56 protein-coding genes and 1 pseudogene (2 of these 57 cut by a window edge) are annotated in these 55010 nt (G+C 69.6%); 29 read left to right on the top strand and 28 right to left on the bottom strand.

The window, feature by feature from the left end:
• Positions 1-1253: the 5' portion of a ribonuclease J gene (locus EI73_RS10125; RefSeq protein ID WP_034386424.1), read on the bottom strand. Its footprint begins 442 nt before the window's first position; 1253 of the gene's 1695 nt are visible here — the first part of the coding sequence; the start codon lies at positions 1251-1253; its stop codon lies off the left edge, out of view.
• Positions 1254-1543: 290 nt separating this feature from the next.
• On the opposite strand from EI73_RS10125, the gene EI73_RS10120 reads away from it, so the two are divergent.
• The 3 genes from EI73_RS10120 to EI73_RS10110 are packed head-to-tail and all read left to right on the top strand — an operon-like array spanning position 1544 to position 4995.
• Entirely contained in the window at positions 1544-2209 is a 666-nt protein-coding gene (locus tag EI73_RS10120; RefSeq protein WP_034386421.1) for a response regulator transcription factor, read from the top strand.
• Between the two features lie 6 nt (positions 2210-2215).
• Positions 2216-4528 (top strand): PAS domain S-box protein, encoded by a 2313-nt coding sequence (locus EI73_RS10115; protein WP_034386419.1) that lies wholly within the window; start codon positions 2216-2218, stop codon positions 4526-4528.
• A gap of 5 nt (positions 4529-4533) precedes the next feature.
• Positions 4534-4995, top strand: coding sequence for a response regulator (locus EI73_RS10110; protein WP_034386416.1), 462 nt, complete (start codon positions 4534-4536; stop codon positions 4993-4995).
• Between the two features lie 84 nt (positions 4996-5079).
• On the opposite strand, the gene EI73_RS10105 is transcribed toward EI73_RS10110, so the two are convergent.
• From EI73_RS10105 to EI73_RS10085, 5 genes are all read right to left on the bottom strand, one after another.
• Positions 5080-5655: a hypothetical protein gene (locus EI73_RS10105; RefSeq protein WP_034386414.1), complete on the bottom strand. Its 576-nt coding sequence runs from the start codon at positions 5653-5655 to the stop codon at positions 5080-5082.
• Positions 5656-5775: 120 nt separating this feature from the next.
• Entirely contained in the window at positions 5776-6321 is a 546-nt protein-coding gene (locus tag EI73_RS10100; protein ID WP_034386412.1) for an HD domain-containing protein, read from the bottom strand.
• A 39-nt stretch (positions 6322-6360) separates the two neighbouring features.
• Positions 6361-6921 (bottom strand): HNH endonuclease, encoded by a 561-nt coding sequence (locus tag EI73_RS10095; RefSeq protein WP_051935480.1) that lies wholly within the window; start codon positions 6919-6921, stop codon positions 6361-6363.
• Between the two features lie 75 nt (positions 6922-6996).
• Complete coding sequence (locus EI73_RS10090; protein WP_255344505.1) at positions 6997-7671, bottom strand: MarC family protein; 675 nt, start codon at positions 7669-7671, stop codon at positions 6997-6999.
• A 35-nt stretch (positions 7672-7706) separates the two neighbouring features.
• Complete coding sequence (locus tag EI73_RS10085) at positions 7707-8321, bottom strand: molybdenum cofactor guanylyltransferase (RefSeq protein ID WP_034388065.1); 615 nt, start codon at positions 8319-8321, stop codon at positions 7707-7709.
• A 129-nt stretch (positions 8322-8450) separates the two neighbouring features.
• Between EI73_RS10085 and EI73_RS10080 the strand changes: the two genes are divergently transcribed.
• The 3 genes from EI73_RS10080 to coaD are packed head-to-tail and all read left to right on the top strand — an operon-like array spanning position 8451 to position 9999.
• Positions 8451-8888, top strand: a complete 438-nt coding sequence (locus tag EI73_RS10080; RefSeq protein ID WP_034386409.1) for a hypothetical protein — start codon at positions 8451-8453, stop codon at positions 8886-8888.
• A 41-nt stretch (positions 8889-8929) separates the two neighbouring features.
• Positions 8930-9466 carry an RsmD family RNA methyltransferase gene (locus EI73_RS10075; protein WP_034386408.1) on the top strand — a complete coding sequence of 179 codons (537 nt, stop codon included), beginning with the start codon at positions 8930-8932 and terminating at the stop codon, positions 9464-9466.
• Positions 9463-9999 (top strand): pantetheine-phosphate adenylyltransferase, encoded by a 537-nt coding sequence (gene coaD, locus EI73_RS10070; RefSeq protein WP_034386407.1) that lies wholly within the window; start codon positions 9463-9465, stop codon positions 9997-9999. Before EI73_RS10075 ends, coaD begins: the two co-directional genes overlap by 4 nt.
• Positions 10000-10022: 23 nt before the next feature.
• Here the strand turns inward: coaD and EI73_RS10065 are convergent, their stop codons facing one another.
• From EI73_RS10065 to EI73_RS10050, 4 genes are all read right to left on the bottom strand, one after another.
• A complete protein-coding gene (locus tag EI73_RS10065) occupies positions 10023-10505 on the bottom strand; it encodes a WGxxGxxG-CTERM domain-containing protein (RefSeq protein WP_034386405.1) in 483 nt (160 codons plus the stop codon).
• Between the two features lie 126 nt (positions 10506-10631).
• Positions 10632-11921: a methionine adenosyltransferase gene (gene metK / locus EI73_RS10060; RefSeq protein ID WP_034386403.1), complete on the bottom strand. Its 1290-nt coding sequence runs from the start codon at positions 11919-11921 to the stop codon at positions 10632-10634.
• Between the two features lie 205 nt (positions 11922-12126).
• Complete coding sequence (locus EI73_RS10055) at positions 12127-12606, bottom strand: DUF3809 domain-containing protein (protein WP_034386400.1); 480 nt, start codon at positions 12604-12606, stop codon at positions 12127-12129.
• A 7-nt stretch (positions 12607-12613) separates the two neighbouring features.
• Positions 12614-12868 (bottom strand): DUF3248 domain-containing protein, encoded by a 255-nt coding sequence (locus EI73_RS10050; protein WP_034388062.1) that lies wholly within the window; start codon positions 12866-12868, stop codon positions 12614-12616.
• Positions 12869-12915: 47 nt separating this feature from the next.
• On the opposite strand from EI73_RS10050, the gene EI73_RS10045 reads away from it, so the two are divergent.
• A complete protein-coding gene (locus EI73_RS10045) occupies positions 12916-13179 on the top strand; it encodes a hypothetical protein (protein ID WP_034386398.1) in 264 nt (87 codons plus the stop codon).
• Positions 13180-13224: 45 nt separating this feature from the next.
• On the opposite strand, the gene EI73_RS10040 is transcribed toward EI73_RS10045, so the two are convergent.
• Positions 13225-13692 (bottom strand): PaaI family thioesterase, encoded by a 468-nt coding sequence (locus tag EI73_RS10040; RefSeq protein ID WP_034386395.1) that lies wholly within the window; start codon positions 13690-13692, stop codon positions 13225-13227.
• Positions 13676-14800: a GTP-binding protein gene (locus EI73_RS10035; RefSeq protein WP_051935479.1), complete on the bottom strand. Its 1125-nt coding sequence runs from the start codon at positions 14798-14800 to the stop codon at positions 13676-13678. The genes EI73_RS10040 and EI73_RS10035 overlap by 17 nt, the downstream gene beginning before the upstream one ends.
• A gap of 53 nt (positions 14801-14853) precedes the next feature.
• Here EI73_RS10035 and EI73_RS10030 point away from each other — a divergent pair, with 53 nt between their 5' ends.
• Positions 14854-16638: an ABC transporter ATP-binding protein gene (locus tag EI73_RS10030; RefSeq protein ID WP_034386393.1), complete on the top strand. Its 1785-nt coding sequence runs from the start codon at positions 14854-14856 to the stop codon at positions 16636-16638.
• Here EI73_RS10030 and EI73_RS10025 read toward each other — a convergent pair.
• The 4 genes from EI73_RS10025 to dnaX all read right to left on the bottom strand — a co-directional run bounded on the left by EI73_RS10025 (position 16625) and on the right by dnaX (position 21215).
• On the bottom strand, positions 16625-16894 hold the full coding sequence (locus EI73_RS10025) for a hypothetical protein (RefSeq protein WP_034386390.1): 270 nt from the start codon (positions 16892-16894) through the stop codon (positions 16625-16627). The two genes, EI73_RS10030 and EI73_RS10025, sit on opposite strands and share 14 nt — an antisense overlap.
• Before the next feature lie 12 nt (positions 16895-16906).
• A complete protein-coding gene (locus EI73_RS10020) occupies positions 16907-17398 on the bottom strand; it encodes a flavin reductase family protein (protein WP_034386387.1) in 492 nt (163 codons plus the stop codon).
• 53 nt (positions 17399-17451) lie between these two features.
• Positions 17452-19002 (bottom strand): family 10 glycosylhydrolase, encoded by a 1551-nt coding sequence (locus tag EI73_RS10015; RefSeq protein ID WP_034386385.1) that lies wholly within the window; start codon positions 19000-19002, stop codon positions 17452-17454.
• A gap of 71 nt (positions 19003-19073) precedes the next feature.
• Positions 19074-21215 carry a DNA polymerase III subunit gamma/tau gene (gene dnaX, locus EI73_RS10010; protein ID WP_034386382.1) on the bottom strand — a complete coding sequence of 714 codons (2142 nt, stop codon included), beginning with the start codon at positions 21213-21215 and terminating at the stop codon, positions 19074-19076.
• Positions 21216-21473: 258 nt separating this feature from the next.
• Between dnaX and EI73_RS10005 the strand changes: the two genes are divergently transcribed.
• The 5 genes from EI73_RS10005 to EI73_RS09985 all read left to right on the top strand — a co-directional run bounded on the left by EI73_RS10005 (position 21474) and on the right by EI73_RS09985 (position 25225).
• Positions 21474-22694 (top strand): CinA family nicotinamide mononucleotide deamidase-related protein, encoded by a 1221-nt coding sequence (locus EI73_RS10005; protein ID WP_034386380.1) that lies wholly within the window; start codon positions 21474-21476, stop codon positions 22692-22694.
• Entirely contained in the window at positions 22691-23335 is a 645-nt protein-coding gene (gene thpR / locus EI73_RS10000) for an RNA 2',3'-cyclic phosphodiesterase (protein WP_081909000.1), read from the top strand. The genes EI73_RS10005 and thpR overlap by 4 nt, the downstream gene beginning before the upstream one ends.
• The gene (gene recA / locus EI73_RS09995; RefSeq protein WP_034386378.1) at positions 23332-24405 is read left to right on the top strand and encodes a recombinase RecA; all 1074 of its coding nucleotides are present in this window, start codon (positions 23332-23334) and stop codon (positions 24403-24405) included. Before thpR ends, recA begins: the two co-directional genes overlap by 4 nt.
• Before the next feature lie 164 nt (positions 24406-24569).
• Positions 24570-24821, top strand: coding sequence for a type II toxin-antitoxin system Phd/YefM family antitoxin (locus EI73_RS09990; RefSeq protein ID WP_034386376.1), 252 nt, complete (start codon positions 24570-24572; stop codon positions 24819-24821).
• Positions 24821-25225, top strand: a complete 405-nt coding sequence (locus EI73_RS09985; protein WP_034386374.1) for a PIN domain-containing protein — start codon at positions 24821-24823, stop codon at positions 25223-25225. The genes EI73_RS09990 and EI73_RS09985 overlap by 1 nt, the downstream gene beginning before the upstream one ends.
• Positions 25226-25408: 183 nt before the next feature.
• On the opposite strand, the gene EI73_RS09980 is transcribed toward EI73_RS09985, so the two are convergent.
• Positions 25409-25987 carry a biotin transporter BioY gene (locus EI73_RS09980; protein WP_034386372.1) on the bottom strand — a complete coding sequence of 193 codons (579 nt, stop codon included), beginning with the start codon at positions 25985-25987 and terminating at the stop codon, positions 25409-25411.
• Positions 25984-26922 carry a biotin--[acetyl-CoA-carboxylase] ligase gene (locus EI73_RS09975; RefSeq protein ID WP_034386369.1) on the bottom strand — a complete coding sequence of 313 codons (939 nt, stop codon included), beginning with the start codon at positions 26920-26922 and terminating at the stop codon, positions 25984-25986. Before EI73_RS09975 ends, EI73_RS09980 begins: the two co-directional genes overlap by 4 nt.
• A 138-nt stretch (positions 26923-27060) precedes the next feature.
• Between EI73_RS09975 and EI73_RS09970 the strand changes: the two genes are divergently transcribed.
• Positions 27061-27465, top strand: a complete 405-nt coding sequence (locus EI73_RS09970) for a Fur family transcriptional regulator (RefSeq protein ID WP_034386367.1) — start codon at positions 27061-27063, stop codon at positions 27463-27465.
• Positions 27466-27508: 43 nt separating this feature from the next.
• Positions 27509-28162 carry a hypothetical protein gene (locus tag EI73_RS09965; RefSeq protein WP_034386365.1) on the top strand — a complete coding sequence of 218 codons (654 nt, stop codon included), beginning with the start codon at positions 27509-27511 and terminating at the stop codon, positions 28160-28162.
• An 11-nt stretch (positions 28163-28173) separates the two neighbouring features.
• Here the strand turns inward: EI73_RS09965 and EI73_RS09960 are convergent, their stop codons facing one another.
• Positions 28174-28362, bottom strand: a complete 189-nt coding sequence (locus tag EI73_RS09960) for a hypothetical protein (protein WP_034386363.1) — start codon at positions 28360-28362, stop codon at positions 28174-28176.
• Positions 28363-28438: 76 nt separating this feature from the next.
• Between EI73_RS09960 and EI73_RS09955 the strand changes: the two genes are divergently transcribed.
• From EI73_RS09955 to EI73_RS09940, 4 genes and pseudogenes are all read left to right on the top strand, one after another.
• Positions 28439-29974 carry an NAD(P)/FAD-dependent oxidoreductase gene (locus EI73_RS09955; RefSeq protein ID WP_034386362.1) on the top strand — a complete coding sequence of 512 codons (1536 nt, stop codon included), beginning with the start codon at positions 28439-28441 and terminating at the stop codon, positions 29972-29974.
• A gap of 242 nt (positions 29975-30216) precedes the next feature.
• Positions 30217-30971: pseudogene (locus EI73_RS09950) on the top strand (carotenoid biosynthesis protein).
• Positions 30968-31630, top strand: a complete 663-nt coding sequence (locus EI73_RS09945; protein ID WP_156103509.1) for a 1-acyl-sn-glycerol-3-phosphate acyltransferase — start codon at positions 30968-30970, stop codon at positions 31628-31630. Before EI73_RS09950 ends, EI73_RS09945 begins: the two are co-directional and overlap by 4 nt.
• A complete protein-coding gene (locus tag EI73_RS09940) occupies positions 31627-32721 on the top strand; it encodes a glycosyltransferase family 2 protein (protein WP_034386360.1) in 1095 nt (364 codons plus the stop codon). Before EI73_RS09945 ends, EI73_RS09940 begins: the two co-directional genes overlap by 4 nt.
• Here EI73_RS09940 and EI73_RS09935 read toward each other — a convergent pair.
• Entirely contained in the window at positions 32718-34022 is a 1305-nt protein-coding gene (locus EI73_RS09935; RefSeq protein WP_034386359.1) for an MFS transporter, read from the bottom strand. The two genes, EI73_RS09940 and EI73_RS09935, sit on opposite strands and share 4 nt — an antisense overlap.
• Between EI73_RS09935 and EI73_RS09930 the strand changes: the two genes are divergently transcribed.
• The 4 genes from EI73_RS09930 to EI73_RS09915 are packed head-to-tail and all read left to right on the top strand — an operon-like array spanning position 34023 to position 38482.
• A complete protein-coding gene (locus EI73_RS09930) occupies positions 34023-35546 on the top strand; it encodes an NAD(P)/FAD-dependent oxidoreductase (protein WP_255344504.1) in 1524 nt (507 codons plus the stop codon).
• A gap of 24 nt (positions 35547-35570) precedes the next feature.
• A complete protein-coding gene (gene ddrC, locus EI73_RS09925) occupies positions 35571-36263 on the top strand; it encodes a DNA damage response protein DdrC (protein WP_034386357.1) in 693 nt (230 codons plus the stop codon).
• Positions 36264-36315: 52 nt separating this feature from the next.
• Positions 36316-37371: an LptF/LptG family permease gene (locus EI73_RS09920; protein WP_034386355.1), complete on the top strand. Its 1056-nt coding sequence runs from the start codon at positions 36316-36318 to the stop codon at positions 37369-37371.
• 10 nt (positions 37372-37381) lie between these two features.
• Positions 37382-38482, top strand: coding sequence for an LptF/LptG family permease (locus EI73_RS09915; protein WP_034386354.1), 1101 nt, complete (start codon positions 37382-37384; stop codon positions 38480-38482).
• Positions 38483-38505: 23 nt separating this feature from the next.
• Here the strand turns inward: EI73_RS09915 and pta are convergent, their stop codons facing one another.
• The 6 genes from pta to EI73_RS09885 all read right to left on the bottom strand — a co-directional run bounded on the left by pta (position 38506) and on the right by EI73_RS09885 (position 46433).
• Positions 38506-40605 (bottom strand): phosphate acetyltransferase, encoded by a 2100-nt coding sequence (gene pta, locus EI73_RS09910; protein ID WP_034386352.1) that lies wholly within the window; start codon positions 40603-40605, stop codon positions 38506-38508.
• A 66-nt stretch (positions 40606-40671) separates the two neighbouring features.
• On the bottom strand, positions 40672-41859 hold the full coding sequence (locus EI73_RS09905) for an acetate kinase (protein ID WP_034388050.1): 1188 nt from the start codon (positions 41857-41859) through the stop codon (positions 40672-40674).
• A gap of 54 nt (positions 41860-41913) precedes the next feature.
• On the bottom strand, positions 41914-42363 hold the full coding sequence (tsaE, locus tag EI73_RS09900) for a tRNA (adenosine(37)-N6)-threonylcarbamoyltransferase complex ATPase subunit type 1 TsaE (RefSeq protein WP_051935478.1): 450 nt from the start codon (positions 42361-42363) through the stop codon (positions 41914-41916).
• 22 nt (positions 42364-42385) lie between these two features.
• Positions 42386-44272 carry a hypothetical protein gene (locus tag EI73_RS09895; protein ID WP_051935477.1) on the bottom strand — a complete coding sequence of 629 codons (1887 nt, stop codon included), beginning with the start codon at positions 44270-44272 and terminating at the stop codon, positions 42386-42388.
• Positions 44269-45777: a hypothetical protein gene (locus tag EI73_RS09890; protein WP_034386350.1), complete on the bottom strand. Its 1509-nt coding sequence runs from the start codon at positions 45775-45777 to the stop codon at positions 44269-44271. The genes EI73_RS09895 and EI73_RS09890 overlap by 4 nt, the downstream gene beginning before the upstream one ends.
• Entirely contained in the window at positions 45774-46433 is a 660-nt protein-coding gene (locus EI73_RS09885) for a roadblock/LC7 domain-containing protein (protein WP_034386349.1), read from the bottom strand. Before EI73_RS09885 ends, EI73_RS09890 begins: the two co-directional genes overlap by 4 nt.
• Positions 46434-46534: 101 nt before the next feature.
• Between EI73_RS09885 and EI73_RS09880 the strand changes: the two genes are divergently transcribed.
• Positions 46535-47722 (top strand): glycine C-acetyltransferase, encoded by a 1188-nt coding sequence (locus tag EI73_RS09880; protein WP_034386348.1) that lies wholly within the window; start codon positions 46535-46537, stop codon positions 47720-47722.
• A 23-nt stretch (positions 47723-47745) separates the two neighbouring features.
• The gene (gene ubiE / locus EI73_RS09875; RefSeq protein ID WP_051935476.1) at positions 47746-48495 is read left to right on the top strand and encodes a bifunctional demethylmenaquinone methyltransferase/2-methoxy-6-polyprenyl-1,4-benzoquinol methylase UbiE; all 750 of its coding nucleotides are present in this window, start codon (positions 47746-47748) and stop codon (positions 48493-48495) included.
• On the opposite strand, the gene EI73_RS09870 is transcribed toward ubiE, so the two are convergent.
• On the bottom strand, positions 48479-50995 hold the full coding sequence (locus tag EI73_RS09870; RefSeq protein WP_034386346.1) for a YhgE/Pip domain-containing protein: 2517 nt from the start codon (positions 50993-50995) through the stop codon (positions 48479-48481). The two genes, ubiE and EI73_RS09870, sit on opposite strands and share 17 nt — an antisense overlap.
• A gap of 121 nt (positions 50996-51116) precedes the next feature.
• Between EI73_RS09870 and EI73_RS09865 the strand changes: the two genes are divergently transcribed.
• Positions 51117-51737 carry a TetR/AcrR family transcriptional regulator gene (locus tag EI73_RS09865; protein ID WP_051935475.1) on the top strand — a complete coding sequence of 207 codons (621 nt, stop codon included), beginning with the start codon at positions 51117-51119 and terminating at the stop codon, positions 51735-51737.
• Positions 51738-51781: 44 nt separating this feature from the next.
• Here EI73_RS09865 and rpmF read toward each other — a convergent pair whose 3' ends face one another.
• Positions 51782-51964 (bottom strand): 50S ribosomal protein L32, encoded by a 183-nt coding sequence (gene rpmF, locus EI73_RS09860; RefSeq protein ID WP_034386345.1) that lies wholly within the window; start codon positions 51962-51964, stop codon positions 51782-51784.
• A 135-nt stretch (positions 51965-52099) separates the two neighbouring features.
• Between rpmF and EI73_RS09855 the strand changes: the two genes are divergently transcribed.
• The 3 genes from EI73_RS09855 to glmS all read left to right on the top strand — a co-directional run.
• Positions 52100-52765: a trimeric intracellular cation channel family protein gene (locus EI73_RS09855; RefSeq protein ID WP_051935474.1), complete on the top strand. Its 666-nt coding sequence runs from the start codon at positions 52100-52102 to the stop codon at positions 52763-52765.
• A 9-nt stretch (positions 52766-52774) separates the two neighbouring features.
• Complete coding sequence (locus tag EI73_RS09850) at positions 52775-53974, top strand: PLP-dependent aspartate aminotransferase family protein (protein WP_034386344.1); 1200 nt, start codon at positions 52775-52777, stop codon at positions 53972-53974.
• A 432-nt stretch (positions 53975-54406) separates the two neighbouring features.
• Positions 54407-55010, top strand: partial view of a glutamine--fructose-6-phosphate transaminase (isomerizing) gene (gene glmS, locus EI73_RS09845; RefSeq protein WP_034386343.1) — the 5' portion only. 1217 nt of this gene lie beyond the right edge of the window; 604 of the gene's 1821 nt are visible here — the first part of the coding sequence; the start codon lies at positions 54407-54409; its stop codon lies off the right edge, out of view.

Below are 55010 nucleotides of genomic sequence, written 5' to 3'. Positions count from 1 at the left end.
GCGTGATTGATCTGGTGACGGGGTTCACCGTGCCAGGGCAGGAAGAACTTGGGCCGCGCGAGGTTGAGCACGGTGGCGAGTTCCTCCTGCGAGCCGTGTCCGGAGGCGTGCACTCGGTAGGTCGGCGGGTAGTACACGTCTACGCCGATCTCGTAGAGGCGGTTGATCACAAGGTTCACCGCCTCCTCGTTGCCGGGAATCGGGTTGCTGGAGAGAATCACCGAGTCGCCGCGTTTCAGGGCCAGCTTGGCGTGGCTTCCAAAGGCGAGGCGCGACAGAACGCTCATGGGCTGTCCCTGCGAGCCGGTGCACACGTACAGCACCTGCGAGTCTTGCAGGCTCCCGACCTCCTCGCTGGTCAGCAGGGGTTCAGGAAACTCCATGTAGCCGAGGTTTTGCGCAACCTGCGCGTACTTCAGCATGGAGCGGCCTTCCATCACCACCCGGCGGCCCTGGCGGTGCGCAATCTGAATGACGTTGCCGATGCGGTGCACGTTCGAGGCGAAGGTGGTCAGAAAGACGCGCCCGCGGCACCCCGCAATCACGTCCTCCAGGTTGCGCGTCACCTCCGCCTCGCTGAGGGTGCGCCCGGGCCGCTCGGCGTTGGTGGAGTCGCTGATCAGGAGGAGCACGCCGTCCTTGCCGGCCTGCTCGATGCGGGCGAGGTCCGAGAGCTGCCCGTCACTGGGATGCTCGTCCAGCTTGAAGTCCCCGGTGTGCAGCACCACGCCGGCGGGGGTGGTGAGGATGTACCCGGCGTTGTCGGGAATGGAGTGGGTCATGCGGAAAAACTCCACGTGGAAGTTCTTGCCGATCCGCACCTTGGCGTTCAGGTCCGCCTCGCGCAGGTCCACGTCGCCGGGTCTGATCCCGAACTCCGCCAGCTTCTCGCGCACCAGGCCCAGGGTGAGGGGCGCGCCGTACACCGGCACACGCGGCAGCCGCGGCAGAATGTAGGGAAGCCCACCGATATGGTCCTCGTGGCCGTGGGTCAGAATCCAACCCCTAATCAGCCCGGCATTCTGCTGAAGGTAGTCGATGCGCGGGATAATCAGGTCCACGCCCATCTGGTGGGCGTCGGGAAAGGCGAGCCCGCCATCGACGACCAGAATCTCGTCTTGAAAGCGGTAGGCGGTGATGTTCTTGCCGATCTCGCCCATGCCGCCGAGCGGAATCACGTCGAGGTACGGCGTAGGGCGCGCGTCCGGGGCGCTGTCTTGCCGATGGGGCGCGTTCTTGCCTGCTTGGGTCATCTTCTGTCTCCGGTCGCACAGCGCTTTTCCTGGCCGGAAGGGCATGGGGAGGTCATGGCGGTGCGGTTTGAATGGTGCAGCCACGCCGGGAAGCGCGGCCCGGGAAAAACGGTTTGTGTCACCCGCAGCCGGTTGCGGCGCAGGGCGTAGTCCCCTCAAGGTAGCACAGAGCCTCCGGCGTTCAACGTCACGGGCGCGCAGCTCACCCTGTTGTCCGCGTGATACGCCGGAAAAGCGGGGGCAGGGCCGCTGTGGCGTGAAGTGCATGTGAAGCCCGCTATCATGAAGGTGTGAGTGCGCAACGGATTCTCGTGATCGAGGATGACCTCGACATTGCCAACGTGCTGAGACTGGACCTGACGGATGCTGGGTACGCGGTCGAGCATGCCGACTCCGCCATGAACGGTCTGATCCGGGCGCGTGAAGACCACCCCGACCTCATCCTGCTCGACCTGGGCCTGCCTGACTTTGACGGCGGTGACGTGGTGCAGCGGCTGCGCAAAAACAGCGCCGTGCCCATCATCGTGCTGACCGCGCGCGACACGGTGGACGAGAAGGTGCGGCTCCTTGGTCTGGGCGCCGACGACTACGTCATCAAGCCCTTTCACCCCGACGAGCTGCTGGCCCGCATCAAGGTGCAGCTTCGGCAGCGCGTCAGCGAAAGCCTCAGCATGGGTGACCTGACGCTTGATCCCCAAAAGCGCCTGGCCACCTACAAGGGCGAGGAACTGCGGCTTTCGCCCAAGGAATTTGACATTCTGGCCCTCCTTATTCGTCAGCCGGGCCGGGTGTACTCTCGCCAGGAGATCGGGCAGGAAATTTGGCAGGGCCGCCTCCCGGAGGGCAGCAATGTGGTGGACGTGCACATGGCGAACCTGCGTGCCAAGCTGCGTGACCTCGACGGCTACGGCCTGCTGCGGACCGTGCGGGGCGTCGGGTATGCCCTCCGCGGCTGAGGGTGGATGAAGCCTGTGGCCTCTTCCCCACCGCCCGCAGGCTTCACGGATGTGGATGCCGCGCCGCTGCTGGCGGCCCTGCCCGACCCCGTGCTGCTGCTGAGCGGCGAGGCTGCCCTGCTGAATGCCGCTGCCCGGGAGCGGCTGGGTGACCTGCCCGCCTCCGGGGACTGGCGGGAACTCTTCTCGGCCGAGACGGCCCGCCTGCTGACCGGCGCCGCCGCTCGAGCAGCCGCAGGAGAGACGGTGCGCGAAAGCGTGCTGCTGCTCGGCAACGAGGCGCCCGTCCTGGCCACCCTCACGCCTGCTGGGCCAGGCCAGGTGCTGGTGCACCTGCGTGACTCGCGCCATCCCCTCGATGTGGCGCTGGAACTGATGGAAGCCCTGGGCCTGGGCATGCTGGTGCAAGCCGCAGATGGCCGCGTGCTCTCGGCCAACCCGGCCGCACAGGGGCTCGTGGGGCTCAACCTGGCGCAGATGACCGGTCAGGTTCCCACGGACACACGCTGGCGCACCATTCAGCCCGATGGGCAACCCTTCGCTGCAGAAACGCTCCCTATGTTCCGCGCCCTCCAGACCGGGGAGGTGCAGCGAGACGTGCTGGTGGGTGTGGTGATCCCGAGGGCGGACGGTGCGGAGGAGACGCGCTGGATGAACGTCACGGCTCTACCCCGCCACGCGCCCGGAACCCGGCAGCCCAAGCAGGTCACAACGGTGTTTGCCGACGTGACCGAGGAGCGCCGCCTCCGTCAGCAGATCGTGCACAGTGAGGAACGCTACCGCTCGCTGGTGGAGGCCACGTCCCAGATCGTGTGGGTGACCCGGCCCGACGGGGCGCTGCTGGGGCCACAGCCCACCTGGTCCGCCTTTACCGGGCAGACAGAAGACGAGTACGGGGGAACTGGCTGGCTGAGCGCCGTGCACCCCGACGACCGCGCCGCCACACTCTCGGCCTGGCAGCGGGCCGTCGAGACGCGCACGCCCTACCAGACCGAGTATCGGCTGCGCCGAGCCGACGGCTGCTACGTCCCCATGCAGGCCCGCGGAGTCGCGGTCACCAACCCGGACGGCAGCGTCCGCGAGTGGGTGGGCGTCAATCAGGATCTCAGCGCCCTCAAGGCCGCCGAAGACCATCTGCGTGCGCTGAATGCCAGCCTGGAAGAACGCGTCGCGGAGCGCACCCGCGAGCTCTCTGACCTCACCCGCTTCTCCACGCTGCTCCTCACCGCCGCTGGAGAGGGCATCTTCGGACTGGACACCGCGGGCCGCACCACCTTTGCCAACCCCGCTGCCGCACGCATCCTGGGCTACAGCATCGAACGGATGATTGGTACCCAGCAGCACGCCCTGATTCATCACCACCACGCCGATGGCCGGGTGTATCCCGTGGAGGCGTGCCCGATTCACCAGACCCTGCGGGATGGTCAGCCGCGCCGCCGGGAGGGCGAGGTGTTCTGGCACGCGCAGGGGCACCCCATTCCCGTCGCCTACGTCGTCTCCCCCACCCACGATCCTGCCGGGCAGGTCACCGGGGCCGTGGTGATGTTTCAGGACGTGACCGAACGGCTGCGCGCCCAGGCAGCCCTAGAAGACGCCATCGCCAACCTGGAACGCAGCAACCAGGAACTCGAGCAGTTCGCCTACGTCGCCAGTCACGACCTGCAAGAGCCGCTGCGAACGGTGGGCAGCTACGCCGACCTGCTGGCCAGGCGCTACCGCGGCCGGCTCGACCCACGGGCCGACCAGTACCTCGACTTTATGCAGGACGCGGTCGGGCGCATGCGCAGCCTGATTCAGGATCTGCTGGGCTTTGCACGAGTGGGCCGCGCCGGCACCGAGCCGCAACCCGTCGCGCTTGAGGAGGTGCTGGCCCAGGCCGCGCAGAACGTACAGGGGACGCTCGAGGAGACGGGAGGAAGGCTGACTTGGAACGTGCCCTACACGGTCTGGGGTCATGCGGGGCTGCTGGTGCAGCTCTTTACCAACCTGATCGGCAACGGCTTGAAATTCCACCGCGAGGCTGTTCCCCCAGAGGTCTCCGTGACCGCCGAGCTCGAGGGGACGCGGGTCAAGATCGAGGTGCGGGACAATGGCATCGGCATCGCGCCCGAGTACCATGAACGGGTGTTTGCGATCTTCCAGCGCCTCAACCGCCGTGAGGCTTATCCCGGGAACGGCATCGGGCTGGCGATTTGCCGCAAGATCGTCGAGGGGCACGGCGGCTCCCTCTCCCTGACCTCCACGCCGGGTCAGGGCACCACCTTTCACCTCACTCTTCCCCTTCCGCCCGCGCCAGCTGCCGGGCAGCCTCACCCCTGAGACCCATGCACGCATCCGACCCCTCCCTGACCGCCCGGCCCCCGATCGAGATCCTGCTCGTCGAGGACAGCGAACCCGACGTGCTGCTGACCCAAGAAGCGTTCGCCGATGCCCGCGTTCCCAACCGGCTGCACGTGGTTCGTGACGGCGTCGAGGCGCTGCGCTTCCTGCACCGCGAGGGCGAGTACGCCCAGGCCCCGCGGCCAGACGTTATCCTCCTCGACATCAACATGCCCCGCAAAAACGGTCTGGAGGTGTTGGCTGAGATCAAGGGCAACCCCGCCCTCGCCACCATTCCCGTCGTGATGCTCACCACCAGCCAATCAGAAGACGACGTACGGGGCTCCTACACCCGCCACGCCAATGGGTACGTGGTTAAGCCTGTTGGTTTCGAGAACTTCCTCTCGGCCATCCGCGCCTTTGAGGACTTCTGGATGACTTTTGTGCGCTTTCCTCCCCGCGCCTAGCCCACCAGAGCACAAGAGTACACACAGCCAGTGTCCCCGGTCTGAGGTTCCGGGGACACTGTAGGTGAGGCTGGTCAAGCGGCTTTAGCGGCGGTCGTTGGGATTGGTGTACGTCGTGCCGGGCGTGGTGGTCGTCTGTACGACGGTGGCCGAGCGGTTCCGGCCCATTAGGCCCGCCAGACCCAGCAGCCCGAGGAGCCCCCACGGGAAACCATCGTTGCGGTTGGGCTCGTTGCCGGGAATTCCGTCGTTCTCCGTGGGCGTCGTCACCGCGTCATTCTCGACATCCGTGGTGGTTGTATCGGTTGCCGTGTCGGTGGTATCCGTCGTCGTGGTATCGGTCGTGGTGTCCGTACCGGTCGTGTCCGTCGTGGTGGTGTCGGTGGTTTCAGCGGGGGTGGTCACCGCGTCGTCCACGGCCTCACCCGCGGTATCTACGGCATTGTCGATCGCCTCACCGGTCTCCTGGGCCGCCTGATCGACATTCTCACCGACCTCCTCGGCCACCCCCTCGGTGCCTTCACCAGGCGTACCACCAAAATCATCCTGTTGCCCGTTGTTGTTGGTGTCCTGCACCTGGAGGTAGCCGGCGCTCGGCGCAGTCGCAAGGGCAGCGGGAGCAGCGAAGATCAGGGCAAGTGTCAGCAGCGTCTTGTTCATAGGAACTCCTTGAGATCGCCCGAGAGTGGCGGATGAAGTGCCTTCAGTGTGAGCGGCGCACATGGCACCACGCTGAGCGTCATCCCCATGAGTCCTTCATGTGCCGCAGCCGAGCTTCCCTCACCGTTGCAGCGTGGAAGCCTGCTGCAGGGCAGCCAGCACATTGCTCAGGTGGGTCTCGAAGTCTACCCCCAGCTCCTGCGCGCCCCGCATGACCTCTTCACGGTTCACGCCCGCAGCGAAAGCGCGATTCTTGAAACGTTTTTTCAGGCTGCTCAGCTCCAGCTGCCGCACGTCCCGATCAGGCCGAATCAGTGCAGCCGCCTGCACCAGCCCGGTGAGCTCATCCACGGCAAACAGTGTCTTGGCCAGGCGTGTGACGCGCGGGACGCCGGTGGACGGAGCGTGTCCCAAGATCGCGTCCAGGACCTCTGGCGGCGTATCGGTGTGCTCACGCAGGTAGGCCACGCCCCAGGTGGGATGCTCCTGCGGATGCCCCTCGTAGTCAAAGTCATGCAGCAGGCCGGTCACCGCGTACAGCTCCTCGTCCTCGCCAAACCGGCGGGCGTACCAGCGCATGGCGGCCTCCACATTCAGCATATGCCGCCGCAGCGACTCCGAGCGCGTATGTTCGGTCATCAAAGCATAGGCCTGAGCGCGGTCCATACCGTAGTTTGGCAGGGGGAGGCACTGGTCCTCTGGGCGTCAACCCCCGATGTACCTGGCCCACTCCGGCTGCCAGTGGGCGAACTGGCCGTGCGCGTACACACCGAACGTAGGGGCGCGAGGCCGGGAGCGCAGCGGCATCCCGGCCTCGTCGGGGGTACGGTTCCCCTTGCGCTGGTTGCACGCCCGGCAGGCGGTCACCACGTTTTCCCAGGTATGGCGTCCTCCCCGCGACCGCGGCACCACGTGATCGAGCGTCAGATCAGCTTCCGCACCGCAGTACTGGCAGGCGAAAGTGTCGCGCCTCAAGACGTTGCGGCGGTTAAAGGGCACCGGGTGAACGCGTGGGCGGCGCACGTACCGCTTCAGGCGGATCACGCTGGGTACCCTCAGGATGGTGCTGGGCGACCGAATCACGTCGCCACTGACCTCCAGCACCTCGGCCACACCGTACTGGAGGAGCGTGATCGCGCGCTTGGCACTGGTCACCTGCAACGGTTCATACGACGCGTTCAGGACCAGGACGCGCGGCGCGTTCAGATCCGGCACCACGCGTAGGCTGCGCGCTTCCTCTCTCGTCACGCTCGCTAAGGGGTTCACAAGGGGAAGTCTAAAGCCTGACTGTATGGACAATGTTGCGCCAAATCGCTGAGTGACACCTTCCGGCTTCGGCCGTCAGGTGGGCACCGTCCATCCGAGGGACTGCCAGGCCCCAGCGTCACCCCGCAGGAACTCCAGGACGCCATCGGCCACGTACTGCACCGCCAGCGCACCCAACAGCACCCCCAGGACGCGGGTGACCACATGTACGCCGGTTACGCCGATCACGCGGGCAATCTGACCGCTAAGGCGCAGGGCGAGGTAACACAGCAGCAGCACGCCAAAGGTCACCAGGAAAACCACGGCCAGCAAAGACGGACGGCCATGCGCGTCGCCCGCCAGGATCATGATGCTCGCCAGGGTGCCGGGGCCGGCGATCAGCGGAATCGCCAGCGGAAAGACGCTGATGTCCTGCCGCTCGTGCGCCTCCTGTTCCTCCTCAGGGGTTTCCTTGCTGCCGCTTGGACGCGCAAAGACCATATCCAGGGCGATCAGGAACAGCAGGACGCCGCCAGCCACCCGAAAGGCGCTCAGGCTAATCCCCAGGTGCTCCAGCAGCGACCGTCCAAAAAGACCAAACAGCAGGATGATGACGCCCGCGACCAGGGTCGCCCGAACCGCTACCCGCCGCCGCTCGAAACTGGGCCGGTTCCCGGCCAGACCAATAAAAATGGGCGCAAGGCCAATCGGATCCATCACCACCAGCATGGTCAAAAAGGTCTGCAACGCGAGGCTCGTCAGCTCTTCCACTGTTGGGAGTGTACCTGAGGGGGGGGAAAGCCGCCTCACCGCTCAGAAGAGCGTTGTCGTGACGCCTGCTCGGTGAGGGCAGCCAGATCTGCCGGTGTGTTGACGTTCTGGAGGGCCTTGGGGCTGACTTCCTCCAGGAGGTGGGCGGGAACGGTCACCGTCCGGCCCAGCGGGGCAGCGGCCCGCAACCGGCGTTCCCCAGCGTCCAGCAGGGCCGTCACCTCCTTCAGGAGCGCGGTGTGATACAGCGCGGCGAGGGGGTGCGGACGGCCTGCGGCGTCCAGGGCCAGCACCGCCTGCGCGTCGGGTGTGCGCGCTCTTGCCAGGGTGACCCAGTAGGCGGGGCTCAGGCGGGGCATATCGACCCCGGCAAAAGCCACCCAGCACGCGCCCCGCCTCCACTGGGCCGCCGCGAGTGCGGCTTCCAGCGCTCCCAGCGGTCCCTCCCCCGGGCGGGTATCGGGGACGTTCACCCAGCCGGACAACACGTATCGTCCGGGGGGAGCGATGAGGAGGCGCAGGGAACAGGGCTTCAGGCTGGCCGCAACATGCTCTAGCAGCGTCCGCCCCTCCAGCCGGGCGGCAGCCTTATCGCTTCCAAAGCGGCGGGAGTGCCCACCCGCCGTAATGGCCGCCACCACCTCCTGCATGTCCTTGAGCGCTCCAGAGGTCGCGAGCCTGGCCTTCACCGTTCCTCCATATTGCACCCTTTCCGACACTCCGCCTACCCCGGCTGCGCTCACACTGCGAGCAACTCAAGCTCAGCCCTGGAGGTTCCCATGAAGAAGGTCATCACGCTGGTTTTACCCCTTGCTCTGGCCTCCTGCACCATGACGCTGCCCGGCAGCCCCTACACCCTGGGCAAGCAACCCGCGGCCGGCGACCTCAATCCTGCCGGCACGGTCACCGGGCGAGTCTCCGGCAACACCGTGATGACCGAGGCGCGGGTGATGGGGCTTAAACCCAATCAGTACTACGTCGCGCACTATCACCTCCAGGGCTCGGCCAGCTCTGACCCCTGCCAAAGCGGCGGGCCGCCGATCATGAGCAGCAAGATCGTGGGCCAGACCGACGCCAGCGGCATGCTGGTGCTCAGCGGCATGGCCCCCCACGCCGACGTGATGAACGCCACCTACTTCAATATCCACACGGCCAGCGACGCCCAGGGTACGCCCGCCGACGCCGGGGTCGCCTGTACGCCGGTCAGGGTGATGTAGCGCCTCTGCGGTGACGGTCGGGGTACGTTACGCTGCCCCCCGTGAGTGTGCGAATCCTGGGCGGCAGCGCAAAAGGCCGCGTCCTTAAAGTTCCTGGCAGCGCTCGGCCCAGCGGCGCGCGCGTGCGCAAAAGCCTCTTTGACCTGCTGGCTACCCGCGCGCCTTCGGGCACCTTCCTCGACCTGCACGGGGGCAGCGGTGCGGTGGGTCTAGAGGCTGCCAGCCGCGGCTATGACGTGACCCTGGTGGAAAAAGATCCTCAGGCCGTGCGGGCGCTGGAGGAAAATGCCCGTACGCTGGGGCTCTCCGTGCGCATCGTGCGCGGGGATGCCCTGACCCTGCTCCCCCGCTTGGGCGCCTTCGATGTGGTCTTTAGCGATCCACCCTACGCCCAGGATATCCCCAGCCTGACGGAAAAGCTTCTGTTCGCGGGCGTGGTGGTTCCTGGGGGCGTGCTTGTCTGCCAACATCCCGGCCGTACGCTCCTTCACGACGCGCCCGGCTGGACCCGTGAGACGCGGGCGTACGGGAGTAATGCCCTCACGCTGTACGCAAGGGATAAGATCGGGGACGCATGAACGCCGTCTTTCCCGGCTCCTTCGACCCTGTGACCAGCGGGCATATGGACGTTTTGACGCGCGCCGCGCGCATCTTCGACCACGTCACCGTGACCGTGATGCACAACGCCCGCAAGCAGGGCCGTCACCTCTTTACCCTAGAAGAACGCCTCGCCATTCTGCATGAGGCGACGGCCCACCTGCCCAATGTCAGCGTCGACAGTTTCAGCGGCCTGCTGGTGGACTACATGCGGCAACAGGGAAAGGGAATCATCGTGCGGGGACTGCGGGCCGTCTCCGACTACGAGTACGAACTGCAGATCGCGCACCTCAACCGGCAGATCGGTGAGGTGGAGACCGTCTTTATCATGGCTGCGACGCGCTGGAGCTTCGTCAGCTCCACCATGGTCAAGGAGATCGCGAGCTATGGGGGCAACATCTCGGAGATGGTCCCCCGAGCCAGCGCCGCGGCCCTGCGGCGCAAATTCGCAGAGATGTACGCGCAGAGAGGCGCGCCGGAGAGCCAAGAAACAGGGCCGTCAGAACAGCGCTGACGGCCCCAACGGCGAACGTCCCTTCAGCGCCGGGCCGCGGTGTTCGTGGTGGTGTGCACCACGGTGCTGCGGCGGTTGCGCCCGGCCAGCCCGAAGAGCCCCAGCAGGCCCAGCAGGCCCCAGGGGAACTGCCGGGTATCGGCGGTGCCGTCGTTGTTGGTATCCACCGCCGCATTGGGGTCCACGGCGTCGCTCACAGCCTCGCTGGCCGTGTCGGTGGCGTTGTCTACCGCGTTGCCTGCCGCGTCCACTGCGTCTTGGGTAGCGTCGCCCACAGTCTCTGCCGTGTTCTCGACGGCGTTGCCGACGTCCTGCGCGGCTTGGTCGACATTCTCACCGACCTCCTCGGCCACGCCCTCCTGTCCCTCACCGGGGGTACCGCCGTAGTCGTCCTGCTGGCCGTTGTTGTTGCTGTCCTGTACCTGAACGTAACCGGCGACTGGAGCCGTAGCCAAGGCAGCGGGGGCAGCCAACACCAGCGCAAGCGTAAGCAGTGTCTTGTTCATAAGGTCTCCTGGTGCCGCCCCAGAGGCGGCAAGCCGGGCTTCATTGTGAAGAGAAGCGCCGCGCGCTCGCTGAGCGTTTTCCGCACAACTCTTCATGTCCGGCAAGGGACCCACAACGGTCCCAACTCAGGCTTCTTGATTCACGCCCAGGGCGGCCAGGCGCAGCGCCCCTGCTCGGTCCGTCTGTTCCCACGGAAACTCGGGGCGGCCAAAGTGCCCGTACGCGGCGGTCTGGGCGTAGATGGGCCGCAGGAGGTCGAGTTGCGCGATGATCGCCTGGGGCCGGGCGTCGAAGTGCTCGCGCACCAGCGCGGCAAGGCGCTCGTCACTCAAGGTGCCCGTCCCGTAGGTATCCACCCGCAGGCTCACGGGGTGGGCCCGCCCGATGGCATAGGCAACCTCCACAAGGGCCCGCCGTGCCAGACCCGCCGCCACGATGTTTTTGGCGATGTAGCGGGCGTAGTAGGCTGCCGAGCGGTCCACCTTGGTGGGGTCCTTGCCCGAAAAGGCTCCGCCCCCGTGCGGAACCGCGCCGCCATAGGTATCCACGATGATCTTGCGCCCGGTGAGGCCAGTATCGCCGTGCGGACCGCCGATCACAAAGCGGCCGCTGGGGTTGATGAAGTACTTCGTGTCGGGAGTCAGCAGCTCCGCCGGGATCACCGCCCGGACCACATGCTCGATCATGTCCGTCCGAATCCGCTCCTGGCTCACGTCATCACTGTGCTGGGTGCTGATCACCACCGTATCCACAAAGGTCTCGCGGGCCTCGTGCGGCTCACCGTCGCGCACCACCGTCACCTGGGCCTTGGCGTCGGGACGCAGGTAGGCAAAGGCGAGGGCCTGCTCCTGCTCGGGCGTCAGCGTTTCACCGCGCGCGCGGGCCTCTTTGGCCTCGCTGCCGGCCTTGCGCAGTTCGGCCAGCCGCCGCGTCAGCCTGTGCGCGAGGCTGATGGGAAGCGGCATCAGCTCAGGCGTCTCGTCGGTGGCATAGCCGAACATCAGGCCCTGGTCACCCGCGCCGACCCGGCTGTAGGCGTTTTCCGGGCGAGCACGTTCCTCTGCGGTCATCGCCCGCCACTCCTCGGAGAAGTTCACGCCCCCGGCGATCTCGGGGGACTGCTCGTGAATGGACACGAGCACCGCGCTGTACTCGGCGTCAAAGCCGTAGTTGGCACGGGTGTAGCCCACCTTCATCACGGCGTCGCGCACCGTCTTCTGTACGTCCACCCGCGCGTTGTGAGCCGTCACCTCGCCCGCGACGACCGCCATACCGGTGGTCAGCAGCGTTTCGATCGCCACCCGCGCCGTCGGTTCCTGCCGCAGGAACTCGTCGAGCAGGGAATCCGAGATGAAATCCGCCAGCTTGTCCGGGTGGCCTTCCGATACCGACTCCGACGTGTAAAACTTCCGCATGTTCGCTCCTTCGCGCGCGGGGGGGCGTCTCACAGAACCACCTGGAGAGGGATGTCGCTCTGGGCCCCGCACGGTCCGCCTCTCGCGTCGAGGGCGGTACCCGGGCAGCGTAACGCACCGGGATGACCAGGCGAAAGGACGAACGGCAGGAACGCGGCCCCGGCGACCTTTGGCCGGAGCGAACACGCCGTCACGCTGCCCGACCTCACGGCCCTGCGGCGCCCATGGCCGCCCCGATGCCCGCCGGCAACTCTGCCGCTAGGCGCGCCAGGGTCCGTTCGGCAGCGGCACGCACCATCTTCTCAAAGGCCGCCCCGCCCCAGCCCTCGGCCTGCGGCAGGGTCAGGTGAGCGCGAAAGTGGAAGGCAAAGGTCACCTCTCCCGCCTCGTCCACCTTGGCCTGTCCGGCGACCTCGACCCAGGCGCGTTCCTCCTCGATGGGCTGCGGCGTGAGGGCCGCCCCGTTGGGCGTGACGCTGAGGCGGCTCCGAAAGGGCAGGTCCACCTCCCCCAGCAGCGGGACGGAGACGACCAGCTCGCCGGACACGCCCCGGGTATTCCCCCGGAGACGGCGCAAGAAACGCACCTGGGAAAGCGCCCGGCCCGCATCCCGAACAAAGGCCAGCGCCGCGTCCTGTCCGCCGGGATGCGGCAGGACAAAAGACTGCTGCGCCTCGATCAGCACGGGCCCATCAGTCCACCCACTCGATCACCAAACGGTGTTCGGCCAGGGCCGCCTGCAACTCGGCGTCGGCCACGCTGCGCAGCCGGGGGAGGTGCGCGAAACGGGGCGTCGCGGAGGCGTACCCCAGCCGCACCACCACGTCATCATTCAGTTCATCCTTGCCCACACGCCACACCAGTTGTCCACCCAACGCCTCCAGTTGCCGGGCGAGTTCCGGGGGCAGGTCCGGGGCAGCGCCATTGGAGAAGGGGGCGTCCGTCATGGGGGCCATTGTACGTGGGCCTGCGGGGAGGATAGAACGGGGGACAAATGACCACTCCTCCCGTGTCCTGGCGTGCCCTAGAAACCCGTGTGGGTCTGGACGCTCTTCCTGGCTTTCACCGCGCCTTTCTCGCCTGGCGGGGCGTGGAGGGGGCGGCCGAGATGCCCCTGCGCCGTGTGGGCCAGCGGGTGGAGGCCGAACTGAACCGCCTGGTGCAGGCTGGGCAGGCCCAGAAGCGTGCCGATGACTGGTGGCTTGCCCCCGGAGCACTGCACGGCTTCGCGGCAGCGGAACCGTTTCTCGAGCGCTGAGGGCCAAGGAGTCCCGGAATTGCTCCGGCTGCGCCCAGCGGCGCCTTAGCCCGCCGCGTGCGTGACCACGTTGCAGGTGCAGCGTGCCAGCGTCGTCGTGCGGCCCCGCTCGTCACGCACCTCCACCGTCCAGACGAGCACCGTGCGGCCCCGGTAGACCAGCTGCGCCTCGGCCGTGACAAAGCCGTCGGTCACGCCACGAACATGGGTGCCGTTCACGTCCACCCCAACCGCCACCTGCTGCCGCACGTCCAGATTCAGCCAACTGCCGATGCTGGCGAGCTCCTCCGCCAGGGCCAGGCTCGCGCCGCCGTGCAGGCGTCCGGCGGGCTGGCGGTTGCCCGCTACCGGCATGCGGGCGGTCACGCGCTCCCGCGAGGCGCTCAGAAGCTCGATCCCCAGCCGCTCACCGAGCGTTCCCGAAAGCCCGTTGAGGCGCCCGGCCAGCTCCTCGGGGGTCAGGGCTTCTCGTTCGTCCGGCGTGGGCAGCTGCAGGTCAGGGTGCAGGGTCATAGCGGGAGGATACCTGCGTCTCCTTCTCCTCGAGGCCAGTTGGACCCGCCGCCACGCACTCCGCCCACGCCGCCTCATACTCGGCCCGCTCCAGCCCCCGCCCGATGAAAACGAGTTCGGTTCGGCCATCTGCCTCGTCCCAGGCGTCGGCGGTCAAGAGGTCGCGCACGGCCTGAAACAGCACTCGGTGGGGGTAGCCCGCGAGCGAGAGCGTCCCCTTGACCCGCAGCACCTCGGCGGGGCGCGAGAGGATGAAGTCGGTCAGAAAGCGTCCCCAGCGGAAGGGGTCGAGCGGCGTCTCCGCGCGCAGGGTGAAGGAGGCCAGGCCCGGCGTGTGCGAGACGGGCGCGGCTCCCTCCAGGGCGCGGGGATCAAAGTCGTCGCGGGCCAGCAGGGCCTGGGCGTCTACCTGAGCGCGCTCCACCCGGACGATGCGCGCGAGGGGGTTGACCCCGCGCAGCACATCTGCGGCGTGGTCGAGGCGCTCGGGGTCGGCGAGGTCGGTCTTGTTCAGTACGATGACGTTGGCGTAGGCGAGTTGCCGGGCGGCCTCCGGGTGGTCGCGCAGGGTCTGGAGGACATGCCGGGCGTCGGCCACGGCCACCAGGGTGGTGACCCGGAACGCCGCCCGCACCGAGCGTTCCAGCAGGGTGCTCAGGACCGGGGTGGGGTCCGCCACGCCGCTGAGCTCGACAAGCACGGCGTCGGGCTTCTGTTCGCGCAGCGAGATGGTCACGAGCGCCCGCAGCAGGTCGTCTCTGCCCGTGCAACACAGGCAACCCGCCGTGAGCTCGGTCACGTCGTCCTGAAGCCGCTCCACCAGGCTGCCATCCACCCCCGTTTGCCCGAACTCGTTGACGATGACACCGAGGCGCAGCGAGCGAATGGGGGCAGGCGGCTGCGATTCCAAAACAGGCGGACACGACACGGCCTGTTCTTCCATCTTCGCCGCCCGCTCCTCGTTGCTGCTCGCTCCGCTCGGGTTTGGCTTCGCCTCACCGCACGTTCTGATCAGGTGGTTGACCAGGGTGGTTTTGCCCGCGCCCAAAAAGCCGCCGATCACGAGGACGGGAATGCGGTCGTCGGAACGGGACACGGGGAGGGTCATGGAAACAGCATAGGACAGCCCCGCCGTGCGCTTGCCGCGCTACGCTGCCTTCCGTGACCCCCGACCCCACCGCAGGCCCCGGCGTCACTCGCCGCCTCTACGGGCTGCTCACGCCCTACCGCCGCACCGTGGCGCTGGGCCTCGCGCTCCTGTTGGGCAGCGTGGCCGCCGAACTCTACCCGCCGCTCGTGTGGATTCGGGTGGTGGACCAGGGGATTGTGGCGCGGGACTGGGCCTTGATCGGTGGGCAGCTCGCCCTGCTCGTCGGCGTGTTCGGGCTGCAACAGCTTCTCTCGGCGTGGCGCGGGCTGCTGCTGGAGCGGGCCGGGCAGCAGCTCACGCTGGACCTGCGCCTGAGGCTGTACCGCAAGCTCCAGGGCCAGTCCGCGAGCTACTTCGAGGCCCAGCGCACCGGCGACCTCCTCGCCCGCGTGACCGGGGACGTGGACGCCCTTCAGGACGTGCTCGTGCGCGGGACGGACGCGGTGCTGGCGAACGCCCTGCGGCTCGTGGGCGTGGTCGCCATCTTCATCGCGCTGCAACCCCTCCTCGGGGTGCTCGTCACGCTGCCCATGCTCGCCGTCGCGCTGATGCTGCGGCGCTACGCCCGCACGGTGCGGCCCGCCTACCGCGCGGCGCGGACCCGGCTGGGCGACCTCACGGCGCTCATCACCGACCGATTGGCGGGGGTGCGGGTCGTGCAGGGCTTCGCGCGGGAGCGGGCCGAGGAGGAGCGGGTCGCCGCGCTCGCGGGCGAGCTGTACGCGGAGCAGGTGAGGGCGGTCGCCCTGCGCAACCGCGCCTTTCCGCTGGCCCGCTTCGTGGCGAACTTCGGCAATGTCCTGATGCTGGGGGGCGGCGCGTGGCTGATTTTGGCGGGGCAGTTCACCCTGGGGGGACTGCTGGCCTACCGGGGCTACGGCCGCTACTTCTACGGCCCGATCGACGACCTCGTGAATATCGGGGACCTGCTGCAACGCGCCGAGGCGAGCGGGCGGCGGGTCTTCGAGGTGCTGGACGCGCCCGTAGCGGTCACCGAGCGTGCCGGAGCGCGGCCCCTCCCCGAACCCGTGCGGGGCGAAGTGCGCTTCGAGGGCGTCACCTTCGGCTATGACCCCGCCCGCCCGGTGCTGCGGGACGTGACCCTCACCGTCCCGGCGGGGCAGCGGGTCGCGGTGCTGGGGGCGTCGGGGGCGGGCAAAAGCACGCTGCTCTCGCTCGTTTGGCGGGGGCATGACCCCCAGGCGGGCCGGGTGCGGCTCGACGGCGTGGACGTGCGTGACCTCACGTTGGCGAGCCTGCGCTCGCACGCCGCCGCCATGCCGCAAGACACCTTTCTCTTTCACGACACGGTGCTGGAGAACGTGCGCTACGCCCGGCCTGACGCGACGGCGGCCGAGGTCGAAGCCGCGCTGGAAGCCGCCTCCGCGCTCGACTTCGTGCGCGCCCTCCCGCAGGGCCTGGAAACGGTGGTGGGCGAGCGGGGGGTGCGTCTCAGCGGCGGCCAGCGCCAGCGCCTCGCCATCGCCCGGACGCTCCTCGCCCGCCCCAGCGTGCTGCTGCTCGACGAACCGACCAGCGCGGTGGATGCCGAGAGCGAGGCGGTCGTGGTGGCCGCCCTGGGGAGACTCATGCGCGGGCGCACCGCCCTGATCGTGACCCACCGCCTGAGTCTGGCGCGGACCTCTGACCGGGTGATCGTGCTGGAGGGGGGGCGCATCGTGGAGGACGGCGCACCCGACGTGCTGCGGGCGCGAAACGGGGCCTACGCCGCGCTGGAACGGGCGGCGCAGGCGCTCGACGGCACGCTGCCGGAGGTCCCCCTCAGCGTGGAGTAAGCGCCCCGATCATCCCCGTGGCGATGAGTGCGGCCGCGCCCAGCCCCAACAGGACGAACCACGCCGGTGCCCGGCCGCCGTTTGCCGCATTCGCCGCCGTCCACGCGAGCCGCAGATTAACCAGCGCGAACACCAGCAAAAAGGCGTCCAGCGCGTCCACATGGCGCCCACCGCCGATGGCCCAGGGGTAGGACACAAGCCAGGTCAGCCCGGCCAGCGCGAGGGCGATGCCGAGTTGCAGGGCATAGGGCGGCACGGTCTTCCCTCCTCAGCCCAGCTCGTGGTACTGGCCCCGGAAGTACAGCAGGGGGTCGTCATCGGTGTAGCGGGCATACTCGACCAGGCCGAGGTAGAGGGTGTGGTCCCCGGCGGGAATAGCCTGCTGCTTGCGGCACACGAGCTGCGCCACGCTGCCGCCGATCAGGGGGAGGCCCTCGTGGGTCAACCAGGGCACCTCTTCTTCGGGGCCGAGCCGCCCGGCGAAATGGTCACTGAGATGCCGCTGGCTGCTGCTGAGGATGCTGACACCAAACTGCGTGACCGTCTCTGCGGAGAGCAGCGCATGCATATGGGCACGGTGATCCACGCTCACCAGGATGAGGGGCGGGGTGAGGCTCACAGAGACAAACGCACTCGCCGTCATGCCCCGGCGCTGCTCGCCGTCGGTCGCCGTGATGACCGTGACGCCACTGGCAAAACGTCCCAGCGTCTGCCGGAACTCATGGGGGGGAATGCCTTCACGGGCGGCGGGGGAAGTCATGGGGGGAGTGTAGCGATTGAGGGGGGCGCTCGGGTGTTCGCCCACGCTTTCCCCTACGGCTTCGCGCTGGCCGCCGGAACAAGCGGCACGTCACGGATCAGCAGATTGGGGGGACGCACCACCCCGGTCTCGGGAATCGTCTCGGTCCAGCGCTGGCCGCTGACCCGCACCTCAACGGGGCCAGGCGGCAGGTTCAGGAAGCCGTAGTGTCCACCGCCGTCCGTGGTGGTGCGGGCGATTACCCGGCCATCCCGCAGGGCTTCGACCAGGTGACCCCCGGGGGTGGCGCTGCCCACCACGCGCCCGAGCAGGCCGCGCACCGTGGGAGGCTGGGTGTTCCAGGGAACCGGCGTGGCGAGGACGCTGCCAGGAGCGGTGAGCGCGGCGCGAACGGCGCTGAGGCCCTGCGCGCTGGTCTGGCGGGTGCTGTACACGTCCAGGGTGGGTGTTCGGTACGAGTAGCCCACCCAGCCCAGGCCCGCTTCCACCGTTCGGCTAGCCTGCGCGGCGGTGACCGCGGGCGGATTGAGGTAGAGGGCGGTGCCGCCCGCGACCTCGGCGCTGCCCCGTACGCTGGCGGCAAAAGCGTTCCAGCCGTCTAGCCACTCCCCCTGCTCCCCCACCGCGTCGCGCTTGTAGTTCATCAGCACGTTCAGGTCGAGGAGGCCCTCGCGCATCCAGGTGGGCCAGTCCTGAAGCACGTCTTGGTAGGTCCGCGTCCTGCGGAAGGCCGCCAGATCGCCGGGCGCGGGCGGCGGCCCGTAGGTGATGGTGGCTGCGGTGACCCAGGCGCTGGGGCGCACGGCCTTGACCTCGAGGCTGATGCGGCGCACGAGCGCGGTGACCTGCTCGCGCTTCCAGGCCTGCCAGCGGGCATCGGTGGGGACCGGTGTGCCTTTGGTGCCGGTCTCGGCGCGGTAACGCGAGAGCGTCTTGGGATCGTAGCCCCAAGCCCCCCCGTCGGGGTAGCGGATACGGTCGAGCTGCACGCCGTCAACCGGATAATTCTTCACCAGGCTGACCACCGCCGCCACCATGTGCTCGGCGGCGGCGGGGATCGCCGGGTCAAGCCAGCCGTCTGCCCCCTCCAACCACGAGCCGTCCGGGCGGCGGTTCATCCATGAGGCGGCGCCCGCCGAAGGGCCATGCTGCCGAACGAGGTGGCGGGGGTCGGTGTTGGGCACGCGGGCATTCATGGCCCCGGTCACGCTGACCCAGGCGATCACCCGCATCCCCCGCGCGTGGGCCAGTCGGGTCACGATGGTGAGGGGGTCGAAGTTCTTCTCGAAGTCACGGTCGGTGATGGGAGGCAGGGTCGAGCGCAGGCACAGGCAGTCGCCGCGGCGCACCGCCTGCACAAAGAGGGTATTCACGCCCAGCGCGGCGGCGTCCTCCACCACCCGCGCCACCTGTTCGCGCGTCTTGAGACCCGGCCCAAAGGCGTCCACCCACAGGCCCCGCACGGTGCTGATGGGAGGAGGTGCGGGGGTCGCGGGCACCGGGTCCAGCGGGCTGGGCGGGACGGCCGGCACAGCAGTGGTCGCGGTCGCCACGGGGGCAAGCGCCAGAGCCAGCAACGGGGCAAGCAGGAGAGAAGTCTTCACGGTGCTAGGGGCAGGGTAGCGCAGGGGTGCGGCGAAGAGGTGAAGCCCCGCCCTGAGGGGAGTGGCGGAACCTAGGCCTCCGCCTCCTCCCCCTCGCCTTCTTCGGTCGCGGTGCTCGGCGGTGGGTTGCGGTTCTTGCCGATCTCGCGCACCCGGCCCGAAAAGCGGGTCTTGATCTCCTCGTACAGCGGATGGGCGCGAATGTCGCCGGGGCGGGTGGGGGCGGCGGCCTGGGGCTGGGTCGCCGGGCGAGGTGCGGGGGCTGGGCGGGCAGGCACGACGTCTGCAAAGGGCGCGTCCTCCAGCGTCGGCGGTGGCCCCTCCACGGCCCCGCCGATCTCGCCCCAGTCGGGTTCCTCGGTGATCGGCTCGGCCAGGTACAGCTCGCGGGACGTGCCGGGCGGCGGCTCAGCCGCGTGTTCCTCCTCCCAGGGCACGTCGGCGGGCTCCGCGAGGGGCGCGGGGGCCACGTCGTCCGGGCTGGGAGGGGGCGCGGGGCGCAGGGGGGCGGGCGGCGCGTCGAGGGTGGCGGTGCTCGCGCGGGCCTGAGGTTGGGTCTGCCCGGCGGCGGGTCGCTGCCTCGGCGCGGGCTCCAGCGGGGCAAAGGCCGGGCCGCGGGAGGCGCGGGGCCGCGGGGCCGGCTCGAAGGCGGGGATCTCAGGGGCGGCCTTTGTCTCCACCCGAACCGGGGCAGGCGCGGGACCAGCGGGGGCCGGTTCACTCCCCCCGTTCGGGCCGCGCTCGCCCAGGCTGACCCGGCGGTTTCCCTCCGGCGCGATCAGCTCGAAGGTGACGGGCCCGAAGACCTTGAGCACCAGCCCGGCCACCTCATCGAACTTGGCGGCGACCTGCTTGGCATGGAAGGTACTCTTCTCGTCGTAGGTCAGGCTCACGTAGCCGGGTTCGGCATGCATCCGGGCGGGCTTGAGAAAGGCCCGGAGTTGCATGGACGCCTGCCGGGTCACGTCCGCCCAGGTGCCGTGCGCGGGCGCAGGTGCCGGTGTCGGGGGCGGGGTCGCCGCGTCACGGGCAGGCGGCGCGCGCCGTGCTCCCGGTTCAAACGCCGGAACCTCGTTCGCGGGAGCCGCCCGGCCCCCACCCGCCCGCAGCTCCGCAAGCTCGCGCTCTACTCGGCTGAGGCGCTGCGTCAGGTCGGCGGGCACGCTCGCCGCTCCTCCCCCCGACTCGGCGGCCAAAAGCGCGTGGGTCAGCGCCAACTCGAGGCTAAGCCCATCCGCTGAGCGAGCAAAGCGCGCCTCCTGCTCGTCCAGCGCGGCCTGAAGCCTGAGCAGGCGGGGCACGTCCGCGCCCGAGAGCCGCTCGCCTTCCAACCCGAGCTCGGCGTGCAGGGCGTCCGCAAAGGCCGCGACCAGCCCCTCCACGATGGTCCGCGCCGCGAACCCCGCGCGGTACAGCTCGGCAGCGCCGGTGAGGGCGGTCCCCGCGTCGCCCAGCACCAGGGCCCCGGCGATGCCGCGCACGCGCTCGCCCGGCGGCAGCCCAAGCGCCTCTTCGACACCCGCCTTCGTCACCGCGGTGCCCGCCGCCAGCATCCGTTCCAGCAGGCTCTCGCCGTCGCGCATCGCCCCGTCGGCCAGACGCCCGATCAGGTGGAGCGCCTCGGGCTCGGCCATGACCCCCTCACGCTCGGCCAGCCCGGCCAACTTCCCGGCGATCTCTTCCGGCGTCAGGCGGCGGAACCGGTAGTGCTGGCAGCGGGAGAGGATGGTGGGAATGATCTTTTCCGGCTCGGTGGTCGCCAGGATAAAGATCACGTGCGGGGGCGGTTCCTCCAGCGTCTTCAGCAGGGCGTTAAAGGCCGCCCTCGACATCATGTGTGCCTCGTCGAGGATGTAGATCTTCTTGCCGCCGCGCATCGCCGCAAGAGCAACTTTCTCGCGCAGGTCGCGCACGTCGTCCACCGAGTTGTTGGAGGCCGCGTCGATCTCCAGCACGTCCGGGTGTGACCCCGCCCGTACCGCCAGGCACGACTCACACTCGCCGCAGGGCTGCGGACTGGGCCCGGTGCAGTTGGCGGTCATGGCGATCAGGCGAGCTGTTGTGGTCTTGCCTACCCCGCGCGGCCCGGAAAAGAGGTAGGCGTGGCCCACCCGTCCGGCCTCAAGCGCCGCTTTCAGCACGTCCTTCACGTGCTCCTGGCCGACCACCTGATCCCAGTTGATCGGGCGGGCGCGTTGGTAGAGGGCACTCATGGGCGTGCCTCCGGCGCGGTGCGTCGGACGCGGGCAGCGGTGCGCAGAACAAGAGCGGCGACGGGTCTACTCACCCCTGATCCCTGACCCCTGACCCCTAACCTCTTCACCCCCCCAGTCTACCGGCGGCACCGAGCACACGCGGTGAGGCAGGCACGGCGATTCCCCCCCTTTCCCCCCGTACACTTCGGGCATGCTCTCCCCCCTCTGGGCACTGGATTCCTGTTTCGTTATCTCCTATACTCAAGCGAGGTTGTTATGCTACTAGCAGAAATTATCAGCGTGGGAACGGAGCTGCTGCTCGGCGAGATCGTCGACAGCAACGCGGCCTTTCTCGCGCGAGAACTCGCGGCGCGCGGCGTCACGCTGCACCGCAAGAGCGTGCTAGGCGACAACCTGGAGCGGCTCGCCGAAGGCCTGCGCACGGCCCTGGGGCGTGCCGACCTGGTGATTCTGGGGGGCGGCCTGGGCCCCACGGACGACGACCTGACGCGCGAGGCGATCGCAGCGGTCCTTGGAGAGACGCCCCGGGAAGACCCCACGCTGCTCGCGTGGCTGGAGGGGCTGTATACGGCCCGGGGCCGCGTTATGCCGGAGGTCAACCGCAAGCAGGCGTGGCTGATTCCCTCGGCCCAGGCGCTGCCCAACCCCATCGGCACCGCGCCGGGCTGGTTCGTGCGCACGGAGGGCAAGACCATCGTGGCCCTCCCCGGCCCGCCGCGTGAGTTGCAGCGGATGTGGCGCGAACAGGTGCTCCCCCGCCTGCCGCAGCCCGACCACGCCCTCTTTGCCGTCACCCTCCACACCCAAGGCATCGGAGAAAGCAACGTCGCGGAGCTGCTGGGCGACCGAACCAAGAGCGCCAATCCCAGCGTGGCCACCTACGCGCGGCGAACGGGCGTGGACGTGCGGGTCGCCGCGAGCGCGCCCACCGCGAGCGAAGCGCGGGCGCTCGCCGCTCCTGTGCTGGAGACGGTGCGGCACATCCTGGCCCGCTGGACCTGGGGTGAAGACGGCGACACGCTCGCGGGAGCCGTGACCCAGGCCCTCGGCCGCCGTACGCTGGGCGTGATCGAGGCGGGGAGTGGCGGCGCTCTCTCGTTGCTGCTCGCCGACGAGCCGGGCTTTCTGGACGCCGCCGTGACGGTCGACCACGCCCGCCTGATCACCCTGGGCCTGACGCCCGTCACGCTGGGCAGCGTCGGCGTGGTCAGCGAGGCGGCCGCGCGGGAACTCGCGGCGGGAGCGCGGGAACATCTGAGTGCAGAGGTGGGCCTGGCCGTCGTGACGGCGACGGAGGGCGAGCAGGCCGGACAGGCTTTTGTGGCGCTGTCCGCCGAGGGGCTAGAGAACGCCGCCCACGTCAACTGGCCTGGTGACCCGGCCCAGATCCGCGAACGTGCCGCCGTAGCCGCCCTCGCCCTGGCGTACCGCACCCTGCGCCTGCCGCAGCTCGGTGAGACCGTGGGGCGCGCATGACCAGCAGCAGAAAGCCAGCCGTCCAGTCGCCTCAGGACCTGCGCGAGGCGCTCGCCACCGGTGACCGCTCACCCCGGACCCTTCGCCTCTTCTACGCGCTCAAGGTTCCGAGTGATGTGGCGACGGCCCTGGCGGCTGCTCAGCGCAACCTGCGCGGCAACTGGCGTCCCGTGCGCCCAGATCAGCTTCACATCACCCTCGCCTACCTGCCAGCCGTGCCGCCCGAACGGGTCGACGACCTCAAGCGGCTGGGCGCGGCCCTGACCCAGGACGTGCCGCCCCTACAGGTCCGGCTGCGCGGAACCGGCTACTTTCCAAACGAGGGAAGCCCGCGCGTCTGGTTCGTGAAGGCGGAGGCCCAGGGCCTGAGCGAGCTGGCGGGTGGCCTGCGCGCGGGCATTCACGCCCTGGGCCTGGACACGGATGACCTCCCCTTCAAGGCCCACGTCACCCTCGCGCGCAAAAAAGGCCCCGCGCCCCGTCTCTCTCCCCTCACCTTTGACCTGGGCTGGCGGGCAGGTCACGCTGCCCTGATTCGCAGCACCCTCCGTAAGACCGGCCCCATCTACGACACCCTCAGCACCTTCCGCTTCCGGGGAGATCCTCCACCCGCCACTTACCCTCCAGAGGAGACATCATGACCAAGGACACTTCTCCCGCCACGCCCGACAACAGCAAGGAACGCCTCAAGGCCATCGAGACGGCCATGAGCCAGATCGAAAAGCAGTTCGGCAAGGGCTCGATTATGCGCCTGGGCGCCGAGAGCAAGCTGGACGTGCAGGCCGTCTCGACCGGCAGCCTGAGCCTCGACCTGGCCCTTGGGGTGGGCGGCATTCCACGCGGGCGCATCACCGAGATCTACGGCCCCGAGTCAGGCGGCAAGACCACGTTGGCCCTCAGCGTGATCGCGCAGGCGCAGAAGGCGGGCGGAACATGCGCCTTTATCGATGCCGAACACGCCCTCGACCCGGTGTATGCCCGCTCTCTGGGCGTGAACACCGACGAACTCCTCGTCTCGCAGCCCGACAACGGTGAGCAGGCGCTGGAGATCATGGAGCTGCTGGTGCGCTCGGGCGCCATCGACGTGGTCGTTGTGGACTCTGTCGCGGCGCTGACCCCTCGCGCCGAGATCGAGGGCGAGATGGGCGACTCCCTCCCCGGCCTCCAAGCCCGCCTGATGTCGCAGGCCCTGCGCAAGCTGACGGCGATCCTCTCCAAGACGGGCACCGCCGCCATCTTCATCAACCAGGTCCGCGAGAAGATCGGCGTGATGTACGGCAACCCCGAGACGACCACCGGCGGGCGGGCGCTGAAGTTCTACGCCTCCGTGCGGCTCGATGTCCGCAAAATCGGCCAGCCCGTCAAGCTGGGCAACGACGCCGTGGGGAATACCGTCAAGGTCAAAACCGTGAAAAACAAGGTCGCGCCGCCCTTTAAAGAGGTCGAACTCACCCTGATGTACGGCAAGGGCTTTGACCAGCTCAGCGACCTGGTCACCCTCGCTTCCGAGATGGAGATCATCAAAAAGGCCGGTTCTTTCTACTCCTACGGGGACGAGCGCATCGGCCAGGGCAAGGAAAAAGCCATCGCCTACATCGCCGAGCGCCCCGAGCTGGAGCAGGAGATCCGCGAACGCGTGCTCGCCGCCATCAAGGAAGGCCGCGCGACCGAGGTGCCGGGCGTGGCGACGGTGCCGGCGGTGGCGGAGTGAGGCTGTAGAGAAAGCAGGAAAACAGAGAGCGCCCCCGCCCGGGAAGAGGTGGGGGCGTTTCCTGTTGGAGCGTGGAGAAATCGCGGTGTCCGCTTCGGCCACCGACAAGCAAGCCATGTTATCCTTGCTCTGGATAGGCCAAGCCAGGCCAGAAGGAGTCGGCCATGCGGACGATCAACCTGTATGACGCCAAGAATCAGTTCAGCAAGCTGGTGGACGCTGTTGAAGGTGGTGAGATCGTCGTCATTGCCCGGAACGGGAAACCTGCGGTCAAACTCGTGCCGCTGGACTATGGGGAACGCGGCGAGTGGAGCGGTGATGTACAGCGGTTTATGCGAGAGGGCGGGTATGATCCCGACGCCTTCGAGCTTGACCGCAGCGATGTACTGCCCGCGCCAGAGCGTGACCTGTTCTGATGCGTTACCTGCTGGATACCAACACCGTCAGTGACTTCTTCAAACGGCAACCCCAGGTCGTCGCGCGCTTTCAGAGGACTTCGCCCGCGTCGCTGGCCATCAGCACCGTCAGCGTCATGGAAGTCGAGTACGGCTTCGAACGCAAGCCCGCCGCCCGCGAGAAATTCGGTGAGGTCTGGGCGGCGCTGCTCGGTGACGTTCATGTGCTGCCCTATGATTCCCGGGACGCGGTACATACGGCCCGTCTGCGCGCACACCTGGCAGGCCTGGGCAAGCCGATGGGACCATTTGACCTGCAACTCGCCGGTGTCGCCCTCGCCCGCCACCTGACACTCGTCACCCACAACACCGCTGAATTCACACGTGTGCCCGCTTTACCTGTAGAGGACTGGTGGCAACCCTGACCTCTGACCCCCGCCATTTCCCCTACCCCCCGCCTCCACCTTTCGGCGGATGCCCCCGCCCCCGCTGGCGGCGCACACTGGGCGCACGCTTCGGATGGGGCCTCCGCACGGGAGCGCACCGCACAACCCGCCCGAACAAACATCCCCCACCCGAGTGAAGGTGGGGGATGGCTTGACCGCTCCTTACCGCCTGCGCACCCAAGCCCACGCCCCGGGCAGCAGCAGCGCCGCCAGGCCGATCTTGAGGCTGTCCCCGATCAGGAAGGGCGTCAGGCCCGCCGTCAGGAGTGCCTGCCCCTTCAGGCCGGTCACCAGGCTCAGCCAGGTCAGGCCAAAGGCGTAGATCACCACGCTGGCCGCCAGCATGGCGAGGGCCGCACCGAGGGGGCGGCGGTCCAGCGCGTACCGCTGCACCAGCCAGCCGACCAGGGCGGCGGCAACCACGTAGCTCAGCAGATAACCGCCCGTCGGCCCGGCGAATTTGGCCAGACCGGCGCTGCCGCCTGCAAAAACCGGAAGCCCCGCCGCCCCCGCGAGGAGGTAGGTGGTCATGCTTGCCGCGCCGCGCTTCCAGCCCAGGGCCGCACCGACCAGCAGCACGGCGAGTGTCTGGAGGGTGACGGGCACCGGCCTGAGGGGAATCTCGACCTGCGCCACAAGGGCGACGAGAGCCGCACCGCCCAGGATGAGCGCCAGGTCACGGGCGAGGCTGGGGGCAGGAGCGAGGGTGCGGGCGAGGGTGGGATGCGTGACTTGGGTCATGGGGTGTCCTCCTGTGGGGGGGGCGAAGGGGCAAGCGTGCCGACAAGCTGTACGTCACCCGCGTGGGCGGTGACGGTCGCGCCCTGCGGCGTGCGGATGAGGAGACTGCCGTGCGCATCGAGGTCGAGGGCGGTGCCGCTCAGGAGGCCGCGCGGGGTGGACACGCGAACCTCCCGCCCGAGGGTGACATTCGCCCCCCGCCATGCCGCCAGCACGTCGGCGGGCGGCGCCGCAAGCCAGCGTTCGAGTTCGGCCAGAATGCGGGCCAGCAGGGCGGCGCGGGTGAGGCCAGGCGAGAACTCCCACAGGAAAGCGGCTCCCTCCGGCGCGGCGCTCACGTTCACGCCGATGCCCAGGACGGCCCGCCGCGCCTCCTCACCGCGCAGATCCGCCTCCAGCAGGATGCCCGCGAGCTTGCGGCCATCGGGGGCAAGCAGGTCGTTGGGCCACTTCAGGCCTCCAACCCCACAGGCCGCGTGCAGGGCCACCCCCGCTGCGAGCGGCAGCAGGGCGAGGTCAGGCAAAGGCAACGGCCCGTGCAGCAGCACGCTCAAGACCAGGGAGCCGTGCGGAGTGTTCCACGTTCGCCCACGCCGTCCGCGTCCGGCCGTCTGCCGTTCCGCAACCACCACCGCGCCGTGTGGGGCCGGACGGTGCGGGTCATCGGCCCAGGCGCGCGCCTCGTCCTGGGTGCTGCCCACCGTGCCGCAATAGCGCAGCGCCCGCCCAAAGGTGCCCGTGACCGGCACGAGGTGCGGAGCGGGCGTTCCCGGCGCAAGCGCGTACCCGCCCCGCGTGATCACGACCGGCACCCCGTCTTCGGCCAGACGCCGCGCCAGGGTATTCACCGTCACGCGGCCCACTCCGAGCTGGGCGCCGAGGGCGTCTCCGGACTGGGGGACCTCGGTCAGCAGCGGAAGCAGGCGGGCGGGCACGTTCAGTAGTTGTAGTGGATTTGCTGAACGAATGCAATGAACTGGGTCCAAAGGCCAGGCGGCAAGCGGCGCCCTTTCCCCAGCCCAACCGTAAGCCCCACGTCAGCCGCCCATCCGCGCGTTTGCTATCTTCATGCCATGACGATGGTGCGGCAAACGCGGCAGCGGCAGGCCGTGATCGAGGTGCTTCGCGAGTCGCGCGAGCATCCGGATGCGGCGTGGATTCATAGCCGGGTGCGTGAGCTGCTGCCCAGCGTGAGCCTGGGGACGGTGTACCGCACGCTGGACGCGCTTGTACGTGACGGCGTGGTGGTGACCATCGAGCGGGCCGGTCAGGCCACCCGCTACGACTACAAACGGGCGGGCGAGGATCATCACCACGCGGTCTGCCGGAGCTGCGGGGCCATTTTTGACGTGGAGGCCGGGATGCTGCCCACCCTTCCGGCGGCGGCCCTGCCTCCCGGCTTTCAGGTCACCGACGTGCGCCTAGAATTCATGGGGATCTGCCCAGAGTGCGCGGCGCAGGGGGAGGCGGCAGGCTGAGGGCGCCCGTTTTGTCCTGCCCCGGCTGCGCTAGCCTGCGCCCATGACCGCACCCGGCTCCGCTGCCCGCCGCCCTTCGCTGCTGCTGCTCTTTCTGCTGGGCTGGGGTGCGGGCGCGCTGCTTGTTGTGCTGGTGCGGGCGCTGGGCACGGCGCTGCTCACCGATCCCTGTCGGGGGCGCACCACGCTGGCCCTGCTCACGCCGCTGCTGCTGGGGCCGGGGGGGCTGGCCCTCACCACGACGAACTGGGGCCGGCCCCGGGTCGCCGCCCTGGGCCTAGGGCTGGTGGTCGCGTCCTTTCTTCCGGCGCTCGCCGTGGGCGTGCGGGAGATCGGGGTGCTGCGCGCAACCGGCTGTGCGGGCGGCTACGTGGTGATCGCTCCCGCGGGCGGGCGCTCGGTGAGCGAGGTGGAGATTCCCGTGGGAGGCTCGCTCGACCTCACGGTACGGGTGGGCGGGTATACGCCGCAGTCAAATCCGGGAACCTTTGCCCTGCGGGCAGAGAGTGGGGTGCCGGGAATCCGGGTGTCCTTGCCGCAGCCCAGCGCTCCGGCGGGTCAGGCGGTGCCGCTGCGGGTGACGGTGGCTCCCGGCACGCCGCTCAATGCCTACACCGTGGCGGTGCAGGGGGTACAGGAGCGGGAGGGCCGCACCTTTGCGGCCACGGGCACCCTGACGGTCAACGTCCGGCCCTGACGCAGGCCCCTTCAGCGCCCCCGCGTCCACCCGTACGCCCGTATCGCGTCCACCGCAAACCAGACGGCCACCGCACCCCACAGCAGGGCTGCAAGCCAGTTTCCGGCCTGGCCGTACCGAAAGGCAGGAACGGCACACAGCACGGCAAGCACGAGGCTGAGCACCAGGATGACGCGGGGAGGAACGCGGCGACCGAACATGTGCCCAGGGTAGCCGGTGAGCTCTGGCGGATTCCTGACCGTTCCCCCCCACCCGGCGTGGCAGGATGCACCGAGGATGCCGGACTTTGACGTTGCAGTGATGGGCGCGGGGCATAACGCGCTGGTGACGGCGGCCTATGCGGCCCGCGCGGGGCTGCGGGTCGGCGTGTTCGAGCGGCGGCACCTTGTGGGCGGGGCGGTCAGCACCGAGGAGCTCGTGCCGGGCTACCGCTTCGACTACGGCGGCAGCGCCCACATCCTGATTCGGATGACACCCGTCGTGCAGGAATTGGAACTCACCCGCTACGGCCTGCACTACCTGGACGTGGACCCCATGTTCCACGCCTCGGACGGGGAGACGCCCTGGTTCGTGTGGCGCGACGCCGAGCGTACCGCGCGGGAACTGGACGCCCTCTTTCCCGGGGAGGGCGAGGCGTACCGCCGGTTTCTGGAGGACTGGACGCCCTTCGCGCGCAGCGTGGCCGAGCTCTTTAACTCGGCCCCCGGTCCGCTGGAGCTGGGCAGGATGGTCACGCGGGGCGGCGGCGGGCGCGACTGGCAGGCGCAACTGCCCCGCATCCTGCGCCCCTATGGGGACGTGGCGCGCGAATACTTTCGCGAGGAGCGGGTGCGGGCCCCTTTGGTCTGGATGGCGGCACAGAGTGGCCCGCCCCCCAGTGACCCCCTCAGCGCGCCCTTTTTGCTGTGGCATCCCCTCTATCACGTGGGCGGCGTCGCTCGGCCCAAGGGGGGCAGCGGGGGGCTCACGCGGGCGCTGCGCCGCGCCATCGAGGCGGAGGGCGGCGAGGTCTTTGTGAACGCGCCCGTGAAACGCATCCTGGTGAAGGGGGGGAAGGCGCAGGGCATCGCGCTGGAGAGCGGCGAGACGTACACCGCCCGTGCGGTTGTGTCCGGCACCCACGTCCTCAGCACGGCGGCAGCCCTTTCGCCCGAGCACGTGCCGAAGGCCGCCCGGGAGGTGCGGGTCGGCAACGGTTTTGGGATGATCCTGCGCCTGGCCCTGAGCGAGCGAGTGCGCTACCGCCGACACACCGAGCCGGAAAGCCGAGTCGGGCTGGGCCTCCTGATTCGCAACGAGCGGCAGCTGCTGCGGGGGTATGGGGAGTACCTGGCGGGTGAACCTACCCGCGATCCGCCCCTGGTCGCCATGAGCTTTTCGGCGGTGGATGACAGCCTCGCTCCTCCCGGCGGAGAGGTGCTGTGGCTGTGGGCCCAGTATTTCCCCTACGAATTGGCTGCGGGGAACTGGGAGACGAGACGGGACGAGGCACGCGAGAACATCCTGCGCGCGTTCGAGCACTACGCGCCCGGCACGCGAGAGAAGATCGTGGGCGAACTGGTGCAAACGCCCCACTGGCTGGAGGCGAACCTGGGCCTGTACCGCGGCAACGTGATGCACCTGGAGATGAGCCTAGACCAGATGTTTGCCTTCCGGCCGTGGCTGGGAGCCGGGCACTACCGCTGGCCGGGCGTCAAGGGCCTCTACCTCACGGGGGCAAGCACCCATCCCGGCGGCGGCATCATGGGCGCGTCGGGCCGGAATGCGGCGCGGGTGCTGCTGCGAGACCTCACGCGGCGGGGGTGGCGGTGAGGCCCAAGAACCAGGAGCCCCGGGGCGCCGGTTTTTCTGCGTCCTTTGCTCTGCGTTCCCGGCGCTCCGCGCTGATCGCCCTTGGCGCCGCATTCCTGGGGGCCGGGCTGGTGCGCCAGGGGAGCGCGGGCGGCTGGCTCCTGATCGCGCTGGGGTTGCCACTCTCCCTGGTCCTGGCCCTAGCGGGGGACACGCTGGGGGGCGACTTCCGCGGGGCGCTACGGGCCCGGGGCCTGGCCCTCATGGGGCAGATGCGCCCCTGGCTGTGGCTCACGGCGCTGTACGCAGCGCTCAAAATCCCGGTGCCCCTCTGGCCGGACGCCTTTCCGGCGCTTGCCCTGCTGAGCACCGGAGCGCTCTTTCTCGCGGCGCTTGCCTACGCCTGGGAACAAGCGGGGGCACGCCAAGCGCTGCGGCTGGCCGCTCTGTCCTTTTTCGCAGGCCTGGGCGTGGAGCTGCTGGGGAGCCGGACAGGCTTCCCGTTCGGGGCGTACTCCTACGCGACCTCGCCCGCGCCGACCCTGTTGGGCGTGCCGCTGATCGTACCGCTGGGGTGGTTCGCCCTGACGCTGGCCGCGGCGCTGCTCGCGGGGGGCGGGCGTGGCTGGCGGGCCTGCTGCTGGTGGCCTGGGACGTGGGCCTGGAACCCCTGATGACCGCCGAAGGCTACTGGCGCTGGCAGGATCCCGCGCCCGTGTGGGCAGGAGCACCCTGGCCCAACTTCCTGGGGTGGTGGGCGGTGGGAACGGGCCTGAGCTGGGCCTACGCGCGCGTCGCGCCGGAAATGTTCGGGGTGGGGGCGCGGGGCGCAGCCCGTCCCGTTCTCCTGGAGGAGACCGCCCCCTCCCGCCTCAGCTTCGCCGTGGCGTACCCGCTGGAGACGTTCTTCCTGCCGGGTGGGCTGCTGCTGCTGGGCCGCGCCCGTGAGGCAGCCGTGACGCTCGCGGCGATGCTGGCGGCCTTTGTCCTGGCCCGCGCCCGACGGAGGCGCGCGTGAGTGCCCCTGATCCCGCTGCGGCTCTGCTGCGCGCCACCATCCGCCGCAGCGTTCGCCGTGGGCTGGGCGGCGTGTGGCTGCGCGGGCCTTTGCCGCCAGCCGGGGCGGTGCTGGCCCCCAACCACCACACCTGGTGGGACGGCTACGTCCTGGGCGAGGTCGCGTGGACGATGGGCGCCGAGTTCCGGGTGCTGATGACGGGGCAGCAGCTGGCCCGTTTCCCCTTCCTGCGGCGGGTTGGGGCGCTGGGAGCGGCAGAGCTGCGGGCCGCCGTGCGTGCGGCGCGGTCCGGTGCGTGGGTGGTCGTCTTTCCCGAGGGGGCCATCTTCCCTGCCGGGCCACTGCACGCGCTCCACCCCGGGGCAGGCTGGCTCGCGCGGCGGGCGAACGTTCCCCTGATTCCGGTCGCCCTGCGGGTGGTGCTCCGGGGCGGGCAGTTTCCAGAAGCGTATGTGCGCTGTGGACGGGCGACCGAGCCCACCCGGCTGCGGGAAGCTCTGGCGCGGGAGCTCGCGGTGCTGGATACGGAACTCTCGGCCAGCGATCCACACAGCCCCCTCGCCGGGTACCTGCGGGTGACCGGGGGCCGGACCAGCGACGCCGAGCGCCTCCACCTGCCGGGCCGCCTGCTCGCTCGCCTCACGGGGGACCGGCCATGACCCTCGCCCGCGCCTACCAAAGAGCACTGGGCACCTTTTTTGGCTACAAGGCGGCCACGCTGCTGGTCAATGCGCTGACCTTTCCCCGCCTGCGGCCCCGGCCCCTGCCGTCCGCCCGCCCCAGCGTCTCGCTGCTGGTGCCCGCGCGCAATGAGGCGCACAACCTGCCCGAGCTGCTCCCCGGCCTGCTCGCGCAGGGCGCGGACGAGGTGCTGGTGCTTGACGACGGCAGCACCGATGGGACGGCGGAGGTGGCCCGCCGCCTGGGCGCGCGCGTGCTTACCGGCGCGCCGTTGCCGCCCGGTTGGCACGGCAAGCCCTGGGCCTGTCAGCAGCTCGGGCAGGTGGCCCGGGGGGAGGTGCTGATCTTTACAGACGCGGACGTTCTCTGGCACCCCGGAGCACTGGGCGCTGTGCTGCACGAACTCGCGCGCGCAGGCGCGGACCTGCTGAGCGTGTACCCGCGCCAGCACAACGTGACCCCCGGCGAGCGGCTGCTCACGCCGCTGGTCGACGCCGTGCTGCTGACCTTTCTGCCCGCGCCGCTGCTGCGGTTTCCGCACCACACCGCTGCGGCGGCCAACGGGCAGGTCATGGCGTTCCGGCGCGAGGCCTACACGCGGGTGGGGGGACACGCCCTTGTTCGGGCCGAACTCCTCGAGGACGTGCTGTTCGCCCAGCGCCTCAAGGCGCGGGGAGGGCGACTCGCCCTCGCCCTGGGGCAAAGCTGCCTGGGCGTGCGAATGTACCGCAGCTACCCGGCCTCGGTGGCGGGCTTCGGCAAAAACGCGGGGGCCGTGCACGGCGGCTCCCGGCTGGTGCTCGTTCTCTCCGCCGCCTGGCACCTGGCGGCCTACAGCCTGCCGTGGCTGCTGCCCGGGCGCAGGCGTGGCGTGTGGGCCCTGCGTGCAGCGGGCCTGCTGGAACGCGCCCTGGTGAATCTTCTGACGGGTCGCCGCGCGCCCGCCGACCTGGCCGAAGGGCTGCTGGGACCCGTCACGCCGCTGCTGGCGCTTCCGGTGTACTGGCGCGCCCTGCGGCGCCGGGTGACGTGGAAGGGCCGAGCGTACCGGCAGGGAGAACCCCTTTAGCCGTATCCGCCCTGCTCTGCCGCCAGCCGCTGGGGCTCGGCCTCTGGGGGAAAGCGGTCCTCCGCGAGGTCCGTCAGGTCCATGCCTCGCAGCTCCGGCGCGAGATACGCCGTCACGGCCACCACCAGCAGGGTCACGATGCCGCCCACCCACACACTGCGGGCCGTGCCCAACCAGCTTGCCGCCAACCCACTCTCCAAGGCACCGAGCTCGTTGCTGGCCCCGATGAACATGCTGCTCACGGCACTCACCCGCCCGCGCATGTGGTCGGGAGCCTTGAGGCGCAGGGTGGCTTTGCGAATCACCATGCTGATGCCGTCAAAAAGCCCGGCCAGCACAAGGGCCGCCACGCTGAGGAAGAAGTTGCGCGAGAGCCCAAACACCACCATGCATACCCCGAAGCCCGCCACCGCCAGGAGCAGGGTGCGCCCTGCGCCGCGACCCGGCGGGCGGCGGGTGGCATACAGCATCACGCCCAGCGCCCCGATGCTGGGCGCCGCGACAAGCACGCCCAGGCCCTGCGGCCCCACCCGCAGGATATCGGCGGCAAACACCGGCAGCAACGCCACCGCGCCGCCAAACAGCACGCTGAACAGGTCCAGCGCCATGCTGCCCACGAGAACCTGCCGCTGCAGCACAAAGGCCAGGCCTGCCTTCACGCTCTGCCATACGGGCTCGCCGGGTGTCCAGGCGGGACGCGGCTTGGGCCTGACCCAGGCGAGGCAACCCAGGGCCAGGGCATACAGCACGGCAGCAAAGGCGTAGGCCCCCCCAGCCCCAGTCGCCGCGTACAACCCGCCCCCCAGCGCGGGGCCGATGATCGCCGCCGCCTGCCACGCGCTCGACTGCCAGGCCGAGGCGCGCAGCAGCAGCTCGCGCGGGACGACCTGCGCCTCAAGGGCAGGCAGCGCCGGTTCCGAAAAACCGCGCGCGGTGCCCAACGCAAAGACCAGGGCCAAGAGGGGCCAGGCACCCCACCGAGGGGCGTGCGGCGCGTACAGAAAGAACAGGGCCGCGCAAGCCACCTCCACGCCGGTCGTGACCAGCAGGATACGGCGGCGGTCGTTGCGGTCAGCCACCACGCCCCCCAAGAGCGCGAGGCTGAGGGCCGGAATCGCCTCCACAAGGCCCAATAGGCCCAGGGTGAGGGGATGTCGGGTGAGCTGGTAGAGCTGATAGGCGACCGTCAGCGCGACCGCGCGCCCTGCCAGCGTGCTGCACACGGTGGCCAGGAGCATGGCGCGGAACTCGGGGAGTCTCAGGACGGCGCGGCTGGAAGCGGCGGAGGCAGCGTCGGGCACGTGCGGAGTGTAGGCGAGTGGCGGTCCGCCTGGAACAAGGGTTCGCCGCGCACTATCCTGGGCGACGTGAGCCGCCGCACGCCGCAGCACGTCGCCGTGATCGGCGCAGGCTTTGCGGGGCTGGCAGCCGCCCTGCGCCTGGCCCGAGCGGGAGCACGCGTGACCGTGCTCGATCAGCTGGAGCGGCCCGGAGGCAAGGCAGCGCTGGGCTACACCGACTTTTCCAGCGGCCCGACCGTCGTCACCCTGCCACAGGTGTTCCGAGCGCTGCACACGCGGGTGCAGCTACCCCTGCCCACCCTGGAGGCCGCGCGGCCCACCACCACCTACCACGACCCGGGGGGCCGCACCTTTGCCCCGGAAGCGCTCCACGTCGCCGGAAGCCTTGATTCCACCCTCGCGCAGCTCTCCCGCCGGGAGGCCCGTGACTACGCCCGCCTGCTCGCCGCTGCCCGGCGCCTGTATCTGGACGCTGCGCCCACCTTCCTGTTTCGCCCGCCGCCTGGTCCCGCTCCGCTCGCCCGCTACGCCCTGACGCGGGGCCTGCGGGCAGCTCCCTGGGCCAGCCTCGCGCGGTACGTGCAGAGCGGTCCCTTCCTGACCCCCTTCTGGCTGCGCTTCGCCACCTATCTGGGAGCGGACCCCTACCGCGCGCCCGCGGTGCTGCACAACGTCGCCTGGGTGGAACTGGGCTACGGGGTGTGGCATCTGGAAGGCGGGCTGGGCGCCCTCGCCGAGCGGCTGCGCGGGCAAGCCGAAGCGTTGGGCGTGCGCTTTGAGTTCGGAACGCAGGTGCAGCACCTGATCACCCACGGGGGCCGGGTGCTGGGCGCCCACACGAACCGCGGCGCCTTTGCCGCCGATGCCTGGGTCAGCGCCGCTGACCGTGCCCTCACCCGCCGCTGGCTGGGCCTGCCTCCGGACCCGGGTCCCCGCAGCATCAGCGGTTTTGCGCTGCAACTTCGCCTGCGCGCGAACCAGGGCCGCGCCCACCACATCTTTTGGCCCGCCGAGTACGCGCGGGAGTGGCGGGACATCCGCGCCGGGCGCCTGCCCGCTGACCCTACCCTGTACCTGCATCTGGACGGCGACCGCGCTTTCCTGCTGGTGAACGCGCCGCCCCTTCCGGACGTGACCAGCGCACCGCGGGAATACGGGGCCTGGCTGCTGGGCCAGCTCCAGGCCCGCTTCCCCCTGGAGGTGCAGGAATGGCGGCCTCTCTCCCCCGCTGACTACGCCCGCACCGGCGCGGCAGGAGCGCTCTATGGCCGCGCACCCCACGGGCTGACAGGCAGCTTGCGCCCCGGCTGGACGCTCCCGACCGCCCGCAACCTCGTGCAGGTGGGCGGCACGGTCCATCCCGGCGGAGGCGTGCCCCTCTCGCTGCTGAGCGGCTGGAACGGGGCGGGCACCCTGCTTGGTCTCCCCTATGACCCCCTCGGCGGCTTCGAGGTGCCGGGCGAGGGGGAAGTGTGGCGCGGGGAACCGCCCATGGCTCCAGCCGCCGAGTTTTTACGTTATTAGCATAAAAAGTGCTATCATATTCGCATGAAGACCCTGCCTGTGACCCTCGAATTCGGGACGCAGCGCCTGCCCGCGAGCGCGGATGGGCGGCTGCACGCCGGGACAGCACTGGCGGCCCTCGGTCTGCCGCTGCCCGAAGACTGGACCGCTTTTGCCCATGAACACGACCTGCACAGCCCGGAGCGTGACTTCGGCCTGGGGCCGGAGCCGACGCTGGACCCGCTGGAGTTTGCCCGCCTGGCCTTTGCCCTGGACACCCCCGAGGCGCGGCGCTGGCGCAAGCGGGCCCAGACGCTGCTGGCCCGCGCCCTGGTGGGGGACGTGCGCCTGGCCGCCCAAATCGCCGAACGAAACGCCGACCCCGAAGCGCGGCGCTGGTTGGCGGCTCGCCTGGACAGCACCGGGGCCCGCCGCGAGCTGATGAGCACGGTGGCGCGGCATGGCGGCGAGGGGCCGGTGTACGGCCAGCTTGGTTCCATCAGCAACCGCAGCGTGCTGGGCACCGACAGTGCCACCATCCGCCGTGAGCGCGGCGTCAAACAAACCCGCGACGGCCTGCGAACCGAGGAGCTGCTGCGCCTGGCCTATCTGGACACCGCAACCGCCCGCGCCATCGAGGAACAGGGGGCGCGGGGCAACGCCGCCATTCTGAGGCTGCACGAGGCGGTCGCTCGGCGCGAGCGGGCGCTGTGGGAGAACCGAGCACAGGCGAGCTGAGCCGAAGCGGCCCCGGTCACCTCCAGCGCAATCCTCACTTCTCCCCGCTAGAATGCCGCGCGTGCCCTGGACGCTGACCCGTTTCGTGCTGCGCGAGGTGCTGCGCTGGTACGCGGCGGGCCTCGCGCTCTTTTTAATTCTGCAACTCGTGGACGCCCTCAGCACCACGGCAGGCGCGCTGCTCACCTACCACGCGTCCCCTGCCGAGGCCCTCGCGGTCTTTGGGGCACTCGCACCGAATGTGCTTAACCGCGCTCTGGTGCTGGCGGTACCGTTTGCGGTGCTGCTCGCCTTTGGACGAATGCAGGGAGACAGCGAGGTCAAGGCCGTGCTGGCGGCGGGCGTTCGGCCGCTCAGCCTGGTGTGGCCGCTGGCCCTGCCCTTCGCGCTGGTCGGGGTGCTGGCCTTTGTGAATGCCGGGTACCTCGTGCCCAGTGGGCTTGAGCGCTGGGAGCCAACCTGGCGGCGCATCTTTAACCAGACGCCGCCGCCCCCCAGCCAGGAAAACTACACCTTCGCGCCCCCCGGAGCGCTCTTCTATGCGGGCCGGGTGACGAATGTCACAGGCGGTGACGTGGCCCAGCTCGAAGGCGTGCTGATCGAGCGCGGCGGCGAGACGATCACCGCGCAAACGGGGCTGTGGGACACGCGGCAGCACACCTGGACCGTAACCCATGCCTGGGTGACCCGCCCCGGCGAAGACCCCCGCCTGGTGAGCACACCCCTGGTGTTTTCGCAGACCGATACCCTGAGGCCCCCGCAGCGCCCCGCCGAACAGGTCAGCACGCCGCGGCTGCGCGAGCGGCTGGCCGCTGGCCTGGGAACTCCGGAGGAACGCCGCGCGGACACCTTTGAGCTTGTGCGGCGCGGAGCCGATCCCCTTACGCCAGTCGTGTTTGCGCTTGCCGCGGGGGCGCTGGGGCTGGGGCTCCGCAACCGGGCCGCGGGCTTTGCCGCGGTGGTGGTGTTTTTGGTGGCTTTTTACGTGCTGTGGGTGAGTGTGCCGCAACTGGCGCGCGTGGGTGCGCTGGCTCCGGCACTGGCCGCCTGGCTGCCCAACCTGGTGTTCCTGCTTGTCGCGGCGGGGCTGGCCTGGAGGCTGCGGTGAGGGGCCCCAGGTGAAGCGCTTCGAGCGGTACGTCCTCGCGGAAATCCTGCCGCCGCTGGTGGCCGCGCTGGTCGTGGTGATTGTCCTGCTGCTGCTCGCCCTGCTGGAAGCGGTCATCGCGCCGCTGCTGGCCAAGGGAGCCGATCCCCTGCTGCTGGCCCGGTTGGTGGCGCTCAATGTTCCAGAGGCCGTCGCGCAGGCGCTCCCCATCGCGCTGATGTTCGCCGCGCTGCTGGGCTTGTCCCGCTTGGCCGCCGACTCGGAGATCAAGGCCGCGCTGGCCAGCGGGGTGCCCGCCGCGCGCCTCTTCCGGCCGGTGCTGCTGCTCGCCGCAGCCGTCACCCTCATGTCCTTTGCCCTGAGCGAGCTGCTCGTGACCCGCGCCAAGGTGCAGGTGCAGAGCGTGCAGCGCGAGATCGTGCTCGATAACCCCCGCGTGATCGGCTTGGGCGAGCCGGGAGGAACAGGCCTGGTGCTGCGCGACGCGCTGAACCGAGCGATCAGCGTCGGGGAGGTGCGGCCGGGGGGCGAGCTGCGTGACCTGCGCATCGTCAGCATGCAGGCGGGCCTGCCCCCCCGCGAGGTGATCACCGCCCGCCGCGGACGCCTGAAGCCCGGCAGCAACCTGCTGGAACTGGAGGACGGCCAGCGCGTCACCTTTCAAGACGCTCGGCCCGTCACGGTCCTGACCTTTCAGCGCGGCACCCTGCCCGTACAGGACGTGCAGGCCAGCTTCGAGGGGGGGGACGCCACCCTCAAGCCCATCTACCTGCCCCTCTCCGAGCTGCTGGCCCGCACGCAGACCTACCGCGCGCAGAAGGTGCACGCTCCGGCCGACTTCACGGCCCTCCACCGCAAGTTCGCCGAGCCGCTCGCAGCCCTCGCGCTGGCCTTTTTCGTGGTGAGCCTCGCCGTGTTCGCCTTCCGCAGCGGACAGAACCTGGGCCTGGTCTGGGCGCTGCTGCTGTCGTTCGCGTACTACGCCACCTGGAGCGTCTTTAAGGTGATGGGCGAAAACGGCGCCATGCCCCCGGTGCTTGCCGCCTATGCGCCGGACCTGCTCGCGGTGCTGGCGGGGTTGGGGCTGCTGTGGCTGGCGGGAAGAAGGTGAGCGCTCTCCTCTGCCTCCCCTTCCTACGACCTTCCCTGCGTCGCCTGAATCGCCGTCAGCGCGATCGTATACACGATGTCGTCCACAAGTGCCCCGCGTGAGAGGTCGTTGACGGGTTTCCTGAGACCCTGGAGCATCGGGCCGATGGCGACCACGCCCGCTGCCCGCTGCACCGCCTTGTAGGTGGTGTTGCCGGTGTTGAGGTCGGGGAAGATAAAGACGGTCGCACGCCCCGCGACCGGGCTATTCGGCGCTTTCTGCCGGCCCACGCTGAGGACGCTGGCCGCGTCGTACTGGAGGGGGCCATCAACCAGAAGATCGGGGCGGCGTTCGCGCACCAGGCGCGTAGCGACCCGCACTTTTTCCACGTCCTCGCCCGCGCCGCTCTCCCCCGTCGAGTAGCTCAGCATGGCGACGCGCGGCGTGATGCCAAAAGCCCGCGCGCTGTCTGCCGACTGAATGGCGATGTCGGCAAGCTCTTCCGCGTTGGGGTTGGGGTTGATCGCTGCGTCACCGTACACCAGAACCTGTTCGGGCATCAGCATGAAGAAGATGGAGGAGACAAGCCGCACGCCGGGCGCCGTCTTGATGAGTTGCAGGGCGGGGCGCACCGTGTTCGCGGTGGTGTGCACGGCCCCCGACACCAGTCCGTCCACCTCATCAAGCGCAAGCATCATGGTGCCCAGAACGACGTTGTCTTCCAGTTGTGCCTCGGCCTGGGGAGGCGTCAGGCCCTTACTCCTGCGCAGTTCGACCATGGGCGCAACGTAGTTCGCCCGCACGGTGTCTGGGTCAAGGATTTCTAGCTCCTCCGGCAGCGTCAGGCCCTGGCTTTCCGCGACTTGGCGCACCTTTTCAGGGGGGGCGAGCAGCACGGGCCGGGCGATGCCCTTTTCTACGCAGCGAATGGCGGCGCGCACGGTGCGCGGCTCGTCTCCTTCCGGCAGCACAATCCGCTTGTTGGCGGCGCGGGCCTTTTGAATGAGCTCGTAGCGAAAGGCGCTGGGCGGCAGACGGCGTTCGCCCTCCGGCTGCGGCGTTCGCAGGCGCGCTCCCAGCGGCACGGTGTCGAGCCGGTCGGCGATGAAGTCGATGGTGCGTTCCATGCGTTCGAGGTCGTCGTGGGGGACACGCGCGTCCATTCGTGAGAGACGCGAGGCCGTGCCGTACGAGTTCGTCTCGACCCGCAGCACGGGCAGGGTGCTGGTGAGGGCGGCGCGGCAGAGCCGCTCGATGGCGGGCTCGGGCGCGCTGCCCGACGTGAACAGGAGTCCTGCCAGCGGCACCCCGCTGAGGTGCGAGAGGGCCGCCGCCATCACCACGTCCTCACGGTCACCGGGCGTCACGACCAACGCGCCCGAGGTGAAGAGATCAGCCATCTTGGGCACGCTGCGGGCCGTCACCACCGTGCTGGTGACGCGGCGCAGCCCCGCCTCGCCCTCATGAAGCACCTCCGCCTCCAGATAACGGGCCACGTCCAGCGTGCGGGGCGCGCTCAGCGCGGGGGCCTGTGCGATCACGCCCAGCAGCGGGAGTTCACCACTCGCCAGGACGCGGCTGCGCGCCCGCAGCTCGGCGAGCAGGCCCCCAAAATCGAGGTCGCGTGGGGCGAAATTGAGCACGTACCCCGCCAGACCCGAGCCGTCAGAGCGGCGGTACGCCTGCGCGGCGATCTCCAGCTCGTCCGCGAGCGCGCCCGGCGTGACCCCGGCCAGGCTGGAGACCAGCACCACGTCCGCCTCCAGGTTGCGGGCCAGGCTGGCGTTCAGCGCAGCGGCGTAGTTGTTGCGCTCGTTCAGCGCGAGGCCCTCGGCGATCAGCACGTCCGCGCCGCTCGTCAAGGCTTGGCGCGCGAGGGCCACCACGCCCTCCATCAGGTCTTCTTCCTGGCCGAGGCTGAGCTGCTCCTCGGCCTGCGCGAGGGGAATGGGGTCCGGCGTGACCGCGTGTGCCAGGGTACGCGCGAAATGCACCGAGTCATCCGGCGCGGCCTCGTGCGTCTGAGCGATCGGCTTGAGAAAAGCCACCTTGAGGCCCTGGCGCTCCAGCGCGCGCAGGAGGCCGAGGGCCGTGCTCGAAAGACCCACACCGTTGCGGGTCGGGGCGACAAAGAGGGTTTTCATGGGCGGGCTCCTTCAGGGGGGTGCTGGCGGATGGCGGCTTTGGCCGTAGGCTTGGCCTTTTCCACGCTACAGGTCACCGACCACCAGCCGCTGTGTCTCGCGCGCGATCATCCGTTCCTCGTTCGTGTTGACCACCAGCGCGGGTGTTCCCTCCGGTAGGGTGATTCGGCCCCCCTGCCCGCGCACGGCCCGCGCATTGGCCGCCGCGTCGGGGCGAAAGCCCAGCAGTTCCAGGCGAGCGAGGGTCGCGGCGCGAACCGTGGCGCTGTTCTCGCCGATGCCGCCCGTAAAGACCAGGGCGTCCAGGCGGCCAAGAGCCACGGCCATTCCGGCAACGGTCTTGGCCAGACGGTAGACGAAGATCTCCACGGCCAGCCGAGCGCGTTCGTCCCCGGCCGCGGCCGCGGCCTCCAGTTCGCGCATGTCGTTGGTCAGGCCGGAGAGCCCCAAGAGGCCACTGTGGCGGTTGAGGTCCGCCGTGATCTCGCCCAGGCTCAGCCCTGCCTCCCGCGCGAGGTAATCGTGAAGGCCGGGGTCTACGTCGCCGCTGCGGGTGCCCATCACCAGGCCCTCCAGCGGCGTGAGCCCCATGCTCGTGTCCACGCTGCGCCCGCCCGCGATGGCGGTGACGCTGCACCCATTCCCCAGGTGCGCGGTCACGAGGTGGAGCTCGGAGAGGTCGCGGCCCAGCAGCCTCGCCGCCTCGCCCGCCACAAAGGCGTGGCTGATGCCGTGAAAGCCGTAGCGCCGTACACCATGCTCGTGGTACCACGCGGGCGGCACGGCGTAGCGGTAGGCGACCTCCGGCATGGTCTGGTGAAAGGCCGTGTCGAACACCGCGACGTGAGGAAGATCAGGAAAAGCAGCCCGCGCCGCCTCGATCCCGGCCACATTGGCGGGGTTATGCAGCGGCGCGAGGGGCACGCAGGCCCGGATCACCTCCAGCACCTCGGGCGTGATCAGGGCCGGGGCGCTGAAGCGGGCCCCCCCGTGCACGACCCGGTGCCCGACCGCTCCCACGTCTCGCCGCGCACCCAGGCGGTCGAGTTCGGCGAGCAGCACACCAAAGGCTTCCGGGTAGCTGCCGCGCGGCAGCGGGACCGTCACCCGCTCCCCGGGGCGGTCCACCCGCACCGCCGCCGCCTCCGAGCCCAGCCGCTCCGCGAGGCCGGAGAGCCGCACCTCACCCGAGGTGGGACGGAGCAGCGCAAACTTCACGCTGCTCGACCCGCAGTTCACCACCAGTGTCCACATGCCCGCCATTCTGGCCCAGGTGAAGGGGGAGACCCGCCCTGCGGCGGCCAGGGCTCAGCGCAGCCGCACTGCCCGCCGCACCTCCGGCTCATCCGCCACGTGCTCCAGACGGACGATGGGCGCATCCGGGTAGTCGGCATACAGGCCCTCGCCCCACTCAATCACGCTGAGGCGGCTGCCCGCGATCAGGGCTTCGAGGTCCATCGCGTACAGTTCCGCCACGTCGCGCACCCGGTAGGCGTCCACGTGCAGCACCCGGCCCGCCGGGGTGGGATAGGCGTGCATCAGCGCGTAGGTCGGACTTGTCACCGCCTCTGCAAAGCCCAGCGCAGCGACCAAGCCTCCCGTCAGGGTCGTCTTGCCCGCTCCCAGCTCCCCTTCCAGAAACAGCACCGCTCCTGCGGGCAGCGCGAGGGCGAGGGCGGCACCCAGAGCGCGCTGTTCGTCGGGGCCGCGCAGCAGCCGGGCTTCACCGAGCAGGAGGGGCAGGCTGGAACCGTTCACGCCCGCAGGCTAGCGCCGCTCCTCACTCGCCCGCCAGCCACCCGCCGGCACGGGCCTCGATCGCCTCCGCGTCGGGCCCACGGGCCAACCGCCAGCCACCCGCGCCGTCTTGCCGGGCCGCCCACACCCCCCGCTCGTCCTCCAGGCGCAGCGCCCTGACCCCCAGGTGCGCCGCCTGTTGCAGCAGGGCCGCGACCCCCTGCGCCGCTGGGTCTGTCCCCCCTGCGGTGAGCACCCCGTCCCGCACCAGCCAGGTATCTGCGGGCAGGTCCGGTGCGGGTTCACCTCCCAGGTCAAACACGTCCAGCAGGCCGCTCAGGGCCTCCGCGCCGAAGCTGGCCGTGACCTCCTGGGCCGCTCGGTACTCGGCGTGCGCCTCGGCCAACAGGGCTTCTGCGCCTTCTAGGGTCTGCGCGTACCGCTCGCGGGCATCGGCGGACATCGGCCCGAGACGGCGCTGGGCGCGCAGGGCGTCGGCCAGGCGGCCCAGCTTCTGGATGGTTTCCCCGGCGAGGTGGCGAACCGTGTCGTACTCGCGGATGACTCGGTCGGCACGCGCGTCGAAGTCCAGGCGCTCACGCGCGGCCTCGGCCATGCGGCGTTCCAGGACCACCCACAGCGCCTCTGTGCTCACACGCTCCCCACGGGCCAGCGCCTCTCGTGCGGCGGCGAGCTGCGGCGCGAGTTCGGCGCTCGCGCCCGGCACATCTCGGGCCGCTCGCTCAACCTCCGCCAGTTCACGCCCGGCCTCCAGCAGATGGGGCGCCGCCTCCGGGGCCGTTTCCAGGGCCGTCAGCGTTCCCCGCAGATCCCGCAGTTCGTCGGTGGCCAGGCCCCCACCCGCCAACGTGAGGCGGGCCACGTCCAGGGCTACCCGCGCCTCCTGCGCGGCAGGGCGGTCGCCAAGCGCCGCAAGACGCGTGTCCATCTGGGCCAGCTCCGCCCGCTGCTCGGCCAGGACGGCTTCTCGGGCCGCCTCCAGCTCCGAGCGCCAGGCGCTGACCATCTCGGCCTTGACGGTGCCCCGGCTCTGTTCTGCACGCGCGGCGCGGACGCGTTCTTCGAGATCCGGGCGGGCATGCAGCAGCGGCCCGAACTCGCGGGCGAGGTCCGCGAGCTGCCGCGCCACGTGTTCCTGCTCCAGCGCCAGCACGCGCGCTTGCGCTTCGGGATCAAGGGGCACCGGTTCGCTGCCGGGGGGGAGAGGCTGCACCACCGACGACTCCAGCAGCCGCCGCAGCGTAAAGGTGATCGCCCGAGCACGCTCCACCTCAGCGGGCAGCAGCACGCCCTGTCCCTGCGCCTCCTCGACCTGCGCGATCAGGCTTTCGAGGCGGCGCACGTCCTTGCCGCCCATGCCCTGCACCCGCTGGAAAGCCGCCTTGAGCTCTGCGAGATCCTGCGCCTGGGTCACCAGGCCTTCTAGCAGGCGGCGCTCCATCAGCGCGATCAGGTCCTCTCCCTCGCGCAGCAGTGGGGTGAGGTCGCCGCCCGCCTGCGCCTGCTGCCGCGCCACCCCCAGCACCCCCCGCAGCCGCTGCGTCTCCGGCCAGTCGAAGTACAGGGCGAAGCGCCGCGCGCCCTCTTCCAGGGTGTGCAGCGCGTCTTCTCCACCCGCGGCGACCGGCACGGCCGGAGCCGCGACCAGCAGTTCCGCGATCACGTCCGAAATCCGGCGCTTGGCCAGCGCGGCGGGAATGCTGAGTTGCAGCCGCTTAAACACCTCACGCTTGAGGATGTCTTCCAGGGTCCGCGCGTCGAGTGTCTCGGGGGTGAGGCCGCGGGCCTGCGCGGCGTCTGCCAGAATGCGCTCCAGCGCGCGGGGCGAGATCAGGTCCCCCAAGCGCCGCACCGGTAGGCGGTGCAGGGCTTCGGGCGCGGCAGAACCCGGGTGCTGAGGGTCCGTCATATCGGTTCCTCATCCCACTCGAGGCTGGACCCGGACCTGCGGCCCTGCGGGCGGCCCAGCAGGCCGAACTGCACGCACAGGCTCCAGAAGCCCCAGGACGCCAGGGCCACCGCGAGGGTCATGAGCAGGACGCGCAAGGGCAGACCGTACGCGCCCTGCTCCAGGGTCAGGCTGAGCGCCGCGCGCAGCAACGGCACGCCGCTCAGATCACCCAGCCAGCCCAGGAAGCCAAACACCCCCTCCACAAACAGCGGCAGCAGCAGCAGCGCCAGCGCAGCGGTGATGGCCCGCCAGGCAGGGTTACGGCTGCCAAAGGCGAGGTGCAGCAGATACAGCGGCACCAGGGCAAGCAGGGCCAGGCCCAGGAACACGGTCGCCCGCAGCCCCCCGCTGAAGGTCCGGCTGGTGCTGGCCGAAAGCGCATCGACGGTGGGGACCGTGCCGCTCTCCAGCCCGCCCAGTTCGGCCATCAGCGCCTGCACCTCTTCTGGCCGCAGCCCGCGCCGCTCCTGCGCGGCGGTCAGGTTCTGTACGAATGCGGCGTACCCCGCCGCCTCCCGCAGAGACGGAGGAACAGCCAGCAGCGCGCGGCTCAGCGCCTGCCGCGCCGTCTCGGGGTCACCGTGTCCAGCCGCGGTCAGGGCCCGCGCCAGGGCTGCGTAGGTGGCGTCGAGGCTCTCCTGTTGGGCGGGCGCGGGCGGCGCGACCTCCGCAGCGGCAACGGCAGGCACCTCGGAAGAGGCAGGCATAGGCTTGGCTGGGGCAGCCAGCTGTGGGGGCGTGGCGAGCGAGCGCACGAGCGCTCCCGCTCCCTGCCGCAGCCCGGTGAGGGACGCGGTGAGGGCGGGCACGTCCCCCGCGGTGAGCTGCTTCAGGGCTGCCGTGAACTGCTCTGCCCGGAGGGTCTGGGTGCCCCCCGCGTTCTGTAGGGCGGTCAACCAGCTCGCACCCCGAGCGAGGTTCAGGTAGGCCGCGGCGTTGCGCTGAGGCCGAGCCGCCTGAAGCGCCGCATTCACCTGGCGCGCGGCAGACCGCTGAAGCCGCCAGGCCACCCGCTCCAGCTGCCCCGCCGCCGCATCCTGCGCGAGGGCCTGAGCCTCGTCAGCGCTCAGGCCAAACTCACGGGCCAGCAGGCGAAGCTGCGCGCGGTGGTCCGGGTGCTGCGCAAGCGCCTCCAGCGTCTGGTCATACAGGGCCCGGCGCAGCAGCCCGCGCGCCAGCAGCACCTGGGCCTGCACCTCGGCGGGCGTGCGGGCAAGAGCGCCCCGCGCCCGGTCCAGCGTGCTCCGCAGCTCGCCCAGCAGTTGCCGGTTTTCCACGGTAGGAGCAAGCTGCGCGTAGGCGGCCTCTGCTTGGTCAAGCTCCATCAGGGCCTGCTCGCCGCTGCCGGCGGCTGCGGCCGCGTCTAGGCTGCGGGCCAGCGTGCGGTACGCGCCGAGGTCCTGGGCTCCCGCCGCACCGAGAGCCAGCGCCGCCACCAGCGCGACCCTGGCAAAGAACTTCACGCGGCCTCCCGGATCTGCCCAAGCTCGGCGAGCAGCCGCCCGATGTTCACCTGTGAACTCGCCACCACCGCCACGCAGTACTCGCCCACCGGCCGCATGCAGACGGTTTGGGTGCCCATATCAGCCGCCATCAGGCGAAGGGCGCGCTTCTGAAACAGCAGGGCGGTCGCGGCGATCACGCTGCCCAGGTTGGCCGCACCCGTCAGGGCCCGCTGACGCAAAACCTCTCCGTTCGCGCGGCACACCATCACGCCCTGGACGCCCTGGATGCGCCCCAGGTCCTGAATCAGGGCGTCTTGCCCAGCGGCGCTTCCCAACGCGTAGCGCCGTTCGGGGGGGGCAGCGGCGTACTCGGGATCATCGAACTCGAAATCGTCGGCGCTCAGGGCCAAGGGGTCTTCCTCGGCCGGCACCGGGGCAGCCTGCAACTGCCGGGTCAGCGCCTGCACCTCTGCCCGAGCACGCGCCTCGGGCAAAACGCCCGTCAGGCGAACAAGCAGCGGACCAGAAAGCACCCGCGTCATCTCCCCGGCGGTCACCCCCTCCGGAGTGAGGCCCGCTTCCCGCAGGGCCGCGCGCAACAGAGTTTCCGCCGCTCGTTCGGACACGATGCCGGATAGGGCGCGCACGATCAGGGTGTACACGGCATTCGTCATGAGAACCTGCCCGGAGTATAGGCCGGGCCCGCTTACACTTTTCTCTCAGCGCCTCCCCACCCTCAAGGACGCTGAACCGACCAGGCGTCTAGACTGCACGCATGACCACCTCGCTTTCTGGCCGCCTGACCGCCGAACTCGCTGGCCTGCGTGACGCTGGCCTGCAGATTCACCCACGCGTGCTTGACGCTCCCCAGCAGGCCCGCACCCGTGTGGACGGACACGACGTGATCAACCTTGCCTCCAACAACTACCTGGGGTTCGCGAACCACCCGGCCCTCAAGGAACGGGCCGAGCAGTACCTGCGTGCGTGGGGTGCGGGGGCCGGCGCCGTGCGCACGATCGCGGGCACCCTCCGGATTCACGAGGACTTTGAAGAGCAGCTTGCCGCCTTTAAGCACACGGGCAGCGCACTCGTTTTTCAGAGCGGCTTTACCACCAACCAGGGGGTGCTGGGCACACTGCTGAAAGAAGGTGACCTGGTCGTCAGCGACGAGCTGAATCACGCCAGCATCATCGACGGCTTGCGCCTCGTCAAGGCCACCAAAAAGATCTTCCGGCACGCCGATCCCGAGGACCTCGAGCGGGTGCTTGCAGAACATCCCACAGACGGGCTGAAGCTCGTCGTGACGGACGGCGTCTTCAGCATGGACGGCGACGTCGCGCCCCTCGACCGCCTCATAGCGGTGGCCCGCCGGTACGGGGCGGTGACCTACGTGGACGACGCACACGGCTCGGGCGTGCTGGGCGAGGCCGGGCGCGGCACGGTTCACCACTTCGGTTTCGAGCACGCGGACGACGTGATTCAGGTGGGCACCCTCAGCAAGGCGTGGGGAGTGGTGGGCGGCTACGCCGCGGGGCACCGCGACCTGCGCGAACTTCTGATCAACCGCGCCCGCCCGTACCTCTTTTCCACCGCGCACCCACCCGCCGTGGTGGGGGCGCTCTCGGCGGCGCTCGAGCTCGTGCAGCGCGAACCCGCCTTTATGGCGCGGCTCTGGGACAACACCCGCTTCTTCAAGGCTGAACTCGCCCGCCTGGGCTTCGACACCATGGGCAGCCAAACACCCATCACGCCGGTGCTGTTCGGTGAGGCGAGTGCGGCGTTCGAGGCCAGCCGCCGCCTCTTGGCTGAAGGCGTCTTCGCCGTCGGCCTGGGCTTCCCCACCGTTCCGCGTGGTCAGGCCCGCATTCGGAACATCGTGACCGCCGAGCACACGCGGGAGGACCTAGAACAAGCGCTCGCCGCGTACGAGCGGGTGGGCCGGGCGCTCGGGGTGATCGGCTAGCGCGCGCCCCCTATCATCCCTCCATGACCAGCCGCCCCCCCGTGGGAGACAAGCAAGACCGGAGCCGCCAGGTCCAGGTGATGTTCGCCGCCATCGCGCCCCGCTACGACCTGCTCAACCGCGTCCTGAGTTTGGGTGTGGACCGCCTGTGGCGGCGGGAGGCGGCGCGCGAGGCGCTGGCCCTGAAGCCCGCACGGGTGCTCGACGTGGCGACGGGAACGGGCGACTTCGCCCTCGAGCTCAAAGCCCGCGCGCCGCAGACCGAGGTGATCGGCAGCGACTTCGTGCCGCAGATGCTGGAGATTGCCCGTGCAAAGGCGCGTGCCCGGCACCTGACCCTGCGGCTGGAGGAGGGAGACGCCCTCAACCTTCCCTACCCGGACGCCTCCTTTGACGCGGTGACCTGCGCCTTTGGCTTCCGCAACTTCGCGGACTACGCACGCGGCCTTGCCGAACTGTGGCGGGTGCTCCGGCCGGGGGGCCGCCTGGTGATTCTGGAATTTCCGCCGCCCCGTCCGGGACTGTTCGGGCGGCTCTTTCGCTTCTACTTCCGCCGAGTGCTGCCGCGCATCGGGGCCCTGGTCAGCGGCAATGCGGGAGCATACACGTACCTCCCGGAAAGCGTGCTGGCCTTTCCGGACCCCGAGCGGCTCGCCGGACTGATGCACGCCACCGGCTTCCGCACCCGGTACCGCCTGCTCACCTTTGGCATCGCGGCCATTCACGTGGGGGACAAGGCCTCAAGCCCTCAAGCCCTCAGCCCACATCCGTGATGATCGGCGAGCGGAACTGCTCGTCGGGCGTGAACTGCCAGCGGGAGCGGCTGAGGAGGGCCACCCCAACGCCGACCAGGCCCACGAGCAGCATGCGGGCCATGAACACCCCGTACTGCCCCTCGTAGGCGCCGAACATGGCAAAGCGGAGGGCATTCACCACGTCGGTCACCGGAATAAAGGTGTGAATCGCTCGGAAAAACGGCGAAGACAGCTCCACCGGGTAGCTGCCGCCCGAGGCAGCGAGTTGCAGCACCAACAGCACCAGCGCGAGCAGGCGGCCCGCCGCCCCGAGGAGCAGATTGAGGGCGAGAATGAGCCCCAGAAAGGTCAGGCTACCGGTCACGGCGGTGAGCACCACCAGACCGGGATGCAGGAAGCTCGCGCCCAACAGGCGCACGCCCAGCACCACAATCAGCGCCTGCGCGACCACGTAGGCGGCGGGCACCGTGAGCTTGCGCAGCACGCGCGCGAGCTGGGACGTGTTCCGGCCGCTCTCGGGCAGCAGCAGGTAGGGAAAGAGAAAGGTGGTCAGCGTGCCGCCCACCCACAGCGCCAGCGCGATGAAGTACGGCGCAAAGGCTTCCCCGTTGTTCTTCACGGGCGCGGCGGCCTGCTCGCGGACGACCACACTGGCAGCGAGGCCCTCCGGGTCACCGCCCAGCTGCTCGATTCGGTCCGGCACTCGGTCGTACAGCCGGCGGAGGCCCTCCTGCAGGTCCCGCGCTCCACTCTGCAGCTTCACCGTTCCCGTCGCCACTCGCTGGGCGCCGGTTTGGAGCCGGCCCAGGCCCTGCGTGAGTTCTCCCGTCTTCGCGGCGAGGGTGCGCGCGCCGTCCCGAAGCTGATCCAAGTCCTGCTGCGCGGGCAACTCGCCGGTGATCGTCTTCAAGGCGCCTTTTATCCTGATATTGCCCTCCACCAGCGTGTTCACACCCTGCTGGAGGGACTGCGCACCAACCGCCAGCCGCTGCGCTCCCGCGGCCGCCGCCCCGGTCTTCTCGGCGAGGGCTGCGGCTCCGGTCTGGAGCCTGTGCACCCCGCTCTGGAGCTGCGCGGCGCCCTGCGCCAGTCGTTCTGCACCCTTTGCCGCGTTCGTGCTGCCCTCGGCGGCTTCACCGAGCTTGTCGGCGAGGGTGACGGCCCCTGCCTCCAATCCGGCGGCTCCAGCCCTGAGCTGTTCTGACCCCTGGGCCAGGCGCTCAGCGCCTTTGGCGGCGTCGGCACTGCCCTGTACCGCTGGGCCCAGCCTGCTCTGCACGGTCTCTGCTCCCGCCTGAAGCTTCTCCAGCCCGGCCTCGAGTTGCCCCGCTCCTCGGGCGAGGTCCGACGCGCCGACGCTGAGCACCTGGGGTCCATTCTGAAGCTGCGCCGCAAGCTGCTGGGCACCTCCCTGAAGCTGTTTTGCCGCCTGCGCCAGCTTTCCCGCCCCGCCGCTCAACTCCTGTGCCCCCCCCTGCAGCTGGCCAAGACCATTCGAGAGCTGCGGCAACCCCCCAGCAAGACTGTCCGCGCCGCGCTTGACCTGCCCAGCACCCCGAGCGAGGTCGGCGGTTCCGGACTGAAGCTGCTGTGCTCCGCCCTGGAGCTGCTTCAGTCCGTTCGCCAGGCTCGCACTGCCCTGCACGAGCTGCGCCGCCCCCTGCCGGAGGGGCTGAAGCTGCGGGGCGTCGGGGGCTCCCCGGTTCAGTTGCCGCAGCCCGGCGCTGAGCTGGGCCGTGCCCCCGGTGAGGCGGCTGACTCCCGCCGAGAGCTTCTGCGCGCCCCGCGTGAGCTGCTCTCCCCCCGTGTGGGCCGAGGCTGCCCCCTGCGCGAGGTCTCCGGCACCCCGCGCCAGCTGGCCCGCGCCGTCCTCTAGGCGGCTCGCCCCGTCCCGCAGCTGGCGAGTAGCGGCCTTGAGGTCACGGAACCCCTGTTGCAGGTCCGCAAGGGACGTTTGGACCACCTCCCAGCGGTTGCTGCCCAGCCGGCTGTTGATGCTGCTGGCGAGTTCCTCCGCCACACTGCTGCCCACCCGGCTGGCGAAGTAGCTCGTGCCGGGACTGCTGTAGAGGTGCAGCGCCCCGTGCTCGCTGCTTTTTGCCGCCACCGCCTGACGGCTGAAGTTCGGCGGAATGGTCAGGGCAAAGTACACGTCGCCGCGCCGCACCGCCTCCTGCGCGGCCCGCTCGCTCGGATAGGAGATCAGCCTAACGGGCGGGTCCTGCCGCAGCTCCTCCACCAGGTCCCGGCCCAGGTGGTACGTTTTGCCGCGGTACGTGGTGCCCGCGTCGCTGTTGACCAGGGCCACGGGCAACGCTTCCAGGTGGCCGTAGGGGTCCCACACACTGGCGAGATAGATGGCGACGTAGAGCACCGGAATAAAGAGGATGGCCAGGGCCGCGCCCCACATCAGCGGAGCACGCCACAGCCGGCGCTCGCTGGGCGTGAGCTGCCGGTAGTCCGCTATCAGGCTGCGGCGCGAGCCAGAGTCAGGAGAAATGCTGCGGTGATCGGACATAGCAGGGCCTTTCCACACAGGAGGTCTGACACTGTGTCAGAAGGCCAGCATGCGACCTTACTGACGCTTTGTCAAGTGACAGCTTGTCGAAAACCCACCGAGCTTCTGCTAGGATGGGGTCATGACCCTTTCGGCCCCCCGCCGACGTCTTCCTTCGGCCGATCGGCGGCAACAGATTCTCGACGTGAGTGCTCGCCTGTTTGTCGAGCGCGGCTTCGAGGCCGTGAGCATGGGCGACATCGCGCGGGCCCTCGGGGTCTCCCGCCCCACCATCTACAGCTACTTCACGTCCACCGAAGGCGTTCTGGCGGCCCTGCTCGACGAGCGGCTACACGCCCTTCTCGCTCGCCTCGGCCCCCTGCTGGCCGCGCGGGCGGGGCAGCCCGACCTGATCGAGGCGGTCTTTTCTTTCCTGCGGGGCGAAGAGGACACGCTGGCCCTCCTACACAGCGGCAGCGGCGCGAGCTTCCAAGCACGGCGGCACGCCTTTCTCGACGACCTTGGGGCCCGGCTTCGGCACAATCCCGATCTGCTGGCCCCTCACGACCCCCTCCTGCTGCTGATCATCACCACCCTGCTCGACAGCCTGGCCTACCGCGTGGTGACCGATCCCGCAGTGGATGCCGAGCGCCTTGGCCGCACCCTCGGCGCCTTTGTGCGCGGCGGCGTGCGCTCTAGCCTGGAAGAAACAGGCCCGGCCTCCTCAAAGAGCTGTTCACCCTCCAGACGATCATCCCAATAAAAAAGGCCCCCACTGCGGGAGCCTCGCTCTTTTCTGGCCGAGCCTTAGACCGCCAGCACCTGACGGCCGTTGTAGTAGCCGCAGCTTGGGCAGATGTGGTGGCTGAGCTTCTTGGCGTGGCAGTGGGGGCACTCGGTCAGGTTGGGAGCCACGAGCGCGTGGTGGCTGCGGCGCATGTCGCGCTTGCTCTTGCTGGTCTTCTTCTTGGGAACGGGGTGCTTCGCCATGATTTCTCTCCTCGGGCCGCGCGGCGCCTCTTTGGAACGCTGTCGCCGGGGCATCTTCTCGCAGGCGCGAGACAACAGGGGCGAGTATAGCATGTCTTCCTGCTTTCCCAAAAGAGCGCGCTAGCATGACCAGCGATGCCCGAATGGACGCTGCCACAGGGACCTTTTCCCCACGTGACCTGGCAAGAGGGACTCCACCTCCTCGACCTCTTGGGTGTGCTCGCCTTTAGCATGTCGGGAGCGCTGCTCGCGGTTCGCAAACGGTTTGATCTGTTGGGCGTGCTGGTGCTGGGCTGCGTGACGGCGGTGGGCGGCGGGGCGATCCGGGACACCCTGACCGGACAGACGCCCCCTCTTTTCCTGCGCGACGAGACGTACCTGTGGCTGGCGCTGCTGGGCGCCGTGCTCGCCTTTGCCTTTGGGGAACGCCTGGCCCGCTTCGAGCGCACCCTGAGCGTCTTCGATACGCTTGGCCTCGCCCTGTTTGCCGCGTCCGGCGCGGTGGGTGCCCTGGGGCTGGGCCTAGGACCGCTGGGGGTGATGTTTGCCGGAATGCTCAGCGGCGTGGGAGGCGGCATCATCCGCGACCTGATCGCCAACGAGGTCCCGGAGGTGATGTACCGCCGCGACCAGCTCTACGCCACCGCCGCCGCGGCCGGAGCCGCCGCCGTGTACCTGCTCGCTCCCCACCTGCCCACCTTTGGGGCGCAGCTGTCGGGGGCAGCGGTGGTCATTCTCCTGCGCTGGCTCTCCCGCCGCGGTTGGGTCCGCCTCCCGGTGCGGCGGCTGCCGAACGGTTAGACTGGGGACATGTCTAAACAGGAGCTGCGGGCTGGGTTTCGCACCCGCGCCGTTCATGCCGGTCACGGCCTCGATCCGGTCACGGGTGCCCACGCCGTGCCCATCTACGCCACCTCGACGTTCGGGTACGGCAGCGCCGAGCGGGGCGCGCGCCTCTTTGCCGGGCAAGAGGCCGGCTATTTCTACTCGCGCCTGGGCAATCCCACCGTGCGGGCCTTTGAAGAAAAGGTGGCGAGTCTGGAGGGCGCCGGGGACGCCGTCGCCTTTGGAAGTGGCATGGGTGCGGCGAGCGCGGTTGCCCTCACCTTCCTGACCTCCGGAGACGAGGTGGCCTTTGTGGGGCCCCTCTACGGCGGCACCGAGGGGCTGTTGCGCGATATCCTGGGGCGCTTTGGCGTGACGGTGCACGAGGCGGGGGACGTGGACAGCCTGCGCGCGGTGCTCAGCGGCCGGACCCGCCTGGTGTGGCTGGAAACGCCCACCAACCCCACGCTGAAGATCGTCGACCTGCGGGCGGCCTGCGAGATCGCGCACACGGTAGGGGCGCTGGTCGTGGTGGACAACACCTTCTGCACGCCGTACCTGACGCGCCCGCTGGAGTTTGGGGCCGACCTGGTGCTGCACTCCGCGACCAAGTACCTGGGCGGGCACGGCGACGTGATCGCGGGGGTCGTGGCGGGCAACCCCGAGCTCGTCGGCGAATTGCGGCTGCACGGGCTGCGGCATGTCGGCGCCGTTCTGGGACCGCAGGACGCCTACCTGCTGCTGCGCGGCCTCAAGACCCTCCCGCTGCGAATGGACGCCCACTGTGCCAATGCCCAAGCGCTCGCTCAGGCGCTGCGGGGACACCCCGCCCTAGGGGCCCTGCATTACCCCGGCCTGCCCGAGCACCCCGGCCACGACGTCGCCTCCCGGCAGATGAGCGCCTACGGAGGCCTGGTCAGCCTGGATCTCGGCACGCCAGAGGCAGCCTTTGCCTTTCTGAACGGCCTACGGCTCTTCACCCAGGCCGTTAGCCTAGGCGACGTAGAAAGTCTCTCCAGCCACCCCGCCAGCACCACCCATCAGCTCCTGGGCACGGAGACGCTGGCACGCCAGGGCGTCACACCGGGGCTGGTGCGCCTCTCGCTGGGCATCGAGGACGCGCAGGACCTGATCCTGGACGTTCTGAACGCGCTCGAACAGGTGCCGGCGAGCGCCGTGCCCTAGGCGTGGCTCAGCCGCCGCTCCTCCTGTGAGTATCATGCACACGATACTCCCCAAAGGTGCTATCCTGCCCCCGAACCGCTGGTGTCCGGTTCGTCCAACGGGAAGCGCAAGGTCTGTCTGAGGCCCGAACGAGCGGCCTGGGGCAGAAGACGAGGTGGAGGTGAGCGAGCGTTCTGCGGATGCCTCCAGGCCCGGCACGGGCCTCCCCGACTTTCCCTCCTGGCAGGGGAAGGAAGCGCGGCGATAACCCCCACGGCGACGTGGGCATAAGGCCGCGCAGTGCCACCCTCCAACGTCAGACACCATCCGCTCCGGCAAAGGCTGGAAGCGGATCAGGAGGCTGGGGGGGGCCGGTTGTTCGGTGTGCGAGCTGGAGGACCCCACCCCATGTTCCCGCTCGGGTGTGTCGGCGGCACACCAGAGGAGGCTTGTATGTGCGGAATCGTCGGTTATATCGGCACCCGGCAGGCGCAGGACGTTCTGATCTCGGGCCTCTCCCGTTTGGAATACCGCGGCTATGACAGCGCGGGCGTGGCGGTCGGTGACGGCGCGTGCATCGCGGTGAGGAAGAAGGCGGGCAAACTCGCCAACCTCAGCGATGAGCTTACGCAGGCGCCGCTGGCGGGCACGCTGGGCATCGGCCACACGCGCTGGGCCACCCACGGCGTGCCCAACGACACGAACGCGCATCCGCACGCGACCGAGGACGGCAAGATCGTCATCATCCACAACGGCATCATCGAAAATTACCTCTCGCTGAAAGAGGGGCTCCTCGCCCGCGGGCACACCTTTAGAAGCGAAACCGATTCGGAGGTGCTCGCGCACCTGATCGAGGAGGCGTATGGGGGTGACCTGTACGAGGCCGTGCGGCGGGCGCTCTCGCAGGTGCGCGGCGCGTACAGCATCGTGGTGACGCATGTCGACCACCGGGAGATCGTGGCGGCCCGCACCGTGAGCCCGCTGGTGATGGGGGTCGGGGAGGGCGAGATGTTCCTCGCGTCGGACGTGCCCGCGCTTCTGCCGTACACCCGGCGAA

The organism is Deinococcus sp. YIM 77859 (assembly GCF_000745175.1).
In the GTDB taxonomy this organism is placed as follows: domain Bacteria; phylum Deinococcota; class Deinococci; order Deinococcales; family Deinococcaceae; genus Deinococcus.
The sequence above is the reverse complement of the archived record's forward strand: the minus strand, read 5'-3'. Positions and strand labels throughout refer to the sequence as shown.

Excerpts from the sequence above, each read along its gene's own strand:
- EI73_RS09850 (WP_034386344.1), top strand. The coding sequence starts at position 52,775 with ATGTCTAAACAGGAGCTGCGGGCTGGGTTTCGCACCCGCGCCGTTCAT.
- recA (WP_034386378.1), top strand. The coding sequence starts at position 23,332 with ATGACCAAGGACACTTCTCCCGCCACGCCCGACAACAGCAAGGAACGC.
- rpmF (WP_034386345.1), bottom strand. The coding sequence starts at position 51,964 with ATGGCGAAGCACCCCGTTCCCAAGAAGAAGACCAGCAAGAGCAAGCGC.
- EI73_RS09980 (WP_034386372.1), bottom strand. The coding sequence starts at position 25,987 with ATGACCCAAGTCACGCATCCCACCCTCGCCCGCACCCTCGCTCCTGCC.
- EI73_RS09905 (WP_034388050.1), bottom strand. The coding sequence starts at position 41,859 with ATGTGGACACTGGTGGTGAACTGCGGGTCGAGCAGCGTGAAGTTTGCG.
- EI73_RS09855 (WP_051935474.1), top strand. The coding sequence starts at position 52,100 with ATGCCCGAATGGACGCTGCCACAGGGACCTTTTCCCCACGTGACCTGG.
- EI73_RS09885 (WP_034386349.1), bottom strand. The coding sequence starts at position 46,433 with ATGACGAATGCCGTGTACACCCTGATCGTGCGCGCCCTATCCGGCATC.
- EI73_RS10045 (WP_034386398.1), top strand. The coding sequence starts at position 12,916 with ATGACCACTCCTCCCGTGTCCTGGCGTGCCCTAGAAACCCGTGTGGGT.
- EI73_RS10080 (WP_034386409.1), top strand. The coding sequence starts at position 8,451 with ATGAAGAAGGTCATCACGCTGGTTTTACCCCTTGCTCTGGCCTCCTGC.
- EI73_RS09970 (WP_034386367.1), top strand. The coding sequence starts at position 27,061 with ATGACGATGGTGCGGCAAACGCGGCAGCGGCAGGCCGTGATCGAGGTG.
- EI73_RS09895 (WP_051935477.1), bottom strand. The coding sequence starts at position 44,272 with ATGACGGACCCTCAGCACCCGGGTTCTGCCGCGCCCGAAGCCCTGCAC.
- EI73_RS10050 (WP_034388062.1), bottom strand. The coding sequence starts at position 12,868 with ATGACGGACGCCCCCTTCTCCAATGGCGCTGCCCCGGACCTGCCCCCG.
- ddrC (WP_034386357.1), top strand. The coding sequence starts at position 35,571 with ATGAAGACCCTGCCTGTGACCCTCGAATTCGGGACGCAGCGCCTGCCC.
- EI73_RS10020 (WP_034386387.1), bottom strand. The coding sequence starts at position 17,398 with ATGACTTCCCCCGCCGCCCGTGAAGGCATTCCCCCCCATGAGTTCCGG.
- EI73_RS09880 (WP_034386348.1), top strand. The coding sequence starts at position 46,535 with ATGACCACCTCGCTTTCTGGCCGCCTGACCGCCGAACTCGCTGGCCTG.
- EI73_RS10110 (WP_034386416.1), top strand. The coding sequence starts at position 4,534 with ATGCACGCATCCGACCCCTCCCTGACCGCCCGGCCCCCGATCGAGATC.
- EI73_RS09965 (WP_034386365.1), top strand. The coding sequence starts at position 27,509 with ATGACCGCACCCGGCTCCGCTGCCCGCCGCCCTTCGCTGCTGCTGCTC.
- thpR (WP_081909000.1), top strand. The coding sequence starts at position 22,691 with ATGACCAGCAGCAGAAAGCCAGCCGTCCAGTCGCCTCAGGACCTGCGC.
- EI73_RS10115 (WP_034386419.1), top strand. The coding sequence starts at position 2,216 with ATGAAGCCTGTGGCCTCTTCCCCACCGCCCGCAGGCTTCACGGATGTG.
- EI73_RS10105 (WP_034386414.1), bottom strand. The coding sequence starts at position 5,655 with ATGAACAAGACGCTGCTGACACTTGCCCTGATCTTCGCTGCTCCCGCT.
- EI73_RS09870 (WP_034386346.1), bottom strand. The coding sequence starts at position 50,995 with ATGTCCGATCACCGCAGCATTTCTCCTGACTCTGGCTCGCGCCGCAGC.
- EI73_RS09940 (WP_034386360.1), top strand. The coding sequence starts at position 31,627 with ATGACCCTCGCCCGCGCCTACCAAAGAGCACTGGGCACCTTTTTTGGC.
- EI73_RS10085 (WP_034388065.1), bottom strand. The coding sequence starts at position 8,321 with ATGCAGGAGGTGGTGGCGGCCATTACGGCGGGTGGGCACTCCCGCCGC.
- pta (WP_034386352.1), bottom strand. The coding sequence starts at position 40,605 with ATGAAAACCCTCTTTGTCGCCCCGACCCGCAACGGTGTGGGTCTTTCG.
- EI73_RS09985 (WP_034386374.1), top strand. The coding sequence starts at position 24,821 with ATGCGTTACCTGCTGGATACCAACACCGTCAGTGACTTCTTCAAACGG.
- ubiE (WP_051935476.1), top strand. The coding sequence starts at position 47,746 with ATGACCAGCCGCCCCCCCGTGGGAGACAAGCAAGACCGGAGCCGCCAG.
- EI73_RS10005 (WP_034386380.1), top strand. The coding sequence starts at position 21,474 with ATGCTACTAGCAGAAATTATCAGCGTGGGAACGGAGCTGCTGCTCGGC.
- EI73_RS09955 (WP_034386362.1), top strand. The coding sequence starts at position 28,439 with ATGCCGGACTTTGACGTTGCAGTGATGGGCGCGGGGCATAACGCGCTG.
- metK (WP_034386403.1), bottom strand. The coding sequence starts at position 11,921 with ATGCGGAAGTTTTACACGTCGGAGTCGGTATCGGAAGGCCACCCGGAC.
- EI73_RS09920 (WP_034386355.1), top strand. The coding sequence starts at position 36,316 with ATGCCGCGCGTGCCCTGGACGCTGACCCGTTTCGTGCTGCGCGAGGTG.
- EI73_RS10065 (WP_034386405.1), bottom strand. The coding sequence starts at position 10,505 with ATGAACAAGACACTGCTTACGCTTGCGCTGGTGTTGGCTGCCCCCGCT.
- EI73_RS10100 (WP_034386412.1), bottom strand. The coding sequence starts at position 6,321 with ATGGACCGCGCTCAGGCCTATGCTTTGATGACCGAACATACGCGCTCG.
- dnaX (WP_034386382.1), bottom strand. The coding sequence starts at position 21,215 with ATGAGTGCCCTCTACCAACGCGCCCGCCCGATCAACTGGGATCAGGTG.
- coaD (WP_034386407.1), top strand. The coding sequence starts at position 9,463 with ATGAACGCCGTCTTTCCCGGCTCCTTCGACCCTGTGACCAGCGGGCAT.
- EI73_RS09960 (WP_034386363.1), bottom strand. The coding sequence starts at position 28,362 with ATGTTCGGTCGCCGCGTTCCTCCCCGCGTCATCCTGGTGCTCAGCCTC.
- EI73_RS09990 (WP_034386376.1), top strand. The coding sequence starts at position 24,570 with ATGCGGACGATCAACCTGTATGACGCCAAGAATCAGTTCAGCAAGCTG.
- EI73_RS09865 (WP_051935475.1), top strand. The coding sequence starts at position 51,117 with ATGACCCTTTCGGCCCCCCGCCGACGTCTTCCTTCGGCCGATCGGCGG.
- EI73_RS10035 (WP_051935479.1), bottom strand. The coding sequence starts at position 14,800 with ATGACCCTCCCCGTGTCCCGTTCCGACGACCGCATTCCCGTCCTCGTG.
- EI73_RS10040 (WP_034386395.1), bottom strand. The coding sequence starts at position 13,692 with ATGACCCTGCACCCTGACCTGCAGCTGCCCACGCCGGACGAACGAGAA.